General features: G+C 61.9%; 58 protein-coding genes, 1 other RNA gene and 2 pseudogenes (2 of these 61 cut by a window edge). 36 read left to right on the plus strand and 25 right to left on the minus strand.

Features of this window, described 5'->3' with window-relative positions; all coding sequences use genetic code 11:
• Together C1T17_RS06910 and C1T17_RS06915 are read left to right on the plus strand one after the other, a co-directional pair.
• Positions 1–134, plus strand: the end of a protein-coding gene (locus C1T17_RS06910) for a phospholipase D family protein (protein WP_104952812.1). 1,726 nt of this gene lie to the left of the window's left edge; 134 of the gene's 1,860 nt are visible here — the last part of the coding sequence; its start codon lies off the left edge, out of view; its stop codon occupies positions 132–134.
• Positions 131–3,214, plus strand: coding sequence for a C-terminal helicase domain-containing protein (locus C1T17_RS06915; RefSeq protein ID WP_104952813.1), 3,084 nt, complete (start codon positions 131–133; stop codon positions 3,212–3,214). The genes C1T17_RS06910 and C1T17_RS06915 overlap by 4 nt, the downstream gene beginning before the upstream one ends.
• Positions 3,215–3,241: 27 nt before the next feature.
• Here C1T17_RS06915 and C1T17_RS06920 read toward each other — a convergent pair whose 3' ends face one another.
• The 8 genes from C1T17_RS06920 to C1T17_RS06955 form a co-directional block, all read right to left on the minus strand.
• Positions 3,242–4,681, minus strand: a complete 1,440-nt coding sequence (locus C1T17_RS06920; protein WP_104952814.1) for a hypothetical protein — start codon at positions 4,679–4,681, stop codon at positions 3,242–3,244.
• 351 nt (positions 4,682–5,032) lie between these two features.
• A complete protein-coding gene (locus C1T17_RS06925; protein WP_104952815.1) occupies positions 5,033–5,350 on the minus strand; it encodes a hypothetical protein in 318 nt (105 codons plus the stop codon).
• A 68-nt stretch (positions 5,351–5,418) separates the two neighbouring features.
• Complete coding sequence (gene nucC / locus C1T17_RS06930) at positions 5,419–6,144, minus strand: CBASS effector endonuclease NucC (RefSeq protein ID WP_104952816.1); 726 nt, start codon at positions 6,142–6,144, stop codon at positions 5,419–5,421.
• A 33-nt stretch (positions 6,145–6,177) separates the two neighbouring features.
• Positions 6,178–7,074, minus strand: coding sequence for a CBASS oligonucleotide cyclase (locus C1T17_RS06935; protein ID WP_104952817.1), 897 nt, complete (start codon positions 7,072–7,074; stop codon positions 6,178–6,180).
• On the minus strand, positions 7,074–7,574 hold the full coding sequence (locus C1T17_RS06940) for an HORMA domain containing protein (protein WP_104952818.1): 501 nt from the start codon (positions 7,572–7,574) through the stop codon (positions 7,074–7,076). The genes C1T17_RS06935 and C1T17_RS06940 overlap by 1 nt, the downstream gene beginning before the upstream one ends.
• On the minus strand, positions 7,571–8,047 hold the full coding sequence (locus tag C1T17_RS06945) for a hypothetical protein (protein ID WP_104952819.1): 477 nt from the start codon (positions 8,045–8,047) through the stop codon (positions 7,571–7,573). The genes C1T17_RS06940 and C1T17_RS06945 overlap by 4 nt, the downstream gene beginning before the upstream one ends.
• Complete coding sequence (locus C1T17_RS06950; RefSeq protein WP_223262911.1) at positions 8,044–8,949, minus strand: AAA family ATPase; 906 nt, start codon at positions 8,947–8,949, stop codon at positions 8,044–8,046. The genes C1T17_RS06945 and C1T17_RS06950 overlap by 4 nt, the downstream gene beginning before the upstream one ends.
• A 100-nt stretch (positions 8,950–9,049) precedes the next feature.
• Positions 9,050–9,271, minus strand: a complete 222-nt coding sequence (locus C1T17_RS06955) for a DUF2188 domain-containing protein (RefSeq protein WP_104952821.1) — start codon at positions 9,269–9,271, stop codon at positions 9,050–9,052.
• A gap of 164 nt (positions 9,272–9,435) precedes the next feature.
• Between C1T17_RS06955 and C1T17_RS06960 the strand changes: the two genes are divergently transcribed.
• The 4 genes and pseudogenes from C1T17_RS06960 to C1T17_RS22105 form a co-directional block, all read left to right on the plus strand.
• Complete coding sequence (locus tag C1T17_RS06960) at positions 9,436–9,789, plus strand: helix-turn-helix domain-containing protein (RefSeq protein ID WP_104952822.1); 354 nt, start codon at positions 9,436–9,438, stop codon at positions 9,787–9,789.
• Complete coding sequence (locus C1T17_RS06965) at positions 9,786–10,307, plus strand: ImmA/IrrE family metallo-endopeptidase (protein ID WP_104952823.1); 522 nt, start codon at positions 9,786–9,788, stop codon at positions 10,305–10,307. Before C1T17_RS06960 ends, C1T17_RS06965 begins: the two co-directional genes overlap by 4 nt.
• An 11-nt stretch (positions 10,308–10,318) precedes the next feature.
• Positions 10,319–11,740, plus strand: coding sequence for an exonuclease domain-containing protein (locus C1T17_RS06970; RefSeq protein WP_104952824.1), 1,422 nt, complete (start codon positions 10,319–10,321; stop codon positions 11,738–11,740).
• Positions 11,741–11,966: 226 nt separating this feature from the next.
• Positions 11,967–12,056 (plus strand): annotated as a pseudogene (locus tag C1T17_RS22105) (hypothetical protein); the annotation flags it as partial.
• A 48-nt stretch (positions 12,057–12,104) separates the two neighbouring features.
• Here C1T17_RS22105 and C1T17_RS21605 read toward each other — a convergent pair.
• On the minus strand, positions 12,105–12,299 hold the full coding sequence (locus C1T17_RS21605; protein ID WP_223262966.1) for a hypothetical protein: 195 nt from the start codon (positions 12,297–12,299) through the stop codon (positions 12,105–12,107).
• Here C1T17_RS21605 and C1T17_RS06975 point away from each other — a divergent pair, their 5' ends adjacent.
• Both C1T17_RS06975 and C1T17_RS06980 read left to right on the plus strand, forming a co-directional pair.
• Positions 12,300–14,309: an ATP-dependent nuclease gene (locus C1T17_RS06975; protein WP_223262912.1), complete on the plus strand. Its 2,010-nt coding sequence runs from the start codon at positions 12,300–12,302 to the stop codon at positions 14,307–14,309. It begins immediately after the preceding gene.
• The gene (locus tag C1T17_RS06980) at positions 14,306–16,216 is read left to right on the plus strand and encodes a UvrD-helicase domain-containing protein (protein ID WP_104952826.1); all 1,911 of its coding nucleotides are present in this window, start codon (positions 14,306–14,308) and stop codon (positions 16,214–16,216) included. The genes C1T17_RS06975 and C1T17_RS06980 overlap by 4 nt, the downstream gene beginning before the upstream one ends.
• Before the next feature lie 35 nt (positions 16,217–16,251).
• On the opposite strand, the gene C1T17_RS06985 is transcribed toward C1T17_RS06980, so the two are convergent.
• From C1T17_RS06985 to C1T17_RS07005, 5 genes and pseudogenes are all read right to left on the minus strand, one after another.
• On the minus strand, positions 16,252–17,415 hold the full coding sequence (locus tag C1T17_RS06985; RefSeq protein WP_223262842.1) for a hypothetical protein: 1,164 nt from the start codon (positions 17,413–17,415) through the stop codon (positions 16,252–16,254).
• Between the two features lie 41 nt (positions 17,416–17,456).
• Entirely contained in the window at positions 17,457–18,227 is a 771-nt protein-coding gene (locus tag C1T17_RS06990) for a hypothetical protein (RefSeq protein WP_104952827.1), read from the minus strand.
• Complete coding sequence (locus C1T17_RS06995; RefSeq protein WP_104952828.1) at positions 18,220–19,566, minus strand: YhcG family protein; 1,347 nt, start codon at positions 19,564–19,566, stop codon at positions 18,220–18,222. Before C1T17_RS06995 ends, C1T17_RS06990 begins: the two co-directional genes overlap by 8 nt.
• A complete protein-coding gene (locus C1T17_RS07000) occupies positions 19,563–20,543 on the minus strand; it encodes a tyrosine-type recombinase/integrase (RefSeq protein ID WP_223262843.1) in 981 nt (326 codons plus the stop codon). Before C1T17_RS07000 ends, C1T17_RS06995 begins: the two co-directional genes overlap by 4 nt.
• Positions 20,544–20,992: 449 nt before the next feature.
• Positions 20,993–21,550, minus strand: a pseudogene (locus tag C1T17_RS07005) (JAB domain-containing protein); the annotation flags it as partial.
• A 117-nt stretch (positions 21,551–21,667) separates the two neighbouring features.
• Here C1T17_RS07005 and C1T17_RS07010 point away from each other — a divergent pair.
• From C1T17_RS07010 to C1T17_RS07055, 10 genes are all read left to right on the plus strand, one after another.
• Positions 21,668–24,919 carry a YdbH domain-containing protein gene (locus C1T17_RS07010; RefSeq protein WP_104952831.1) on the plus strand — a complete coding sequence of 1,084 codons (3,252 nt, stop codon included), beginning with the start codon at positions 21,668–21,670 and terminating at the stop codon, positions 24,917–24,919.
• Positions 24,916–25,104 carry a YnbE family lipoprotein gene (locus tag C1T17_RS07015; RefSeq protein WP_104952832.1) on the plus strand — a complete coding sequence of 63 codons (189 nt, stop codon included), beginning with the start codon at positions 24,916–24,918 and terminating at the stop codon, positions 25,102–25,104. The genes C1T17_RS07010 and C1T17_RS07015 overlap by 4 nt, the downstream gene beginning before the upstream one ends.
• Positions 25,101–25,502 carry a YdbL family protein gene (locus C1T17_RS07020; RefSeq protein ID WP_104952833.1) on the plus strand — a complete coding sequence of 134 codons (402 nt, stop codon included), beginning with the start codon at positions 25,101–25,103 and terminating at the stop codon, positions 25,500–25,502. Before C1T17_RS07015 ends, C1T17_RS07020 begins: the two co-directional genes overlap by 4 nt.
• A 165-nt stretch (positions 25,503–25,667) precedes the next feature.
• Positions 25,668–25,985 (plus strand): AtpZ/AtpI family protein, encoded by a 318-nt coding sequence (locus C1T17_RS07025; RefSeq protein WP_104952834.1) that lies wholly within the window; start codon positions 25,668–25,670, stop codon positions 25,983–25,985.
• Between the two features lie 77 nt (positions 25,986–26,062).
• A complete protein-coding gene (locus tag C1T17_RS07030) occupies positions 26,063–26,821 on the plus strand; it encodes a F0F1 ATP synthase subunit A (protein ID WP_189338533.1) in 759 nt (252 codons plus the stop codon).
• Positions 26,822–26,863: 42 nt separating this feature from the next.
• Complete coding sequence (locus C1T17_RS07035; protein ID WP_104952836.1) at positions 26,864–27,091, plus strand: F0F1 ATP synthase subunit C; 228 nt, start codon at positions 26,864–26,866, stop codon at positions 27,089–27,091.
• 83 nt (positions 27,092–27,174) lie between these two features.
• The gene (locus C1T17_RS07040) at positions 27,175–27,669 is read left to right on the plus strand and encodes an ATPase (protein ID WP_104952837.1); all 495 of its coding nucleotides are present in this window, start codon (positions 27,175–27,177) and stop codon (positions 27,667–27,669) included.
• Positions 27,662–28,267 carry a F0F1 ATP synthase subunit B gene (locus C1T17_RS07045; RefSeq protein ID WP_104952838.1) on the plus strand — a complete coding sequence of 202 codons (606 nt, stop codon included), beginning with the start codon at positions 27,662–27,664 and terminating at the stop codon, positions 28,265–28,267. Before C1T17_RS07040 ends, C1T17_RS07045 begins: the two co-directional genes overlap by 8 nt.
• 298 nt (positions 28,268–28,565) lie before the next feature.
• Entirely contained in the window at positions 28,566–30,485 is a 1,920-nt protein-coding gene (gene uvrC / locus C1T17_RS07050) for an excinuclease ABC subunit UvrC (RefSeq protein ID WP_104952839.1), read from the plus strand.
• A gap of 224 nt (positions 30,486–30,709) precedes the next feature.
• On the plus strand, positions 30,710–32,344 hold the full coding sequence (locus C1T17_RS07055) for an ABC-F family ATP-binding cassette domain-containing protein (protein ID WP_317617069.1): 1,635 nt from the start codon (positions 30,710–30,712) through the stop codon (positions 32,342–32,344).
• A 400-nt stretch (positions 32,345–32,744) separates the two neighbouring features.
• On the opposite strand, the gene C1T17_RS21225 is transcribed toward C1T17_RS07055, so the two are convergent.
• Entirely contained in the window at positions 32,745–32,945 is a 201-nt protein-coding gene (locus tag C1T17_RS21225; protein ID WP_189338534.1) for a hypothetical protein, read from the minus strand.
• A gap of 254 nt (positions 32,946–33,199) precedes the next feature.
• On the opposite strand from C1T17_RS21225, the gene asd reads away from it, so the two are divergent.
• The gene (gene asd / locus C1T17_RS07065) at positions 33,200–34,051 is read left to right on the plus strand and encodes an archaetidylserine decarboxylase (RefSeq protein ID WP_104952840.1); all 852 of its coding nucleotides are present in this window, start codon (positions 33,200–33,202) and stop codon (positions 34,049–34,051) included.
• 108 nt (positions 34,052–34,159) lie between these two features.
• Here asd and C1T17_RS07070 read toward each other — a convergent pair whose 3' ends face one another.
• Entirely contained in the window at positions 34,160–34,576 is a 417-nt protein-coding gene (locus C1T17_RS07070) for a DUF4279 domain-containing protein (protein ID WP_104952841.1), read from the minus strand.
• A 161-nt stretch (positions 34,577–34,737) separates the two neighbouring features.
• Here C1T17_RS07070 and recO point away from each other — a divergent pair, with 161 nt between their 5' ends.
• From recO to C1T17_RS07100, 6 genes are read left to right on the plus strand one after another with little or no spacing between them, the layout of a single operon-like run.
• On the plus strand, positions 34,738–35,472 hold the full coding sequence (recO, locus tag C1T17_RS07075) for a DNA repair protein RecO (RefSeq protein WP_104952842.1): 735 nt from the start codon (positions 34,738–34,740) through the stop codon (positions 35,470–35,472).
• A 49-nt stretch (positions 35,473–35,521) separates the two neighbouring features.
• A complete protein-coding gene (gene leuB / locus C1T17_RS07080; RefSeq protein WP_104952843.1) occupies positions 35,522–36,565 on the plus strand; it encodes a 3-isopropylmalate dehydrogenase in 1,044 nt (347 codons plus the stop codon).
• A 24-nt stretch (positions 36,566–36,589) separates the two neighbouring features.
• Positions 36,590–37,798, plus strand: a complete 1,209-nt coding sequence (gene metZ, locus C1T17_RS07085) for an O-succinylhomoserine sulfhydrylase (RefSeq protein WP_104952844.1) — start codon at positions 36,590–36,592, stop codon at positions 37,796–37,798.
• A 31-nt stretch (positions 37,799–37,829) separates the two neighbouring features.
• The gene (gene apaG, locus C1T17_RS07090) at positions 37,830–38,228 is read left to right on the plus strand and encodes a Co2+/Mg2+ efflux protein ApaG (protein WP_104955059.1); all 399 of its coding nucleotides are present in this window, start codon (positions 37,830–37,832) and stop codon (positions 38,226–38,228) included.
• Positions 38,225–39,031, plus strand: coding sequence for a LysR family transcriptional regulator (locus C1T17_RS07095; RefSeq protein WP_104952845.1), 807 nt, complete (start codon positions 38,225–38,227; stop codon positions 39,029–39,031). The genes apaG and C1T17_RS07095 overlap by 4 nt, the downstream gene beginning before the upstream one ends.
• Positions 39,028–39,564, plus strand: a complete 537-nt coding sequence (locus C1T17_RS07100) for a GNAT family N-acetyltransferase (protein WP_104952846.1) — start codon at positions 39,028–39,030, stop codon at positions 39,562–39,564. The genes C1T17_RS07095 and C1T17_RS07100 overlap by 4 nt, the downstream gene beginning before the upstream one ends.
• A 136-nt stretch (positions 39,565–39,700) precedes the next feature.
• On the opposite strand, the gene C1T17_RS07105 is transcribed toward C1T17_RS07100, so the two are convergent.
• Positions 39,701–41,476 carry an ABC-F family ATP-binding cassette domain-containing protein gene (locus tag C1T17_RS07105; protein WP_104952847.1) on the minus strand — a complete coding sequence of 592 codons (1,776 nt, stop codon included), beginning with the start codon at positions 41,474–41,476 and terminating at the stop codon, positions 39,701–39,703.
• Positions 41,477–41,625: 149 nt separating this feature from the next.
• On the opposite strand from C1T17_RS07105, the gene C1T17_RS07110 reads away from it, so the two are divergent.
• From C1T17_RS07110 to C1T17_RS07125, 4 genes are all read left to right on the plus strand, one after another.
• Positions 41,626–42,363, plus strand: coding sequence for an SIMPL domain-containing protein (locus C1T17_RS07110; RefSeq protein ID WP_411269217.1), 738 nt, complete (start codon positions 41,626–41,628; stop codon positions 42,361–42,363).
• 85 nt (positions 42,364–42,448) lie between these two features.
• A complete protein-coding gene (locus C1T17_RS07115) occupies positions 42,449–42,766 on the plus strand; it encodes a hypothetical protein (RefSeq protein ID WP_411269218.1) in 318 nt (105 codons plus the stop codon).
• A 37-nt stretch (positions 42,767–42,803) separates the two neighbouring features.
• Positions 42,804–43,469: a response regulator transcription factor gene (locus C1T17_RS07120; protein ID WP_104952849.1), complete on the plus strand. Its 666-nt coding sequence runs from the start codon at positions 42,804–42,806 to the stop codon at positions 43,467–43,469.
• 86 nt (positions 43,470–43,555) lie between these two features.
• Positions 43,556–44,863: a sensor histidine kinase gene (locus C1T17_RS07125; protein ID WP_104955060.1), complete on the plus strand. Its 1,308-nt coding sequence runs from the start codon at positions 43,556–43,558 to the stop codon at positions 44,861–44,863.
• On the opposite strand, the gene C1T17_RS07130 is transcribed toward C1T17_RS07125, so the two are convergent.
• Together C1T17_RS07130 and C1T17_RS07135 are read right to left on the minus strand one after the other, a co-directional pair.
• On the minus strand, positions 44,835–45,764 hold the full coding sequence (locus C1T17_RS07130) for a DMT family transporter (RefSeq protein WP_223262846.1): 930 nt from the start codon (positions 45,762–45,764) through the stop codon (positions 44,835–44,837). The genes C1T17_RS07125 and C1T17_RS07130 overlap by 29 nt on opposite strands.
• A complete protein-coding gene (locus tag C1T17_RS07135; RefSeq protein ID WP_104952850.1) occupies positions 45,761–46,039 on the minus strand; it encodes a chorismate mutase in 279 nt (92 codons plus the stop codon). The genes C1T17_RS07130 and C1T17_RS07135 overlap by 4 nt, the downstream gene beginning before the upstream one ends.
• A 122-nt stretch (positions 46,040–46,161) precedes the next feature.
• Between C1T17_RS07135 and C1T17_RS07140 the strand changes: the two genes are divergently transcribed.
• Genes C1T17_RS07140 through C1T17_RS07150 form a run of 3 tightly spaced genes read left to right on the plus strand, consistent with a single transcriptional unit; the run spans position 46,162 to position 50,008 of the window.
• Positions 46,162–47,187 (plus strand): polyprenyl synthetase family protein, encoded by a 1,026-nt coding sequence (locus C1T17_RS07140; protein WP_104952851.1) that lies wholly within the window; start codon positions 46,162–46,164, stop codon positions 47,185–47,187.
• A gap of 39 nt (positions 47,188–47,226) precedes the next feature.
• Positions 47,227–49,674, plus strand: a complete 2,448-nt coding sequence (hrpB, locus tag C1T17_RS07145) for an ATP-dependent helicase HrpB (protein WP_104952852.1) — start codon at positions 47,227–47,229, stop codon at positions 49,672–49,674.
• A gap of 55 nt (positions 49,675–49,729) precedes the next feature.
• Positions 49,730–50,008 carry an ETC complex I subunit gene (locus C1T17_RS07150; protein ID WP_104952853.1) on the plus strand — a complete coding sequence of 93 codons (279 nt, stop codon included), beginning with the start codon at positions 49,730–49,732 and terminating at the stop codon, positions 50,006–50,008.
• Between the two features lie 2 nt (positions 50,009–50,010).
• Here C1T17_RS07150 and C1T17_RS07155 read toward each other — a convergent pair whose 3' ends face one another.
• From C1T17_RS07155 to C1T17_RS07170, 4 genes are read right to left on the minus strand one after another with little or no spacing between them, the layout of a single operon-like run.
• Positions 50,011–50,538: an NUDIX hydrolase gene (locus C1T17_RS07155; RefSeq protein ID WP_104952854.1), complete on the minus strand. Its 528-nt coding sequence runs from the start codon at positions 50,536–50,538 to the stop codon at positions 50,011–50,013.
• Positions 50,535–51,218 (minus strand): TPM domain-containing protein, encoded by a 684-nt coding sequence (locus C1T17_RS07160; RefSeq protein ID WP_104952855.1) that lies wholly within the window; start codon positions 51,216–51,218, stop codon positions 50,535–50,537. The genes C1T17_RS07155 and C1T17_RS07160 overlap by 4 nt, the downstream gene beginning before the upstream one ends.
• Positions 51,218–52,021, minus strand: a complete 804-nt coding sequence (locus C1T17_RS07165) for a TPM domain-containing protein (RefSeq protein ID WP_104952856.1) — start codon at positions 52,019–52,021, stop codon at positions 51,218–51,220. The genes C1T17_RS07160 and C1T17_RS07165 overlap by 1 nt, the downstream gene beginning before the upstream one ends.
• Before the next feature lie 4 nt (positions 52,022–52,025).
• On the minus strand, positions 52,026–52,586 hold the full coding sequence (locus C1T17_RS07170; protein WP_104955061.1) for a LemA family protein: 561 nt from the start codon (positions 52,584–52,586) through the stop codon (positions 52,026–52,028).
• Between the two features lie 171 nt (positions 52,587–52,757).
• Here C1T17_RS07170 and mscL point away from each other — a divergent pair, with 171 nt between their 5' ends.
• From mscL to C1T17_RS07195, 4 genes are all read left to right on the plus strand, one after another.
• Entirely contained in the window at positions 52,758–53,207 is a 450-nt protein-coding gene (mscL, locus tag C1T17_RS07175) for a large conductance mechanosensitive channel protein MscL (protein ID WP_104952857.1), read from the plus strand.
• 147 nt (positions 53,208–53,354) lie between these two features.
• Positions 53,355–53,636, plus strand: coding sequence for a hypothetical protein (locus C1T17_RS07180; RefSeq protein WP_104952858.1), 282 nt, complete (start codon positions 53,355–53,357; stop codon positions 53,634–53,636).
• Between the two features lie 138 nt (positions 53,637–53,774).
• Positions 53,775–54,124: a transfer-messenger RNA gene (gene ssrA, locus C1T17_RS07185) on the plus strand.
• Positions 54,125–54,467: 343 nt separating this feature from the next.
• Complete coding sequence (locus tag C1T17_RS07195) at positions 54,468–54,854, plus strand: tetratricopeptide repeat protein (protein ID WP_104952860.1); 387 nt, start codon at positions 54,468–54,470, stop codon at positions 54,852–54,854.
• Positions 54,855–54,938: 84 nt separating this feature from the next.
• On the opposite strand, the gene C1T17_RS07200 is transcribed toward C1T17_RS07195, so the two are convergent.
• Together C1T17_RS07200 and C1T17_RS07205 are read right to left on the minus strand one after the other, a co-directional pair.
• Positions 54,939–55,766 carry a class I mannose-6-phosphate isomerase gene (locus C1T17_RS07200; protein WP_104952861.1) on the minus strand — a complete coding sequence of 276 codons (828 nt, stop codon included), beginning with the start codon at positions 55,764–55,766 and terminating at the stop codon, positions 54,939–54,941.
• A protein-coding gene (locus tag C1T17_RS07205) for an amidohydrolase (RefSeq protein ID WP_189338535.1) crosses the window boundary here: on the minus strand, positions 55,763–56,067 show its end. Its footprint extends 1,354 nt past the window's final position; 305 of the gene's 1,659 nt are visible here — the last part of the coding sequence; its start codon lies beyond the right edge, outside the window — the gene reads right to left on this strand; it ends in the stop codon at positions 55,763–55,765. The genes C1T17_RS07200 and C1T17_RS07205 overlap by 4 nt, the downstream gene beginning before the upstream one ends.

Consider the following 56,067-nt stretch of genomic DNA (forward strand, 5'->3'; position numbering starts at 1 on the left):
ATTACCTGCCGGCCGTGCTTGAACAGGCAGCCGAGGAAGATCCACAGACGGCGGCGATGCTGAGGCGCTTCAATGATCTGTGGAGCAAGCTTCGGATCGGTCTCGGCGCTAACATCAGGGGCACGCATCCGTGAGCGAACCCAAACCGTTTCAGGAAGCAGCGGTCGATGCGGCGCTATTGGCTTTCGCGAACCAGACGGGGCGGCGGCGCTTTCTGGTGGCTGATGAGGTTGGTCTGGGCAAGACCGTCGTTGCGAAGGAGGTGGCGCGCCGCATGGCTGACGATGGTCGCCGGCCCCTGGTGATCTATTACGTCGCCAACGGTCACGCGGTGTCCCATCAGAACAAAGGCCGTGTCGTCGGTTTCCTTGATGATGGGCAATTGGAGAAGGCAACCAAAACGCCGGATCGGCTTTCGTTGATCGCGGTCGCGAAGCGGCCAGACAGCCCTGTTCTGATCTACGCGCTGACTCCCGCGACATCTTTCCCCGGCGCGCGCGCGCGCCTAACCGGCGGACGCAAGGAAGAGCGCGCATTCCTGAAAGTACTGATCGAGCGTGCCTATCCGGCATTCGCACGGGATCTTGATCCGGACATCCTGCGGCTGAGTGCGCAGGGGTCCTGGGACTGGGCCGTCAAGGACGCGGAGACGAAATTCGCGACTTCGCCCGCCCACCTCACGCAACGGTTTCGCGAAGCCCTTGCGGCGGAGTTCGGCGAGCCGGTGCGCGCGAAACTGGAGCTAGCGGTGCTGGGTGACGCCGAGAAGAAGATCAAGCCGCTGAAGCCGACCACCTTCGTTGGCCATCTCCGTCGCGCGCTAGCGCTGGCAACACTGCGCCATCAGCCGCCCGATCTGGTTATTCTCGACGAGTTCCAGCGCTACCGCCAGATTCTGGAAGAGAAAGATGCCGATCCGCTTCTGCAGGCGCTTCTCGAGCCAGCAGGCTCGACCGTTCCGCCTGCGATTTTGTTGCTTAGCGCCACACCTTACCGGCTTCTGAGCACTCGGTGGGAGGAGACCAAGGGTGCGCTCGCTCACGCCGAGCTCCTCGAACTGATCGAATTCCTTGCGGGTCGGGGGGTTCGTGAACGCGCAAAGACGCTCTTTTCCGGTTTCGGCGACAAGTTGCGTGACATCGCGGCAAATGCCGATGCTAGCCGCCCCGACCTAGCGCACGAGGTGGCCGAGGCCGCCAAGCTCAGAGACGAGCTCCGTAGCCTGCTGACCCCTGTGATGTCGCGAACAGAGCGGGACAGCGTGGGGTCGACCGATCCGCTGGCCGGAACACAATTCCTCAACGCCGATCCTGAGCCCGAGGATTTTCAGATCTATCGGCATCTGGTCGACAGCTTCTCGGAAGATGTGCGCTATGAGGCCCTTCCTTATTGGTCGTCGGTTCCTTTGCCGGCCCAATCACTGGGCCCACGCTATGCGGCTTGGAAGCGCGCAAAGATAAAGGCAGCGCCCAAACTCACACGGATGACGCGCGAGCGCCGGAACAAGCTCAGCGCGCCGGCGGCCTGGCCGGATGCGAAGCTTCGGGCACTCAGCGACGTTGCTCCGCCCAAGCTCCTGTCGCTGCCGTGGGTCGCGCCGTCCTTGCCGTGGTGGCCGCTGGGGGGTAGCTGGAAAAGCGAAGCGGCCGACCCCAAACTTTTGATGTTCAGCCGCTTTCGCGCAACGCCGCCAAGCGTTGCCGCGCTTCTAAGCTTTGGCGTCGAAGCGCATTGTCTTCCTAAGAACAAAGGCGGTTATGAGAAGGCTTATAGGCGACGGCGCTTCAAATTAGCGGCGATTCCGGGTCCGGTCATGGCCGCGTTCCATCCTTCACCATGGTTGATCCGTCACACCAACCCGCTTGTGAAAGCGGGTGAGCCGCTCAGTGTCATTCGTAAGCTGGTGCGGCGACAGATCCTCGCGGCCCTGCCCAAAGGGATTGTCGAACGAGACACTGTGAAGGCCCGGCGGCGGCATCGATCCATCGGACAGATCATAGCCGCAATCGAACGTAAGGCCGGCATGGGGGAACAGGCCGCCGCAGGTTGGAACGGCGCAATTGGAGATGATCGCGCCGCTAGGTCTGCCGTCCAGAAGTGGCGGCAGGTGCAGCCGATCGAGCGGCTTTCCCCGTCCGAACTTGAGGATCTCGTCGAGTATGCGATCGGAGCGCCGGGCGTGGCGCTCGGCCGGGCATTGCTCAGGCATGATCCGACGATCCTGGATTCGGCCCGATATCCCAGCCTGGTCCAGCTCAGTTGGCAGGGGCTGCGTGCCTATCTCGACAACCCTGTGATCCTGTCCTCGTTGCCGGGCAAGACTGCGGTCGAGCAGGTCATGAGCGCGGTCGTGGATGGCGGTTTTGAAAGCGTCCTCGACGAGCATTTCTGGCTGCGCGCGGAGAACCTGCCTGAAGGCGTCGCGGGTCTGGCCAAAGATTTGGCGTCATCGCTCGGACTGCGCGCTGGTAGCTTCAGCTTTCACGGAATTGGCGGTCAGTTGCACAAGATACCAGTGCGCTGTCACGTCGCCGTACCGTTCGGGGATGCCGAGGCCGAGCCTGCCGTCAAAATGGAAGGCGGCGTGGTGGAGACTGCTCCAGCTCGACCCGATGAAATTCGCCGAAGCTTCAACACGCCCTTTTGGCCGCATGTGCTGGCCACGACATCTGTCGGCCAAGAAGGGTTGGATTTCCACCCTTGGTGTTCGCATGTGGTCCATTGGGATCTCTCGTCGAACCCCCTGGATCTTGAACAGCGCGAGGGTCGCATCCAGCGCTATGCTGGACTCGCTGTCAGGCGCCGGCTCTCAGCGATGTTGCGCGACGAAGTGCTGAGAGACGTCGCCGTCTCAGAGGGCTCGCCGTGGCTATGCTTGCAGCGCCATGCGGAGCGCTTCGGCGATACCAGCGGCCTCCGTCCTTGGTGGGTGCTCGAAAAGGCGGAAATCACCCGGCACGTTTTCGAGCGACCTTTCGGCCGGGATGTGGCGCGCTTTGCTCAACTTCGCGAACAGCGCATGATCTATCGGCTGGCGCTTGGTCAGCCCAACCAGGAGGATTTTATCGATGTGCTGTCACGCGGGGGTGAGGCGACTCGCGCGCTCCTGCAGCCCCTCGTTCTAGACCTCTCCGCCATGGGGATTCGGTCGAAGATACCACCCACGCTGGAAGAACTGGATAGCAATCTTCCTGCTGTCAAAGCCGTCGGCTAACGGGACTGGCGGCTGATCTTTTGTGGCTCAGGTCGCAGGCGTGGTGGGTTCTGACCGTTTGGGCATCCAGTCGAGCTTTGCCCGCTGCTCCTGTAGAGTTCGCTCAACGGCTGGGCGGTCCGTTGCGTCGATCGCTCCCGCTGCAAGCTGCGCTTCCGCCAGCGCAATGATTTGCCGGCGCGCGTCATCAAGAATGGAAAATGGCGAACGATCGGCAAGCGAAAGCGGCTCCATGATGCGCTCGCAAATCGCACGCTGCCGGGCAGCAGGTATGGCAGACCATGCCGATGGGGCGATGAACCAGTGGTCCGTGCCGTGGATCATCCAGCTTTCCAGCATTTCTAGAACCGAGAATGAGCTTTGATCCTGTGCGTGAAGGTCAATGGCGTCCGAATGTTCCGATGCGGCGCCGATCATGATCTTCGTGTTTCCAGATTCGGGTATGATGGCCAGGAAGCAAAGACCGCGCTTCGCTTCGCCGTCGCGTTCGTAGTTCAGAACGCCGAAGCCGGAGAGGCAGACGGAGAGCTGAATGCCGAAGTTGGCGACCAGCATGGCGAGGTGGTCGCTACCATGGCGGATCTCGGGGAGGATGCCTTCGTACAGGGCCTCCAACTCCGGCAGATCGGACTGGATATCGGCTAGGTGGCGTACAAGTCTGTTCTCGATCTCATCGTTTTCGAAGGCGAGGCCCGATACCTCCAAGGGAGGGGCAGCTCGGGCGGATTGCATTCGGGCGATGACGAATTCGTTTCGGCGTAGCCGATGCTCCGCCAGCATGGCATCCGCCTTTTGCTTCTGGTGCCTCTTCGAATAGATCTCGCGGCAGATCGTGCGGAATGCCTGCAAGCGAAAGTGCTGTTCTTCGGTCATGGTCTTCTGGGTCTCGAAGGCCGAAAACAGATTCTCGTGCTCGGTGCAGAATCCGGGGAAAGTGGAGGCATCCCTGACGCCGACACTGACCAAGTCTAGGCCAGCCGCGCCGTAACGCGGCGTCTGCACATGCCCATTATCCGCGATAAGGCGAATGGACGCTCCGAGCGAGATGGTGTGCGACCGAGGGATACTGAGGTTAGAACATCCGTCGTGCATACACGAGCCGGGCTTCGACCATGCCCTGTCCCAGCGCTTCAGAAAGGAATGAAACACGCCATTTCGTTCGCCATCCGACGAAAAGACCGCTGCTGCATCGGCCTCCAGATCCGTCAGCGCCTGGTCGTAGGCGACAAGAGCGTCCCGCAGTTCGGCACGCTTCTCTCCGTTGATCTCGTCGGGCCAGTGAATCTCGGGTGGGTTATCGTCGTCCGCCATGAATAGTCCTGCTCGATATTGCACCCGGATATGCGGCGCTTGTGCCTCGCCGTGCTCGCCGCGGCGAAGACCGGGGAGCGGCTGAGGCGTGAAGCAGAACAGCGGAAGATCGCAGAGGACCGTCGCCGCCGCGACCTGGCTGCGCGCCGCAAGCATATTTAGGATCGCCTTACTGCTGGACTAGGCGCGATTCTCTCCGAACTTGAGGAGCTGGATCGGCTTCGTCGTCTCGTTTTCATGAGTGTCGGCTGAACCGACGCCACGGTTGACGACCTTCCTGGTGGGCGAGCGAACATTTGGCAAAACGTGTGGTCAGACTGTCGGCCGGGGCGATCGAGGACCTGTTCGAGGCGGAGCGTTTGTTCGGCAATGGTGACGATCACGGGTTTGCGCCATCCAGATTGTGATGGGCGGCAAGGCCGGCGGGCGTGATCATGGGTGATGGACAATGCAGCGTGCCTGGGGTCCGGTGCGCGTCTGGTCTCCGCCTAGCGTATTGTATCGACCCTAGCGAGGAAGGCGGCGCTGGATGCCCTCCAGAAGATAGGCGATAAGGAGGGGCAAGCCGCGCACTTCAACGCCCATCTTTCGACGCGCATTTACGGCCGCCAGCAAATCCCGCCATTCCGCGAGAAGCTCCCCTTCGTCTTCCTTCGTCAGGACGCTCAGGTCGATGTCGTTCCCCAGACGCTGTCGAAGAAAGTCGAATATCGTTCCATTTTCGATTTTCGATCTTACCTCGGAAATCGCGAGGTCGTCGTATCGTCCGCTGTCCATTGCTGCGTTGAAGTAGAAGGCCAAAAAAGTAAGAGCCGTAATCCGCATTCTTTTTCCGTTTCATTGAATGAATACAAGTTTTGCGTTCGTGGAGGGATGGCCGCGCTACCGGCCTTCTATTTGGTCAGCCATTGGCCATAGGCTTCCACGTCGATCATCGGCACGGTTCCGCTGAACTGCAGTTGGGATATCAGCTTGAACAGGAATGCCGTCGCCGGTTTATTTTCGTTAACGAAGCTGTAGCTCGCGGCCGTTTGATCGAAAGAGAAGTGGCCATGTGAGGCGACGCAGCCGATATCGAGCCGCCCGTCGCCGATATTGGCTGCTAGGGCTTTCTCAAATGAGACCCCGAGCGCGGGGCTCCATTCGCTTTCAAAGGTCAGGAGGCCGCCCAGGATCGGGATCAAGGGTTTCGCCGGATAGACGCCGTGGGCGTATGGAATCGGAAGGCTCGTGCGGTGGAGGCGTCTGACGCTTGCAACCTTTTCCTGCGCGTAGGCGACCAGGCTGGCGTCTGCCGTCTGCTTCGCCTCGAAAACGGCGTAGACGCTTTCGGCCGGGATGATCGTCTCGTTCTCATAGGTGAAGATGAACGGCGAATACTGGCGATCGAAGATCACGACATCGATCTGTTGGCTGAAGTTGCCCAAGCTATCGACCACATGCGCCTTGGCTGCCTGATAGCGCTTCGGCAAATACGTCTCCAACATGCTGATCCAGACATTCTCGCTGGCATCGCCCTTCGTCCCCGGATGGTTGAACGATTTCCGAACGGTTGCAAGACGCTGCTGAATATCTTCATGCAACGAGGAGAGAAGCTGTGACAAGGACCAATCCGACATCGGCAAAACTCACTGTGTTTCTGGTGGCTTCCGTTACGACAGCGGAAATTTCGGGCCAAACAATTCACGCCAGGCGCGCAACGCCTCGCCGTTCCGGCCGCGGCGGACATGGTCGATTGCAAGAGTCGCTTCGCGCTCCGCCGCGAGCAGAAGATCGCGCGCCCGCGTCTTGCGCGCGGTGTCCATGCCGTTGCTGATGGGCGGGCCGAGGCCGGCTGGGTCGGGCCACTCATCGAAAATCCGCGCCGCGAGCGTCGCAAAGAATCCCTGAATCTCTCGGTCAAAGCTGCCACCCCAGCCGCCATAAAGGCATTGCATCGCCATGACTTCGATAAGGAACGAGGGCTTCACCGGCTTCTCGCCGTGCTTGGGGTTGTTGTTCCAATATTTCAACATCCGCACGAGACCCTTCCATTCGCTGGAATAGGCCTGATGCGCGGCAGTGGCCTCCGCGGCATGGGTTTGAGGGTTGGTCCCGATCCACTTGCCGAGTTCGTTGTCGGGTATCTCGAAATCCTCAGCCTTGTCGAAAGCCGGGACCACATCAACGCTAATGACGCGGTAATCGGTGTTGTCCTCGGTATCGGCCTTCACGCCAAAATCGACGTTGATCGAGCGGTTCTGCTTCTTGACCTTGTCGCCGTACTTCTCGACCAGGGCATTGTGGAAATCGGTCAGCACCACCGAGGGCGCTTTGGAGCGATAGTGGTCTTCCGACGATTTCAGGACGAAAAAGATGTCGACGTCCTTCAACGGCTTGGTCTTGGTCCAACGCGCGTAGGATCCGGTGAGGAAGCTCCGGTCGATCTTGAACTTGGTGTCCAGATAATCCCGGACCTCTTTTTGGCGCGCCGAGGCGTTTGCCTGCTCCCGATCATTCAGCTCGAGCCGGCTCTTGAATTTGCGAAACGCTTCGTCGATCGTGAGCATCAGGCTCTCCTCAGATAAGACGTGCTGGCGCCGAGGCCGCTGTGCTCGACGGTCGTCCCGAGGCTTTGGCGAACCATGCCCTCCGCCGAACGTCCGCTCGCCTTGCCCCAGCCGACCACGTCGGGACGGCCGGGCTTGTTTTGCAGAAGCAGTCGATACCGCGCTTCGCTCGGAACCAGCCCCGCCTTTCTGATCGCGTATTTGAGCTGTTCGGTATCCGTCCAGAAGCTGCCGTCGCCGCCGGACCAGCCATAGGCGATGTCGATGTCCCACCGGAAAATCAGCGCGTCGGTCTTCGGATTGTAGATCTCCAGCTTTACCGTTTCGAGGTCGCCCGTGTTCAACCAGGTCTGGACGCCACGCATGTGCAACGCCCAGTCGCCGACGAACTCGGACGGGTCAAGGCCCACAAGGCGGATGATATCCTTTAAGCTTTTGAGGATGTTGTCCGCCACATAGGTGACAGAGTGAGTATAGGTGTTGACAGCGACGTTGGTCATGAGCCCAGAAACCCTTTCGGATCGAACACAAGGGTCTGTGAATTCGTGGTCGCCGCCTCGTCGGCGCTCGAGACAGCCGCATCGAGATCGCGCGCCGTGATGCGGGTGCTGTGTTTCTTGAGCGCACCCTGAACCCAGGCGAGATCGTCCGCCAGGCAAGGCAGCGAAACCCGCCAGTCCCCTTTCAGCGGGTCAAAGCCAAGCGCGTCTTCGTTGGCGTCGGAGCCCTCGATGGCGTCATCGTCATAGAGGCAATAGATCCGCGTGCGCGGACCATCGCAGGTCACTGTGATGGCGGCATCCTTCGTCGCCTGATCCGCGATCACACTGGCGGCGACACCGGTGACGGCAAGAAGCTCTGTCCGTGCATCACCGGTCTTTCCCTGGGTCAAAAGATCGACGATCGCCGTCCAAGTCAGTGAGGCGTCACGCTCCGGCGTGCTTTTGAAGGTGCGGCTGGCGACGGTGCTCATGACGTCTTGGCTCCCGACATGCGGCCCGCCTTGGCGGCGCGCGCCGCGCCGAAAAGATCCTCGATCGTCAGGCGTTCGGGGTTCATGGCCGTTTGCGGGCTGCTGGCCAAGGCGTTGGCCACCATCTTGCGGATGGCGCGTCCGTCGAGCCCGACGCATTCGGCCGCGCAGCGGTCGAAACCCTGAGAGGCGGGCAGTTTCGCGATGGCCGGGTAGGTCTTGCCGAGGCCGGTCAGGCAATCCTTCAGGATAAGCCCGCACGCTTCCCGATCGGGCAGCGGCACATGGACGACCAGGTCACAGCGCGAGGTGAAGGCCGCATCGACCGCCTGGGGAAAGTTGCTGGTGGCAAGGAACAACAGGTTCGGATGCCGCTCGGCCAGCGCATCGAGCTGAACGAGCACGGCATCGGTTGCGCGGTGGATGTCGATCGGATTGGCCTCCAGGCTCATTTTCGACCGGTCGGCGGCAAGCGTCTCGACTTCATCGAGGAGCACAATTGTCGGTCCCGCGGCGGCGGCTTCGGCGATCGACTGTGAGAACAGCTCCGATACCGCACGCTGGGTCTTGCCCATCGCCGAACTGGTAAGCGCATGCGGCTCGACTTCGAGCAGGCGGAACCCGCCACCCGGAAAGGTCTCGGCGGTACGATGCGCCAATCCGCGAGCAAGAGAGGTCTTGCCGGTCCCGGGGGGTCCGACAAGCAGAATGACGCCGTGGAGCGGAATGACACCACGATCGACCTTCCCGCGCATCGTGAAGTTCAGCATCGCCTGCGAGAGGAGCTGGGCCTTCAGGCGCTCGTCGAGGATAATCGAATTCCAGAGCGCTCCGAGTGCAGGATCGGGAAGCCGGCGGGCGCGCTGGATGCCCTTGGGCTGGTTGAAGTCCTCGTTCTGCACCGCCGTCAACTTCTGCATCTTGATCGTCCTTGCGTCGCCTGCCTGGCGGGTTGAATGAGAAAATGGGAAGAGCCGCGCCCGGGCGGCGCGGCCGCTGGGCTCACCCCTTCGGAGGGAAGGGATCGTTGCCGTAGGAAGCGGCGTCCCGGATGCGGCCATCGGGACGGTGAATCACCACCTCGCCACGCTCGCGGATCGCTGTGTTGCGCGCCGCTTCGGTAGCCTGCGCCTGGGTGCCGTGGGTCGATCCTACGCGGGAAGCTCCTTCACGGCGCGTCGCCCAACCGGAATCGTGGGGAACGACATGGATGCGTCTTGACATTCCGAATTCCTTCCTATTAGCCGCCGGCCGAATTCGACATTCACCGACGGTTAACTAATTTCACGGCGCCGGAGTGTTGTCAATAAGCACAATACAAATGATATCATTAAGCACAATATGTTTGCGACGTTGACATCACGCAGTGTGGAGGGCAAACATCAGTCATGTCAGACGAGTCGATCTATGTAGCGTTCGGGCGGCTTGTCGCCGCGAGACGAAAGACACTTGAACTCACCCAGGCCGAGCTGGCGGCAAGGGTGAGCATGTCGCGTGCGTCAGTGGCAAACATTGAGAGCGGCCGGCAGAACGTGTTGCTGCATCATGTTTACAGTCTCGCGGCGGCGCTGGAATTTTCGAAGCCCGCCGATTTGCTGCCCGCCGCGCCGAAACCACAGCCCCGGGAGGACTTGCAGATGATCTTGTCAGACGAAACCGTGACCGCGCGCGGCAAGGCTCAAATCAATGATCTGATTGCGGATGCGCTCGCCCGCCATGGTTCTGGAAGGGCCGGGTCGTGACCGCGAACCCCGAAATGGCGCGGGAGGCCGCGCGCACGATTTTGCGCGAGTTCGGAGTAAAGGCAGCGCCGGTTCCCATTGAGCGCATTATCAAGGCCAGGAACGTCATGCTCCAATACGCTCCACTGGAGGATGATCTCTCCGGCATGGCCTTCATAAAGGACGGTGTCGGTATCATCGGCGTGAACGCCTTGCATCACCCGAACCGGCAACGGTTCACGGCCGCGCATGAGCTTGGACACCATGTGTTGCATGCTCCCGATATCCAGAAGGCCGTGCATGTGGACAAGGGGTTTCGGGTCCTTATGCGCGACGATGTCTCGTCGCAGGGCGTTGACCCGCTTGAGGTCGAGGCCAATGCCTTTGCCTCTGAACTTCTCATGCCGCGAGAACTGCTTGCAAGTGCGCTCGACGCCAGTGGCTTGGACATGGAGGACGACGCCGGGATCGAAGCGCTTGCGAAAAAATTCCGGGTCAGTGCATCCGCCATGCGGTTCCGTCTGGCGGGTCATTACTAGGGAGGGGATGAATGGGCTTCGTATTCTTCGACACGGAGACAACGGGGCTCAGGCACGGCTTCGATCAGATCGTGCATTTCGCGGCAATTCGGACTGACAACGATCTCAACGAGGTCGATCGGTTCGAGGCGCGCTCGCGTCTTTTGCCACATGTCGTTCCCCACCCGAGCGCGCTTCTAACAAACGGGCTACCGATTGAACGGCTTACCGATGGGGGCTTGCCGTCCCACTATCAGATGGTTCTCCTTATCCGACATAAACTCCTATCCTGGTCTCCCTCGATTTTCGTCGGCTATAACTCCATCCGGTTCGATGAGGAGATGCTCAGGCACGCGCTTTTCCAAACGCTTCAGCCAGCATATCTAACGAGCAACCACGGCAACTGCCGCGCGGATGTTCTGGGCCTCGTCATGGCGGCCGCGGCGGTCTCGCCAGCCTGCCTGTCTGTTCCCTATGGCCCCGAAGGGCGCCCGGTTTTCCGTCTGGAACAGCTTGCTTCGGCAAACGGCGTGGCTCACACCCAGGCCCATGACGCGATGGCTGATGTAATTGCAACGCTCGGTCTTTGCCGGTGCGTCCATGAACGCTCGTCCGAACTCTGGCACCGCTTCGTGCGCTTTTCGAAGAAGGCGACGGTCGGCGATTTCGTCGACTCCGAGGACGGGTTTTTCCTCACGGAGTTCTTTGGCAACGAGGCCAATCACACGCCGGTCGTCTGCCTCGGCCCCGATCCGGATCAGCCCAACGGCCGGTTCTGTCTGCGTTTGGACGCGTCCCCCGAAGAGCTTGCCGCGATGCCGGATGAGGCATTGCGGAGCTATTTGTCAGCAAAACTAGGTCCTGTCCGCAGGCTTAGAATCAATGCCGCACCCACGCTGACAGCTTTTTATGATGCGACCGAAACGATGCTCGACGGGGCCGACATCGATGACCTGGAAGATCGTGCGCGAAGCATCAAGGAAAATACAGCGCTGCGCTCCCGGATCATTGAAACCTTAGTCGCAACGCGCGCGCCTCGTTCACCATCCACCCATGTGGAGGGCCAGATCTACGAGGGCTTTCCCGGCCCGGATGACGAGATCCGCATGGCGAACTTCCATAACGTGGGTTGGGGGGATGCCGCAGCCATCGTTCGAGAATTTGATGATGAGCGGCTCCGGATTTTTGGCCGGCGATTGATCTATTTCGGCGGCCGGCCCGCCCTGTCGGATGACCTAAGGCTTGTTGTGGAGCGGGACTTGACCGACCGGTTGATGGATGAGGCCGCCGGTGGCTTCACGCTACGCCAAGCGCTTCAGGAGACGCAGCGACTCCTGGATGAACACGGTTCTGATGTCGATGGGATTTTGGTGAAGTATCGAAGTTACCTGATCAGTCGAATCGAACGGGTGACGCAATTCCGCGCTAGGCAGTTTGCAGCAGAGCCCACTTAACACACGCAAACGGGCGTCGATCACGGCTCTAGCGTCTGTTGAGAAATGCCGCGTAAAATGCCTGTTTAAATAAGTGGATCATTGGTTTCATGGAAAGTGTTAGATTCTAGCTAGTAAAAGTATTCGCATCAGCAACCGCCGAGATTGATGAAACAAAAGTATAACGTCCAGAGGAGGCGGTCGGCTCAGTTCAATATTGCCTCAGATTGAGGTGGGGAGAGGCAAAGTGCACATCGATTTTTTGGAGATTTCCAACTTCAGGAAGCTGTTGTCGACGCGGGTCGATCTTTCGACCGCAACTACGCTGTTCGTCGGTGCGAACAACAGTGGTAAGACGTCGGCCATGCTTGCGCTACGCCGATTCCTATCGCCGCGCCGCTGCCCATTCGAAATGCACGATTTTACGCTGTGCCATTGGCCCACGATTATTCAGCTCGGCGAAAGCTGGATAGCTGCCCGCAATGCCGAGGAGGTCGTCGATCTCGTCGTTGATCCATGGGCCAGCGCGTTGCCGTCGCTGGACCTTTGGCTGCATGTCGAGACCGGCGAGATGCACCACGTGCGTGATCTTATCCCGACGCTGGACTGGGAAGGTGGAAGGCTGGGTGTCCGGCTGCGTTACGAGCCGAAGGACCTCGCACTCTTGTACAAGGAGTTTATGGGCGCCGTGAGCGACGCGGAGGCGATGCGAGCGGCGGCGCTCGCGGCCACTGCCGCGGAGAACCCCGAAGCCGATCCGCCCGCTACACCGCCCAAGCTGACAATCTGGCCGGAAAATCTCGTCGATTTTCTCAGCAAGCGCTTGTCGATGCACTTCACTATACGGGCCTATCCGCTGGATCCAGGGCAACTCGTTGCGCCCGTCAAGTCGCTGGCGCAGCCGCAGGCACTATCGGGCAGTTCTCGGCCGATCGACGGCGACCCGTTGGGCGGCCTAATCCGCGTCCACGACATCCCCGCGCAGCGAGGATTCGGTGAAGAACAGCAGACGGTCGAGGACGACGACGCCCCAGCGGCGGCGAGCGGCAGTCGACTGTCAGACCAGCTCCGAAGTTATTATGCCAAACACCTCGATCCCACGAAGGGTCCCGATCCGAAGGACCTAGGCGCGTTACAAGCGATCGAAGCCGCGCAAGACGCCTTCGACAAACGGCTGACCGAGAGCTTCAAGGCCGCTTTCACGGAGGTCGAGGGTATGGGATACCCCGGCGTGACGGATCCGCGTCCGCGTGTCTCCACCCGTTTGAAGGCCATAGACGGCCTCAACCACAACGCGGCGATTAGCTTCGAAGTGGACGTGATCGAGGGCGACGGCGCGATGACACCCGTATTGCGATTGCCCGAGGCGAATAACGGCCTCGGCTATCAAAACCTGATCTCGATGATATTTCGGTTGATGAGCTTTCGCGACGCCTGGATGCGGGTGGGGAAGGCCTCGACCGGTGCGACAGTCACCACGACGGAGCCGCTCCATCTGGTACTCGTCGAAGAGCCGGAGGCGCATCTTCACGCTCAAGTGCAGCAGGTGTTCATCAAAAAGGCCTATGCAGTGCTTCGCGCCCACGAGGATCTCGGCGAGAACAAGAAGCTGCGCACCCAACTCGTGGTCAGTACGCATTCGAGCCATGTTGCGCACGAGACGTCCTTCTCATGCCTACGATATTTCCGGAGGCTGCCGGCAGGCATGGCGGCAAACGTACCTGTCTCGACGGTGATCAACCTGTCGGAGGTCTTCGGGCCTGGAAGCGAAACCGAGCGCTTCGTAACCCGCTATCTCCGGGCCCAGCACGCCGATCTTTTTTTCGCTGACGCGGCGATACTGGTGGAAGGGCCGGCCGAACGGATGCTCGTCCCCAACTTTATCCGCGCGCATTACGATGAGCTCAACCAGTGCTACATCACGCTGCTCGAGATTGGCGGGAGCCATGCGCACCGCCTTAAGCCCTTGATCGATCACCTGGGTCTGTTGACCCTGATCATCACCGACTTGGACACACTGGCTGAGACCGGCGGCGCGTCTGTTCAGCCTGCGAAGGGTGCTGGCCAGAAGACCAACAATGCCACCCTGAAGACCTGGGTGCCGCGGCTCGACGATGTGGATGACCTGATGCGGGCCGACTGCGGAGCCAAAACGCGCCGCGAAGACAGTGACCCCTTGTTTGCCGTGCGCGCTGCCTATCAGATCCCGCTTGGCGTCACCTCGCCGGGTATCGTGGGGCCGGAAGTGGCTTATCCTTACACGTTTGAGGACGCGCTCGTGTTCGAGAACCTGAGCTTTTTCTCGGAGTTCGAAGGCACGGGTCTGGTACGTAAGTTCCGCGATGCGATCACGGAAGGCGGCGGAGCGGCCGCGATCGGCGAGCGGATGTATCTCGCCCTCAAGAACGGCAAAAAGGCTGAATTCGCGCTCGACCTGATGGAGGTCGAGAATTTCGATGACATTATTGTCCCGCGCTACATTGCCGAAGGGCTGGAGTGGCTGCTGGCACAGCTCAAGAAGAAACAGGTCGAGATCCTGCCTCAGGTTAAAGAGGATGTCGCCGCGGCAATCGAGCAGGCTGAAGCATGAGCGCGGCTGACGATAAATTCGATGCGGAGGCTGACGAGGTTATTTTCGGATGCCTGAACATGGAGAAGCCAAAGAGCTTCTTTCTCTACGCTGGCGCTGGATCGGGAAAGACGCGTTCGCTAGTCGAAGCCATCCGTACAGTCTGCAGGGAACAGGGCCGGCGACTATCTCTATCTGGTCAGCAAATTGGGGTCATTACCTATACCAACGCGGCCAGCGATGAGATCAAGCAGCGGCTTGAGTTCGATCCACGCGTTGAAGTATCGACGATCCATGCGTTCGCTTGGTCGCTGATCGCCGGCTACGACGCTGACATCCGGGTGTGGGTATCGACAAGGCTCCTTGAGGACATCGCGGAGCTGGAGGTGGCCCAGACGAAGGGGCGAGCTACCAGCAAGGCCGCATCCGATCGCGCGCGCTCGATAGAGAGCAAGCAACGGCGTCGCGCGAATCTCGCAGAGATCACGCGCTTTGTTTACAGCCCAACCGGCGACAACCGGACGCGGGATTCCCTCAACCATGCGGAGGTCATCGCGATGACCGCCGATTTTCTCGGGGCAAAGCCTGGCTTGCGCAGGCTTCTCGTGACGCGGTTTCCGATACTGCTGATCGACGAAAGCCAGGATACGAACCGCAGGCTCATGGATGCGCTGCTCGACGTCGAGGCGGGATACCGTGACGCCTTCTGCCTCGGGCTTTTCGGCGACATGATGCAGCGAATCTATGCTGACGGCAAAGATCGCCTGGCCGAGGCAATCCCGGACGTATGGGCGAAGCCGAGAAAGCGAATGAACCATCGCTGCCCGACGCGCGTCATCACGCTCATCAACAAGATCCGGCGTGGTGAGGACGGGGAGGAGCAGCAGCCACGCAGCGACGCAGCGCAGGGTACTGTCCGTCTGTTCGTCGTCTCACAGGCGAACGTCGACAAGACTGCGGCAGAGGAGGCGATAGCTGCAAAAATGGCTGAAATCACAGGCGATCCGGGCTGGGCCCACGGGACCGCGGCTATCAAGACGCTGGCGTTGGAGCATCTGATGTCTGCGCGCCGCTTTGGTTTCGAGCAGTTTTTCGAGGCGCTTTATGCTGTTGAGCGCATCCGGACGAGTTTTTTGCAAGGGACGGGCGCGGGCATCGGCCTGTTCACCCGCGAGATACTGCCGCTCGTCACAGCTCTGCGCGCGGGGGATCGGTTTGCCGCCGCGGCAGTCGTTCGCCGCACGTCGCCACTTCTTGAACGCAAGGCGCTTGAAGCAGCCGGAGACAATCAGGCCGCGATCCTCGGCGAAGTCAGGGCGGCCTGCGACGGCTTATTGGCGCTCGTTTCGGCCGAGGCGAAGCCTAGTTCCCGCGCTATCCTTCGCTATGTCGCCGAGACCTGCCTGTTTACGATCCCTGATGTCCTGGTCCCATTTTGCTCCGCCGATGTTGTTGCGCCTGACGGCGATGCCGACGCTCCGGTCGGTGACGCCGCCGACGGAGGGGACGAAGTCGACGTCAAAAGCGAGTTGGGCGGCTGGCGGTTGGCGCTTGAGGCGCCCTTCGACGAGATCGAGAAGTATGACCGCTACGTTCGAGGCGTGTCGCAGTTCGACACCCATCAGGGCGTTAAAGGCTTGGAGTTCCCACGGGTCATGGTCGTCGTCAGTGACGAGGAAGCGCGTGGCTTCATGTTCGCCTATGACAAGCTTTTCGCGACGAAGGCGAAGAGCAAGACGGATCTTGAGAATGAGGCGGCCGGGAAGGAGACCACCATCGATCGGACGCGGCGACTGTTTTATGTGACCTGCAGCCGCGCGGAGCAAAGCCTTGCCGTCGTTTACTACGCTGCGGATCCGACGCTAGCACGCGACGCGATGATACGGCAGGAGTGGTTTGAGCCCGGCGAGATAGAGCTAATCGCCTAAGCGGTTCGGCTAGGTGCAGCGGATCTGCGCAGCCCCTAAGACTGGTGATCCTTCCACTGCCGATGTTGCTCGCGTAGTGCAGCTTCGATAGCGGTGAGCCGGGCAGTATAATCCAGTCCGTTTGGGCTCCTAGCGGCGACCTCGGCGGACGCGATGACGAGGCGCCACGCACCGTACTCGTGAAAAGGGTTGAGTCCGATGACGTTGCCGAGCGCGATGTCGCGGGGTTCCGGCGCGGACAACAGCCTTGCGAAGGCTGCTATTGCAGCGTTCATGTCCCAATCGGAGACGAAGAGCACCAGCGCGCATAGGGCAAGCAACGCCGGTGGCGCGCCTTTCCATCGATAAATTTCGGGCTGCCGCTTGCCGAAACCGATGCCGCCGTTCGCAGCGACGAAGATGCAAAGTGAGATCGCTGCCTCATAGTAGGGCTGGAGCTTGGTGACGTCGAACACCTCGCGCCCATGATTTTTCTGGGCGAGTTCGTTCGCCTGTCGCCACGTCGCGTCCTCGAACGGAATCAATCCGCCTTTCACCAGTTCGAACAGATGAAGGTGCTCTTCGGTGAACTGCTTTTTTGCGGCGGCTTTCCAGTCGAAGGCGGGCATCTCTGCTTGGGATGGGTGGAACTGCCAGCGCTGATGATGGGGATGGCGCTGAAGTGCATGGGCCCAGGAAATCGCCTCCTGCGGCATCGATACCGTGAAGCGGGTGGCGGATTTAAGATCGAAAAACCACTGCCGCATGTCTCGGATACGACGCTGGTCAAATATGCCTTGCTCAATGCCCTTGCATACCAGGAGGCGTATGGCCCTCGTCTCCGCGCTTTTTTCCGACCCGAAGTCGAGGAGGCTATCTTGGGTCGAACGAGTTTCATCGTTCCCGTGGAATTCGCAGAACGGATGGTGGGCGTCGCCGCCGTTGGGATCGACAAACCTGAAGTGGGCTTGCCGGAGAATTGCCCTGGACGCTCGCGACCTTGCGGAACGAACGATGTGAGCACCGAATTTTCCACACGATGAGCATTGGATGTCGGCGCGGATCGCATCGCCGAACGTGCTGAGAATTTCAGCCCCATCTTGGTCCTGACTTGGTTGGACGCCGATCATCAAGGTCGCGAGCTGGTCGACATCGAGTTCGCGCGCGAACCTTACTGAAAATGCAGTTGCTGGCATTTGCCCCCCAAGCAGATCGATCATTATGCGTCGGGCGAGCGACCGAGCGACGCGTAGTGTATTATTTAATCAGTATCAGGGACGACGGTAGTATCGGTTACGATTTCGAGCATTCCTTCTGCCCGCATTAGGTCGATTGCTAGGTTCAGCGCCTCGTTCTCCGTGTCTGTAAATGCCGCTGATTGGTGCCGGGAGGCAAGATCAACGCTCAACTCTTCGACCAGGCGGAGGATCATGTAAATATGCAGGGCATAGGATCTTCTTGCCAGCCCCTCATCAGTCTCCGGAAAATAGCGCGTCATATTTGTCGGGCCGGGCAGGTCATCCATTTCACCGACCCACGCGGTTGCGCTCTGGACGATGTCGGCCCCGGACACATGGGCAGCAGCGGAAAGTCCTCCATAGAGACGGCCGAGTGATTGTTCGAGGGCCGCGACATTCGGGGAGCCGTTGGGCTTTCGCCGGTTCGCACCAACTGCCTTGAGCTGCGCTAAGATCTCAAGTTCCTGGCGCAGCATCGCGTGCGCCTGCAGATAGCGCGCCTCGGCAATAGCTCTTTCGCAGGGCTCAAGGCCGATGACGAAGGCGGCGAACAGGGCATCGCGCTCAAAGGCGGTCTGGTCGCCCTCGACTACGGCGCCGTTGATGCGCAGAAGGCCGCTGGCGAGTGCGCCCGTCGCAAGCATATGGGCGTCGATCAGCCGTCCGTAGGCGGCCATCGACTTCGCTTTGGCTTGATCTCCATAAACTATCTGGACGGCATAGAGTGTGGCGGCTGGTTCGATCAGCGCCTGTTTGTGACGCTCGATGGCTTCTTCGTCGAGCGTCTCAGTCATCTGAGTTTAATGCCTTGAGGTCCGCAAGGAAGATCCCGCCAATTTCCATGGCCCGTTTCGCAGCGTCCGAGTCGACGTCCACGCCATGCGAGGCTTCGTTCATGACCCGTAGTGCGCCGAGCATCTGCTCGGTGCTGGCGGGCACCGGGCCGTGCCGTTGCAGGTCGCGCAGCATGTTCATGATGCCGACAGGGCGATCAAAGACGACGCGTCGTTCAGAGGCGAGGTCGCGGACCGCGCGTTCGATTTCGATGCGAAGCTTGACCACGGACATCAGCGGGAACTCCCTGGCGAACTCCGCCACGGTCGGGAGATCCTCTTCGAGCTGTGGTGGGAGCGCATGGGAGAGTTGATACTGAGCGACGCCCATCGGCTTGCTGGAGTCTCGCAGGGCGTATTCCACGATCACCTCGTTGCGCCCCTTGCACAAGATGATGCCGATGGTTGGCTTGTCATCCGGATGCCGCAACTGCTCGTCGACGGCCGACAGGTAAAAATTCATCTTGCCCGCGAATTCGGGTTTGAAGTCCTCGATCTTCAGTTCGATCACCACAAAGCAACGAAGGCGCAGATGATAAAATAGGAGGTCGAGGTAATAATCCTGCCCGCCGACCTCGAGATGGTATTGGCTGCCAACGAAGGCGAAGCCCTTGCCGAGTTCGAGGATGAGCGAGCGTAAATGCTCGATGAGGCCGCGCTCGAGATCGCGCTCCAGCATTTCAGGGCCGAGCGAGAGGAAGTCGAACGTATAGGGGTCTTTGAGAATCTGCTGGGCGAGCTCGGATTGCTCGGCGGGGAGGGTCCGCGAGAAGTTGGTCAGCGCACTGCCTTGACGGGTGAATAGATTGCTGCCGATCTGGTGCGCTAGGACGTTACGGCTCCAGCCGTGCTCGATCGCTTGGCGGGCATACCAGGCGCGCTCATCACGAGCCTTGACCGCGTCGAGAAGGCGGACGTTATGGCCCCAGGGCAATAGTGCAACAACCTGTTGCACAAATTCGCCATCGGGCCAGGCTTCGGCGAAAGCACGCATGTACTTCAGGTTTCGGGCTGAGAGGCCCGTCATTTCGGGAAAAGCCCGACCAAGATCGCCGGCGAGGCGGTCAATCACCTTGGCGCCCCAACCCTCGCGCTCCTGCCGGCCCAGAATATCGCGGCCGATAGTCCAATAGAGAAGGACCAGTTCGCGATTGACCGAGAGGCCGGCCCGGTGCCGTGCCGCCGCGATCTTTTCTTTCAGATCGCCGACGAAGGCCGCGTAGGTCTGCGCGTCGATTTCAACGGCAGGCTTGTCGATCTTGGCGCGACGAGGCGCAGGTTTGGAAGGTGGACGACTCATGCCGCCATCTTCATGCGCTTCTTGGCCAACATGGCGCGGACGAATTTATCCCATTTTGCCATCGCCGCGCGCTTCTCCGGCATGTAGTTCCATCGGTCATAGCTCTTGGAGCTGACGTCCTGCAGAGTGTGGTTCTGCAAGCGGTCCCGAATCTCCTTGGACAGGCCGGCTTTGCCAGCAAGTGTTTTCCATGTCCGCCTCAGATCGCGGTTTGTCACATATGGGATTACCTCACGATCTCGCTGGCGCCACATGAACGAATAGAGCGTTCCGTGGCTCACTGGCTTGGACGGATCCGTTGCCGAGGGGAAGAACCAGCCATGAGCGTTGGGTGTGATTGACTCGATGAGCTCCGCGGCAACTGTCGGCACTGGGATCGCGTGGGGCTTGCCGTTTTTAGTCTTCGACCAGTCGATGATGCGTTCTTTCGCGTCCCATTGATCGACGTGCAGGCGTGCGATCTCCTCGACACGCTGCCCCGTCAGCATCAGAATTCTGACCGCGCGGGTGTATGGCGGATGCACTGGGGCATCGGGGCATTCGAGCCAGCGGTAAAGACGGAGGAACTCATCCTCGTCCAGCCAGCGAGTTCCGACCTTCTTCGGTTCCGTCGGAATGCCCGCAGCCGGATTGTAGACCAGACGGAAGCGACGCGCGGAGACCGAGCGATAGTCGTGCTCGGATTTCAGGCCCCAGCTGAAAGCCGATCGGATGTAGCTTCGCACATGATCCGCCATCGAGCGCTTGCCGCGTTCATAGATGGGGCGGAGGATGGCCGTGATCTCGTCCGGTTCGATGTCGCGGGCAGGGCGATTCCGCCCGAGCGTGTCGGCAATCTTGTTGAGCCCTTTTTCTGCCTCCTTCCAGGAGGGCTTTCCCGCGTCCTTGAGATAGGCGACATACGCTTCGAAAAGATCAGCCACGGTGCCGGCCCGCGTGTCGCCGGCGATCTTGATGCTGCGGCCCTTCTGGATCATGTCCGCGAAGTCGCGCTTGAATACCTCTCGCGCCTTGCTGAGCGGCATCGAAGGATATGACCCGAGCTTCTTTTTGATGCGTTTCTGATCGCGCCACTGCTGTGCCATCCAGTCGGCCGTGACGCGGGTTGGCATTGGCTTCATCACAAGGACGAGGCGCCCCGTTCCATGTCCTTCGCCATCGACGAGGCTAACCTGTTTTCCGGTCTGTTCGACCTCTTTCAGGGCGCGGCGTATTTCTCCATCGGTAAGGCTTGGCACTGGGGTTCTCCATCGGCTTCCTAGTGGGGTCGCCAGACGGATTTGTGGGGTCGGCGACTGGGGTCAAAAAGGGCTTTGATCCCCCTAAAACCGACCCCAATATGCCACGATATCCCACTGTACGACAACCCCAAAAAGCGTTGTGAATCAGCGGTATCCAGCGTGATCCAGCGTGATCAAAAGAAGCGAGTGGGATGGTTATGCACCAGGATCAGCGCGGTGGAGCCGAGGTCGATCGCCTTGCGGATCACTTCGCGGGTGTAGATCGCCGCTTCGTCCACCGACCCGTCGCCCATATGTTCGTCGCGGATCAGCATGTTGCGGCTGTTGAGATGCAGCACGCGCACGCGCTCCACGTTCAGGAACGCCATGTCGGCGCGCAGATAATCGAGCAGCGCTTCCCAGTTCGACAGCACCGGCTGTTCCACGACTTGTGATTTCAGCAACCTCAAGGTCGCCGCCTGCACGATCTTGATCGCCGCGACGCTGGTCTCGCCCATGCCCGGTTCGCGCTCCAGTGCCTTCCAGTCCGCGCTCAGTACACCGCCGATCCCGCCGAACCGCCGCAGCAGCGCCTTGGCCAATGGCTTGGTGTCCCGCCTGGGAATCGCCAGCGCCAGCAGATACTCGATCAGCTCATGATCCAGCAGCGCATTCGGCCCGCCGTCCCGCATCCGCTCCCGCATCCGCGCCCGGTGGCCGATGCCGTCATGTGCCGGGCCTGCCGGTGCGTCGCCTTCGCTCATGCGTCTGGCGTAGAGAGCGGCTTATTGCCTCGCAAGGATATTTCCCTGTGGTCAGACGTTGTTCATGCGTTACGGGTTGTACATAACAGCGTAGAGAACAGCCGGGGTTGCGCAGGGATGGACGGTGACATTGGGGACGAAGCGATCGAATCGCGCCCCGCCCGCCGTCGCGCGTTACTACGCTGGGCGATGGTCGTCACCGGCTTGCTTGTCCTGCTGCTGCTCGCCCTCTGGACGCAAAGGCAGCCGATTGCCGAAAACTTCATTTCCCGCGAACTGATGGCGCGCGGCGTCCGCGCCGATTATCAGATCGTGAAAATCGGTTTGCGCACGCAACGGATCGAAAACCTCGTGCTGGGCGATCCGGGCCGACCGGACCTGACCGCGGAATGGGCGGAGATCGACTTGTCCTTCTCCGGACTGTCGCCTCACGTCGTTGCCGTCCGCGCAGGCGGCGTCCGGATGATGGGCGCGCTGCACAAGGGCATTCTCACCCTCGGCGAAGTCGACCGGCTGCGCGCCACCGATTCGACTGCGCCTTTCAGCCTGCCCGACATTGCGCTCGGCCTGCGCGACGCGCGGATGCGGCTCGACACCGACTATGGACAGCTTGGCCTGAAGCTGGAGGGCGATGGAAATCTGCGTTCCGGCTTTCGGGGCAAGCTTGCTGCCATGGCCCCGCAACTCGCAATGGCGGGCTGCGGCCTTACCAACGCCAGCGCGTGGCTGAACATCGCCATCCGCGAGGGCCGCCCACAATTGCAGGGACCAGTGCGCGGCGCGGCTCTGGGCTGCAAGGATCTCGGCATCGGCATCGCGCAACCGGTCTTCACCCCCGATGTCACCCTGTCCGCCACGCTCGACCATTGGACCGGCCATGTCGACATCAACGCCTTTTCCGCAAAGGCAGCTGGCCTGACGCTGGTAAAGCCCAATGGCCGCATCGCGCTCGACAGCGACGCAAGGCGGACGCAAGGCCAGATCAGGCTTGCCGCAGCAGCGTTCGACCAAGGCACCGTCCGCCTCGCGCGCACCGAACTGACCGGAGCCTACTCCGTCGCAGGGGCCGACGCGCAACTCAACGGCGCTCTGTCCGGAGCGCGGCTGGCGCTGACCGGACCCGATCGCCTCGCCGGAGTACGCGCCGCCACTGCAGGCACGCCCGTCGCGCCGCTCGCCGTCCGCCTGACCGACGCCGTTACCGCAGCGGGCCGCGACAACCGCATACAGGCAAGCTTTAGCGTCCTCCAGAAAGCAGGCGTGGGATCGGCCACGCTCACTGCCGCAGACTTCACCAGCCGCAGCGGCGTGCGCGCGGGCCTTGGTCAGGACAGCCGCGTGACTCTTGGCTGGCCGAAGCCGGGTGGCGGCCTGAACTGGGCGTTGAACGGCAGCGTCACCCTGGGCGGCGGCGGACTTCCCACCGCCGCGCTCCGCCTCGCGCAGCGCGCCAGCGGCGGCTTCGGCGGCCAGTTGTTCATGGACCCCTACACGGCGCCAGGTGCGAGCCTTGCGCTCGAAACCGTCCGCTTCTCCGCGGCCCCCGCAGGCGCAACGCATTTCGCCACGCAGATGCGTCTCACGGGTCCGTTGAGCGGGGGTGCGATCCGTGACCTCGTCCTGCCGATCGACGGGCAAGTCGCCGCTAACGGCACGCTCACCGTCAACGCCCGCTGCACGCCCATCAGCCTCGCCAGCCTGAAATATGGCAGCCTTACGCTCGGTGCGACTCGCGCATCACTCTGCCCGGAAAGCGGTGCGTTGCTCGCTTACGGACCGTCGGGCGTGTCGGGCGGGGCGCGGATCAATGCGCTGCGCCTCGACGGAAAGCTGGGCGGTAGCGATATGCGCTTGTCTGCTGATCGTTTCCGCGGTTCGCTGGCCGCTCGCAGCTTCGCCCTGGATAACGCGCTGCTTCTGCTTGGCACCGCGCAGTCGCCGGTCCGACTGGGCGCGGCCGCCTTCGCCGGGAAGATCGACGCGCACGGCCTGTCCGGCACCATGGCCAACGCCAGCGGGCGGATCGGCGCAGTGCCGCTGCTCGTGGGCGACGCGGCGGGCCGCTGGAACTACGCCGCCAATACGCTCAGCGTGAACGGCAATTTGACGCTGACGGATGCGCAGACGCCGGGAAGGTTCGAACCGCTGATCAGCCGCGACTTCACCCTTGCGCTGCGTGACAATCGAATCACGGCAAAGGGCAGCCTCCTCGAACCGAAGACCGGCGCACTCGTCGCCCGCACCGACATCATTCACGCGCTGGGAACAGGGCAGGGCAGGGCCGATCTCGACGTTCCCGGCATCACCTTTGCGCAGAACCTCCAGCCCGAAATGCTCACGCGCCTCGCACTCGGCGTCGTCGCCAATGCGCGCGGCACCGTTACCGGTAAGGGGCAGGTCCGCTGGACCGGCAGCAACGTCACCAGCGACGGTGACTTCCGCACCGACAACCTTGATTTCGCCGCTGCGTTCGGACCCGTCACCGGTTTGTCAGGCAATCTGCATTTCACCGATCTCGTCGGCCTCGTCTCCGCGCCCGGACAGCTTGCCCGAGTGAAGAGCGTCAATCCCGGCATCGAAGTGACCCAGGGCGAAATCCGCTACCAACTCCTGCCCAACCAGCAGATGCGAATCGAAGGCGGCGAATGGCCGTTCGCGGGCGGGCAACTGAGCCTGCTGCCCACCACGATGGACTTCAGTGCCGACAAGCCCCGCAACCTTGCGTTCCGCGTCGTCGGCCTCGACGCCGGGGCCTTCATCCAGACGCTAGAGCTGGAAAACATATCGGCCACCGGCACCTATGACGGCCTGCTCCCGATGGTGTTCGACGAGAGCGGCGGGCGAATCGTCGGCGGCGTGCTGGCCGCGCGGCAGATCGGCCGCGCGCCGCTTGTCCTCTCCAGCACGAAGGATCTCAGCATCACCTGCGATCCCGCGCTGCAGGGCGGCACGCTCGCTTATGTCGGGCCAGTGTCGAACGAACAGCTTGGCGTGTTCGGCAAGATGGCCTTCGATGCGCTCAAGAACCTGCAATATAAGTGCCTCACCATCCTGATGGACGGTGCGCTTGATGGCGAACTGGTGACGCAGGTGTCCTTCAACGGCGTCAATCGCGGCAAGCTCGGCGACGCGCCCGCCGGTATCGCGCGCAGCTTCATCGGCCTGCCGTTCCTCTTCAACATCCGCATCGAAGCGCCATTCCGCGGCCTGCTCAACAGCGCGCAATCCTTCGTCGATCCAAGCGGCCTCATCCGCAACAATCTGGGCGATCAATATGCGCCCGTCACGACCGTTGCGCCGAAAACTTCGATAGGGGTTGCCGTTCAGCCTGCCGAAAGCGACAAGAGCGTAACGAAGGACAATAAATGAAGACACACAGCATCATTGCCTTGGGCCTGACCGGCCTGTCTGTTGCGGGCTGCATACAAGTGCGCGCGCCGGACAAGCCGATCGAAATCAACCTCAATGTGAAGGTGCAGCAGGAAGTGGTCGTGCGCCTGCAACGTGACGCACAGGATCTTATCCAGAATAACCCGGAGTTGTTCCCACAATGACACGCACATTCTTCCTTCTCGCCGCCGGCGCTGCCATCGCGCTCACCACCGGCCTCGCCCTTACCGCGCCCGCGCGCGCGCAATCGGGTGCCGTAGCAGGCGCAATCGCCAGCGGGGCCGTGGGCGAACAGTCGGACGGCTATCTCGGCATCGCCGGTTCGGTCTCGGCCGATATCCGGTCCGAAGTCGATTCGATCAACATCAAGCGCCGCGCCGCTTATACCGACCTTGCGGGCAAGCGCGGCGTGACAGTTGCGGACGTCGCCGCGGCCACCGGCTGCCAGACGCTCGCCAATCGCGTGAAGTCCGGCCAGGCATATCGCATCGGCACAGGAGCGTGGCAAACCAAGGGCGCAGGGGCGATTGCGCTTCCCAGCTACTGCGCAACGGCGGGCTGATCGGGCTTCACGGAGCGGCTTTGCCGCCGCGCCGACCAAGCGCCTTCAACTACGGTTGACTTGAAGGAACACCCTTTCTAAACGGGCCGCGCCTTGACGGGTGCAGCGTCTGGCGTTCATGGCCATCTTGTGCCGCTCATAGATGATGCGGTTCAGGAGGTTAGGATGGCTGACAACGGACCCGTGGAAGACCCTGTCGGGGAAGATGCACGGATCACGTCGCTACAAAAGCGGCTGGCACGCGCGGAACACGACGAAAAGGTCAGGATTGGCAGCACGGAACAGCGGGCCGACGACGGAACCCGCATGGGCAACCGGGTGCTGGCGGAACTGATCGGCGGTCTTGTCGGCGGTGCGGTAATCGGCTGGGTCTTGGACCGGCTGATCGGCACTACCCCCTGGCTCCTGCTGGTGTTCCTCTTCATGGGGATCGTCGTGGCCTTCAGGAATATCATACGAATTTCGACGGGGCGTCCAAAGTGATGAGGGCGCTCTTGTCATAGGTACAAGCTAAGGTTTCAGGGGTCTTTCGCGTGGCACAATCCGGCAAAATTGACCCGATGCACCAGTTCGCGATCGAACCATTGTTCGGGACCGATCATCTGGCCATCGGCGGCTTCAATATCGCCTTCACCAACAGCGCCTTGTATATGGTCGCTGCGGCTGTCGTGCTGTGGATCTTCATGATCGGCGGCATGAAGCGCGAACTGGTGCCCGGTCGCTGGCAGGCCGCTGTCGAGAGCATGACGGGTTTTGCCCGTAACCTGCTGATGTCGAATGTGGGAGAGGGCGGCAAGCCGTTCATTCCCTACGTCTTCTCGCTGTTCATGTTCATCCTGCTCGCCAACCTGCTCGGGCTTCTGCCGCTGGGCCTGTTCGGCCTGCATCCCTTCACCTTCACCAGCCATTTCACCGCGACCGGCATATTGGCGATCCTCAGCTTCTCGATCGTGCTGATTGTCGGCTTCTGGAAGCATGGCTTCCACTTCTTCTCGCTGTTCGTGCCCAGCGGCACGCCCGCGCTGATGGTGGTGCCCCTGTTCTTCATCGAACTCATCTCCTTCATGGTGCGTCCGTTCAGCCTTGGCCTGCGACTCTTCGTCGCGATGACCGCCGGGCACGTTCTGCTCAAGGTGCTCGCCGGCTTCGTCATCAACAGCAGCAATGCAGGCGTTGGCCTTGGCGTCACTGTCGGCCTCTCCAGCTTCGTGCTGATGATCGGCATCAGCGCGCTCGAAATGCTGGTCGCCGTGATCCAGGCCTATGTGTTTGCGCTGCTGACTTCGGTCTACATCAACGACGCCGTCAACCTTCACTAATTTCCGTTACGTTTATCCAAGTTCAATAAAGGAGTTATCATTATGGACGCAGAAGCCGCAAAGCTGCTCGGTGCAGGTCTGGCCGCAATCGGTGCAGGCATTGCCGCCCTCGGTGTGGGCAACGTGTTCAGCTCGTTCCTGGAAGGCGCACTCCGCAATCCCGGTGCCGCTGACAGCCAGCAGGGCCGCCTGTTCATCGGTTTCGCCGCAGCCGAACTTCTCGGCTTGCTGGCATTCGTTATCGCCATGATCCTAGTGTTCGTGGCCTGACAATAGAACGACCTTCCGCCTTTCCGGTCTGACCGGGGAGGCGGAAGGTCGGTTATGCCCCAAATAATTCGGGCGGAGTTCTCATGCCTCAAATCGCGCAGATTGCCGAAACCTATTCCTCCCAGATCTTCTGGTTGTTGCTGACGTTCGGCTTCGTCTTCTTCGTCATCGGTCTTGGCATGGTGCCGAAGGTCGAGGCCGTCGTGGAACAGCGCGATGCGAAGATCGGTGGCGATCTCGCCTCGGCAAAGGCGGCTTTCGCCCGCGCCGATGAGATCGAAGCCGACTATCGCAAGCGGGATGCGGACGCGCGCGCCGCCGCCCAGCATCTTCTGGCCGAAGCCAAAGCACAGGGCGCCAAGGAAACCGAAGCCCGCGTCAAGGCCAGCGACTCCGTCCTCGCGGACAAGATCGCCGCCGCTGAAGCAGAAATCCGCGCCGCCAGCATCTCGGCCATGACCGAGATCGAAGCCGTCGCCGTCGAAGCGGCGCAGGAAATGGTGGCAAAGGTATCGGGTAAGACGCCCGACGCCGAAGCGACCCGCCAGACAGTAAAGGCAGCATTGGTCCATGGCTGAGTCCGCACCACATGCCGAAGCACCGCACTTGAACGAGGCCATCCACCAGGAAGGTCTGGAGCCGGCCGGCACCGTCGCGCATGAAGGCGTGGCGCCGCACACCGATCCGCAGGCGCTTGGGCTGGACGCGACCGCATGGGTCAGCCTCGCAATGGCCTTCTTCATCGCGATCCTTCTCTGGAAGAAGGTTCCTGCGCTGATAACCCGCGGTCTCGACAACAAGATCGCCGCCATCCGCGCGCAACTCGACGAAGCCGCCAAGCTGCGCGCCGAAGCCGAGGCGCTGAAGGCCGAATATGAGGGCAAGCTCGCGGCGATCACCCGCGACGCCGAAACCATGCGCACCCATGCGCAGGAAGAAGCGAAGCAGGTCATCAGCGACGCGGAAGCCAACGCCGCGACACTGATCGCCCGCCGCCAGAAGATGGCCGAGGACAAGATCGCCGCCGCCGAACGCACCGCCATCGCTGACATCCGGGCCAAGGCAGTGCAAGCCGCCACCTCCGCCGCAGCTACCCTGATCGCTCGGGGCCACGACGCGAAGGCGGACAAGCCGATGATCGACAGCGCGATCAAGGCTCTCGGCCCGGTCGTCTGAGCCTGCTTGCCAAGATGGATTGAAGAGGCCGGGGTGATACCCGGCCTTTTTCGTTAGTTGCCAGAATTCCTGATCCGCCGTTTCGCCTTGCTCATTCCCTTTCCGCTTGGTTCACATTCTCACTCCGTTCGCCCTGAGCTTGTCGAAGGGTTCTGCTGAGCGCTAGCGAAGCACCTTCTCTTCGTTCAGGCGGGCCCTTCGACAGGCTCAGGACGAACGAGGGTGAGGTAGTACGGGGATAACAAACAAACGTATCCGCACCTTTGCAACTCCCCGCCCGCTGCCCTATCTCCCCCACATGTCGCAGCCCCAGTCCCCCGACCGTTTCAACGAAGACAAAGCCAGCTACACCGTGCGCGGCTCCGACACGCCGGATATCGATGCGGGCGTGGAAGCCATCCGCAACGTCCTGAAAACGCTCCCCACGCGCCCCGGCGTCTACCGCATGCAGGATGCACGCGGCGACGTGCTCTACGTCGGCAAGGCCCGCGCCCTCCGCAATCGCGTCACCAACTATACGCAGGTCGATCGGCTCCCCCGCCGCCTGCAACGCATGGTCTCGCAAACTCGCTCGATGACCATCGTCACCACCAACAGCGAGGCCGAGGCGCTGCTCCTTGAAGCGCAACTCATCAAGCGCTTCCGCCCGCCGTACAATGTCCTCCTCCGCGACGACAAAAGCTTCCCCTTCATCCTCCTGCGCGAAGATCATACCTATCCGCGCATTCAGAAGCATCGCGGGGCGCGCAAGGCAGTCGGCAAATATTACGGCCCCTTCGCCAGCGCAGGCTCCGTCACCCGCACGATCAATGCGCTGCAAAAGCTGTTCCTGCTGCGAAGCTGCACCGACAGCTTCTTCGCCAACCGCTCGCGCCCCTGCCTGCTATACCAGATCCGCCGCTGCTCGGCCCCCTGCGTCGAGCGGATCACCCCCGATGCCTACACCGAACTGGTGCAGGATGCAGAGGATTTCCTCGGCGGCAAATCGACCAAGGTGCAGCAGAAGCTGGGCACCGCGATGCAGGCCGCGTCCGACGCGATGGATTTCGAACAGGCCGCCGTCATCCGCGACCGGCTGAAAGCGCTGACCTTCATCCAAGGGTCGCAGGCGATCAACGCCGAAGGCTTGGGCGATGCCGATATCTTCGCGCTCGCGACCAAGAACGGCGCGATGTGCATACAGGCGTTCTTCATTCGCGGCGGCCAGAACTGGGGCCACCGCAGCTTCTTCCCGATCCACACCGCCGAAGTCGAGGAAGCCGAAGTCCTCGCCAGCTTCATGGCGCAATTTTACGAAGAAGTGCCGCCGCCCAGGCTCATTCTCGCCGACCGCCAACCCGCCGACTGCGAACTCATCGCGCAGGCGCTGACCGAGCGAGCCGGCTCCCGCGTCCGCATCGAAATGCCCCAGCGCGGCGACCGCACCCGCCTCATCAAGCAGGCGCAGCGCAACGCCGTCGAAGCACTAGACCGCCGCCTCGCCGAAACCACGACGCAGACCAAGGTGCTGCGCGACATGACCGAAGCCTTCGGGCTGGAGGCGATCCCGAACCGCATCGAAGTCTATGACAACAGCCACATTCAGGGCACGAATGCGCTCGGCGCGATGATCGTCGCGGGACCGGAGGGCTTCCGCAAATCCGCCTACCGCAAATACAACATCAAGAACCCGGACACCGCACCCGGCGACGATTTCGCGATGATGCGCGAAGTCTTCGAACGCCGCTTCGGCCGCGCCCAGCGCGAAGACCCTGATCGCGAAACCGGTGAATGGCCCGACCTCGTCTTCGTTGACGGCGGCAAGGGGCAACTCAGCGCCACCCGCAATGCGCTGGAGGAAATGGGCGTCGAGGACGTGACGCTGATCGGCATCGCCAAAGGCCCGCATCATGGCCGCGAAGGCCGCGAAGTCTTCCACATGCTCGACGGCCGCGAAATCACCTTCCCGGTCAATGACCCCGTGCTCTTCTACCTCCAGCGCCTGCGCGACGAAGCCCACCGCTTCGCCATCGGCGCCCACCGCGACAAACGCAGCAAGGCGATCACCGTCAGTTCTTTAGATGAGGTGCCAGGCATCGGCCCCGCGCGCAAAAAGGCGCTGCTGATGCACTTCGGCACTGCAAAGGCAGTGAAGAGCGCGGCACTGGAGGATTTGCAGAAAGCGCCGGGCGTGTCGAAGGCGGTGGCGCAGCAGGTGTATGATTATTTCCATGGTTGAGGGGTGGGATATCTGCTCTCCCGAATAGGTGGGTACGGTACGGCGGTGAGCGACCCAAGCAAGTCATTTAGCGCTTAATGTTGGCCTCCTGGTATCGGACATTCCGCTCATCGTCCGCCTCTCCACAAGCCGGGTCATAAAAGCCGATGGCACCGTTGAGAGGTAGCGCCGCGTGTCGAACTCACCTATAACGCTGCCGCTACAAGAAGGACCTACCACCATGGATGATCGGACGATCAGCGCCCCTTGCCCTGCTTCCTCCATTCCTCGCGGTGACCATGTCCAGCTATCTCACATTCTCCAGTCTCTCCGCTGCCACTCCTGATGGCCGCACCCTTTTCCACGACCTGACACTTTCGGTCGGCGCTGAACGCATCGGTCTTGTCGGGCGAAACGGGTCAGGCAAGTCGACACTGCTTCGCATCGCGGCGGGAGACATCGCACCCTCCACTGGGAGCGCCTCTCGCAGCGGCACAGCAGGTAGGCTCGTCCAGGATTGGCGCGACGAGGATGTAATAGCCGCCTCGCTCGGAATTGCCGAAGCCATGGCGATCCACGCGCGCCTCGAGCGAGGCGACGGAACCGCTGCGGACTTCGACGCGGTCGACTGGACCCTTCCAGCCGCAGTCGAGACCGCGCTTGCCGATATCGGGCTGCCAGGGGTGGATCTCGAACGACCGATGGGAAGCCTCTCGGGCGGCGAACGAACGCGCATCGGCATAGCGCGCCTGGCGATCGAACGACCCGACCTGTTACTGCTCGACGAGCCGACCAACAATCTTGACTGCGAAGGTCGCGCGGCGATCGAGCGACTGGTGATGGCGTGGTCCGGTGGGGCGCTGGTCGTCAGTCATGATCGCGCGCTGCTCGAACGCATGGACCGCATCGTCGAACTCAACCCGGTCGAGATCCGCATCGTCAGCGGTGGCTGGTCGGCCTTCTCCGCCGCGCGTGACGCCGAACACGCGCGGGCGGAGGCAGAACTTGACCGCGCGGACGCAGCGTTGCGCCTCACTCGTCTCGCCACCCAGGCTGCGAGGGAGGCCAAGGACCGACGCGACAAAGCAGGACATGCTTTTGCGGCCAAGCGACCGGAACCTAAAATCCTGCTTGGCGCACAGGCTGAGCGGGCGGAAAATAGCAGCGGCAACGCCCGGCGCCTTGCCGAGCGGCAGATAGACCAAGCAGCTCATGCGAGGGATGTGGCACGTGCCCGGATTGAAATACTTACTCCCCTCGCCATCGCTCTGCCTGCGGCCGAAATGCCCTCGCAGGCCGAAGTGCTCGCCATGGAAGATGCGACTGTCGATGTCGGCGTCCGCCGCTTAGGCCCTTGGACGTTCTCCATCCACGGCCCTGAACGCGTAGCGATAAGCGGCGCGAACGGCGCAGGCAAGTCGACCCTCCTCTGCTTGGCAGTCGGGGATTTGGTACCCGCCACCGGTATTGTACGACGACGGCGCGATCGGATAGCTATGCTGGACCAACATGTCGGCCTGCTCAACCAACAGAACACGATCATTGGCAATATGCGCTGTCTCCACCCGACGCTGAACGACGAGGCAATCTATGCGGCTTGTGCACGCTTCGCCTTCCGAAACCGCGATGCCCATCGGATCGTTGACAGCCTCTCAGGCGGCGAGCGCCTACGTGCAGGATTGGCGGCTGCGCTTTCTGGACGGCAGCCGCCGTGGCTGCTGATTCTTGATGAGCCGACCAATCATCTTGATCTAGACTCGATGGGGACGCTGGAACAGGCGCTTAGAGCATTTGACGGCGCGCTGATCGTTGTCAGCCATGAACAGCGTTTCCTTGACGCCATCAGTATTCAGCGAACCATAGATATCGCTGGAGCATGACGAATGCACGAGGGCCGCAAGCCAAAACGACCCATGCCGGCCGTTTAACATGCGATTTCCCCTCTTCAGCAGCCGGCCGTCTGCTATTCCGGCGACTGGCGCCCGATTGCAGACATTCAGCGGCGCTGCCATAGATGTGATTTATAGCTGGAGCTGCCTGCTTGCTTAAAGGATCGTGCCATTGCGAGAAGTCAGCTTGGACGTTGGCCGGCGATCCGGGCTCACAGCCTGCAACTGCACGCTTTGCCATCGCTACGGTGCACTTTGGGCATACGACTTCGAAGGTGGCAGGATCAGCATCACGGGTCCGACATCGAGCTTCCGCCGCGTTGGTAAGGCTGACCCTGCTTTAGAAATCTTGTTCTGCCCATCCTGCGCCGGTGTTCTCGCGTGGCGAGGCTTAAGGCTGGAACAGGATGGGAGCCGGCGCATGGCGGTAAACGTGCGGCTTGCCGAACTTTAATCCGTTGCCGACCTTTCTATCGATCACTTCGACGGGTTCGACACCTTTGATGATCTTCATTTCGACGGACGAACCGTGCGGGATCTTGGGCCTGAGAAGCACGACTATGAAAGGCGGGTCTCCACCCTCGATGGTCATTCGGCATGGTGCCTGGGCGTTGAACGCCGCGACAGTAGCCCGTCCGTTTTCGGGCGGAAAGAGCGAGCCGGGCACAACCGACCCTTAGGCTACGTTGATGCCGCCATTTTTCATTCCCAGGAGCAGACGTTCGGCTAATATGGCGGCAGACGCGTTTTTGGCAGTTCGAGCGTCGTCGAACGGACCTTACCCGGAAGCGCGATCTTGTAGGTCCATGACGCTATTGCCGCGCTCTCTACGGGTCGAGGTCCACAATGTTTGATCGCTTCAAAGTCTTGCTCCAATATCTGCTCCCCAAGCGGCATTTGACCGTTTTTGCCGGACGCATCGCGGGAGCGCGAGGGGGCGCAATCACGACCCGGCTAATTCGCTGGTTCGTGGGCAAGTACCGCGTTGACATGACCGAAGCGGAAAATGCGGACATCGTCAGCTACAAGAGCTTCAATGACTTCTTCACGCGTCCGCTCAAAGTCGGCGCTCGTCCTTTGGCGGATGCGGATTTCGTCTGCCCTGTGGATGGTGCGATTAGCCAGCTCGGCACCATCGACGATCACCACATCCTACAGGCCAAGGGGCATCGCTTTACCACTACCGAACTAGTTGGCGGCGACAATGCCCTCGCTGCCAACTTCCGTCACGGAAGCTTCGCTAACTTATATCTGTCACCCAAGGATTATCACCGTCTGCACATGCCCTGCGACGGTACGCTCACGCGCATGATCTACGTACCAGGTGCACTGTTCTCTGTGAATCCGATCACCGCGCGCGGCGTGCCGAACCTGTTCGCGCGCAACGAACGTGTCGTGTGTGTGTTCGAGTCGGCGCAACACGGGCCGTTCGTGATGGTGCTGGTCGGGGCCACCATCGTCGGTAGCATGGCAACAGTGTGGCACGGCATCGTCAATCCCAGGCGCACTAATAGAGCGACCGAATGGAGATATGCTGATCAAGCCATAGTGCTCAATAAGGGTGAGGAGATGGGCCGCTTTCTTCTCGGCTCTACGATCGTGATGCTATTCAAGCCGGGCACCATTGCCTTCAACAAAGACTGGAAGCCGGAGCGGCAAGTGCGCCTTGGCGAGCGGATGGGCGATCGCCTTGTCTAAGCAATTTCTAGGCTCTGCCTTGCCTACTTCGATTACCATCTTCTGGCCTCGACCAATTTTGGTCGCTCTGCTTATCTAGCCTTGATGCCAAAAGCGGACTTCGGGAAATTATTCGGAGGCAGTGTGGGCATAGAGGTCAAAATCTATGGCAAGCCCGCGCGCCGATAGTGCGCCTAAGGTCTGAGGAGCCAACGTGATCCCGCCGGTCCAATCAACGAAATATCCGCCAACACTCATGTAGCAGTGGTAGCGCGCAGTAAGATATTTCCATACTTCGAGGTCATCCGTCAGCCTTGCTAACAGCGTTGATATTTGGTCATTGAGATCGACAGGAGTGTTCCAGTCACCACCAAGCTGCCACTTTCCAGTGCTCGCTTCGGTACATTTTCCGTGGCTACCAAGAAATTTCTCGCCTTTCGCAACCCCCAAGCGTGGCTCTGCACCCAACAGGGCTGTAATTTCTGATGGGACGAGATCATCCTCGTCGATCAACAAAGATACGCTGGCTCGTTGTAGATTATCCATCGCCTTTCCTACCCCGCATTATCGCAAGCGGGAAGCCATTCAGCGGCAGCTATCTCCGATGCTCAGCCCAATACCGGACGTTCCGCTCCCCACCCATCTAAGACATTCCACTTTCCTAGCCCATTACCCCAGCGCTGCACATAAGCTACACTCCGGCAACAATGCCGCACCTCACCACCCCCGCGATAATCTGCGCCGTTCGCCATCATGGCGAGCATGGTGCGGTCGTGCGGGCTATGACACCGCAGCATGGGCTCGTCTCCGGCTATGTGCGGGGCGGGCGGTCGCGGCAGGTGCGGCCTGTCCTGCAGCCCGGCAACATCGTGCAGGCCGAGTATCGCGCGCGCACGCCGGACCAACTTGCCAGTCTCACCGTCGAGATGATCCACAGCCGCGCACCGCTTATTGGCGAGCCGCTGCCTGCCGCCGCGATAGATTGGACATGCGCGCTCACCGCCGCGGCGTTGCCCGAGGAGAACGCCTATCCCGCGCTTCATCAGGCGCTGGACGGGGTGCTGACCGCTATCGAAGCCGCGCCCGCCGCGCGCGGCTGGGCTGTCGCGCTCGTTCGTTACGAATTACTGTTGCTCACGGAACTTGGCTTCGGTCTTGATCTTGACCAATGCACGGTCACCGGCGCGCGCGGCGATCTCACTTATGTCAGCCCCAAGAGCGCCGCCGCTGTCAGCACCGCCGCTGCCACCGGCTATGAAGCCCGCCTCCTCTCGCTGCCCCCGTTCCTCACCGCAGGCGGGCAGGCGGAGTGGCCCGATATATTGAATGGCCTGGTGCTCACCGGCCATTTTCTCGAACGCTCGATCCTGACCGACCGCCGCCGTGACGTGCTCGCCGCCCGCGAACGCCTCGTGGAGCGGCTGAAAAGAGCGGTTGCGTGACGCGCGCGCTTCCTGCATCTGCGCCCCACAGATAGAGGGAGCCTTAGGAATGCTGGTTGCGCTGTTGCCGGGGGACGGGATCGGACCGGAAGTCACGACGCAGGCGCGGCGCGTTCTCGATGCGCTTGCCATTGACGGCTTGACCTATGAGGAAGCCTTGGTTGGCGGCGCGGCGTACAAGGCCAGCGGCCATCCGCTGCCGCCTGAAACGCTGGACCTCGCCCGCCGCGCAGACGCCATTCTGTTCGGCGCGGTCGGCGACCCGGACTGCGATGCGTTGGAGCGTCACCTCCGTCCCGAACAGGCGATCCTTGGCCTGCGCAAGGAATTGACGCTGTTCGCCAATCTGCGCCCTGCCAAGATGTTTCCCGAACTTGCCGATGCCTCCACGCTTCGCCCGGAAATCGCCTCCGCCATCGACCTGATGATCGTCCGCGAATTGAACGGCGACGTCTATTTCGGCGAAAAGGGTATGCGCAAGACCGCCGATGGCCAGCGCGAAGGCTATGACATCATGTCGTACAGCGAAAGCGAAGTCCGCCGCATCGCCCATTCCGCGTTCCGCACGGCGCAGGCCCGCCGTGGCAAGCTCTGCTCGGTCGACAAGGCGAACGTGCTCGAAACCTCGCAACTCTGGCGCGACGTGGTGATCGAGACGGCGGTGGACTATCCCGACGTGGCGCTCACGCACATGTATGTCGACAACGCCGCGATGCAGCTTGTGCGCAATCCCGGCCAGTTCGATGTGATCGTGACCGGCAATTTGTTCGGCGATATCCTCTCCGATCAGGCGAGCATGTGCGTCGGCTCCATCGGTATGCTCGCCTCCGCCTCGCTCGACAGCGCGGGCAAGGGCCTGTACGAACCCATCCACGGCAGCGCGCCGGATATCGCCGGGCAGGGCAAGGCCAATCCGCTGGCAGCGGTTCTTTCCGCCGCGATGATGCTGCGTTACTCGCTTGGGTTGCCCGCGCAGGCGGACCGGATCGAAGCGGCGGTGGCGAAGGCGTTGGCCGGCGGCGCACGCGGCGCTGATCTTGGCGGCACGATGACCACGGCGCAGATCGGCGACGCGGTCCTCGCTGCACTTTGACGAGATAGAACGGAAAGACACGCCATGAAACGGCACAGCGGCCAAGACCCCAAGATCACCGCCAACTGGCGGCCCGCTACGCTCGCGGTAAGGGGCGGCACTGCGCGTTCGGAATGGGGCGAAACCTCCGAAGCTCTGTTCCTGACTTCTGGCTATTCCTACGACCGCGCAGAGGATGCCGCTGCACGGTTCTCGGGCGATCAGCAGGGGATGACCTACAGCCGCCTGCAAAACCCCACGGTCGAGATGCTGGAAAAGCGCATCGCACTGCTGGAAGGGGCGGAAGCCTGCCGTGCCACCACGACCGGCATGGCCGCGATGACGGCAGCGCTGCTCTGCCAGCTTTCCGCGGGCGATCATGTCGTCGCGGGCAAGGCGCTGTTCGGCTCCTGCCGCTGGCTCACCGATACGCTGCTGCCCAAATTCGGGATAGAGACGACGACCGTAGACGCGCGCGACCTTTCCGCATGGGAAGCCGCCATCCGCCCGAATACGAAGGTCTTCTTTTTCGAAACGCCCGCCAATCCGACGATGGATGTGGTGGATCTTGCGGCCGTCTGCGGGCTCGCCAAGGCGCACGGGATCACCTCGGTCGTGGACAATGCCTTCGCGACGCCTGCGCTCCAGCGCCCGATGGATTTCGGCGCAGACGTCGTCGCTTATAGCGCCACGAAGATGATGGACGGGCAGGGCCGCGTCCTCGCCGGCGCAATCTGCGGTTCGGAAGATTTCATCCTCAATACGCTACTGCCGTTCCACCGCAACACCGGCCCGACACTCAGCGCGTTCAATGCGTGGGTGGTCTTGAAGGGCCTGGAAACGCTCGACCTGCGCATCCGCCGCCAGAGCGAGAACGCGATCAAGGTCGCCAATTTCCTCGAAAGCCGCGTGGATCGCGTCATGTATCCCGGCATCCCCAGCCACCCGCAGCACGATCTCGCCATGCGGCAGATGGACATGGCCGGACCGATCTTCTCGCTCTACACCGGCGGCGGCAGGGCAGGGGCGCACGGCCTGCTGAACGGTTTGCAGCTTATCGACATCAGTAACAATATCGGCGATTCCCGCTCGCTGATGACGCATCCGGCATCGACCACGCACTATGGCATGGCGGAAGAAGCACGGCTGGAAGTCGGCATCACCGAGGATATGCTGCGCATCAACGTCGGTCTCGAAGATCCCGAGGATTTGATCGCTGATCTCGATCAGGCACTGAAGTCGATTGGCCGTTGACTGTCTGCGGCCTCTGGGTGATTTTGGGGGCGTGAAATCGCTGTTCCCCTTTGCCTCGACCACGCACGACATCACCGTGCGCGTGTCGGTCAGCTTCCTGCCGGAGCAGTCCGAGCCGGATCGTGGCCGCTGGTTCTGGGCCTACCACATCCGCCTGGAGAATGAGGGGACGTCGCCTGTCCAGCTTCTCACGCGCCGCTGGCTCATCACAGACGGGCGCGGCGCGCAGCATCATGTCGAGGGCGAAGGCGTCGTCGGTGAGCAACCCGTGCTGCAACCCGGCAAATCCTACGACTATGTGTCCGGCTGCCCGCTTCAGACGCCGACGGGCGCCATGAAGGGCAGCTACCATATGGTCGGCGTCAGCGGCGAGACATTCGATATCGCCATTCCGGAATTTCCTCTGATCGCCCCAGCCATCGCCGAATGAAACGCACGCACCTGCCCCTGAATGGCCTGCGCGTGCTGGATGCCGCCGCGCGGCATCTGAGCTTTACGCGCGCCGCCGATGAGCTCGCGGTGACGCCTGCGGCCGTCGGTCAGCAAATTCGCGCGCTGGAGGACATGCTGGGCGTGGTCCTCTTCCGCCGCACGCCCAAGGGCCTCGAACTCACGCCCGAGACCGAAGCGGGCCTTGATGCGCTCCGGTCCGGCTTCCTGATGTTCGAGGAAGCGGTGCGCGCGATGCAGGTCGGCCAGTCCAGCCTGTCGCTCACCATCGCCGCGCCACGCGACATTACCGCGAAATGGCTCCAGGGGCAGCTAGCCATATATGCGCAGGGTCAGACCGATCTGCATTTCTCGCTGGTCGCTGCCGACGATATTCTCGATTTCACTGAAGCCAATCTCGACCTTGCTTTGCGCCTCACCGACGGCCCCGGCGAGCATGAAGGCGTTCGCGTCGGCACTGCGGCTTTCGTCACGGTGGAAGCGCCGCAGGGCGGTTCGGATCGCCTCATCGACTGGCCCGGATCGCCCGAAGCGGGGGAGGCCGATCCCTTCATGCGCGTTGCCGATGCGGGCCTTGCCATCGAGGCGGCGGCGAACGGCTTTGGCCGTGCGACCGTGCCGCTCCTTCTCGCCAGCCGCGACATAGCCGAGGGCCGCGTTGCCCAAGTCGGCGAACCCGTCGAATCCGCACGCGGTTACTGGCTCGTCGCGCCGCTTCCCCAGTGGCGACAAAAGAAGGTGAAGGCGCTCGTTGAAGCCCTGAAAGGCAGTGAGGCACCATGATCGCACCGGAGCATTTCACCACCGACCGGCTGATGCTCCGTCCTCTTCTGCCCTCTGATGCGGAAGCGTTGTTCCCTGCCTTCTCCGATCCCGATCTGATGACATGGTGGTCAAGCGGGCCGCACGCCACCGTCGAGGAAACCCGCGCCTACATCAATCCTGAAGGCGGCTATGGCGACGACTGGCTCGCCTGGGCGATTACCTCCAACGGTGAGGATGCGATTGGCCGCGTCGGTGCGGGGATGCGCCGTCCCGGTGTGTGGGAAATCGGCTACCTCCTGCGCCGCGACCTTTGGGGTCGTGGCTACGCGCGCGAGGCCGTCGCAGGCGTTGTCGACTATTTGTTCAACGAGAAAGACGCGCGTCGCATCTTCGCCGATGTCGATCCTGACAATGTGCTTTCGATCGGTTTGCTGCGGCGCCTCGGTTTCCGAGAGGAAGGCCGCCTGCGTGCAGAATGGGAAACGCATCTGGGCGTCCGAGACAGCCTGATCTTCGGGCTGCTCAAGGATGAGTGGAATGCAGCGCGGTGAGGATGTCACGCTTCCTATAATCCGTTCGCCCTGAGCGAAGTCGAAGGGTCAAGCTGAACGCAGTGAAGCTGCTTCGCCTGCGCTCAGCAGACCCTTCGACAAGCTCAGGGCGAACGGAGGTGGGGTAGTGGAGGTCCTAGCCTCCGACTTTCTCCGCCAGCTCCAGCCACCTCTCCTCCGCCGCGTCCTTCTCCGCCCGCGCCCGATCGATGGCCTCGGTCAGGCTCGCGAACTTGTCCGGGTTCTTCACATATAACGCCGGATCGGCCAACGCCGCCTCGTCCCGCGCAATCGCCGCTTCGATCTCCTCGATCCGGCGCGGCAGCAGCTCGTAATCCCGCTGATCCTTATACGTCAACTTCACGACTTTCGGCGCAGGTGCAACAGGCGCAGCCGCCTCAACCTTCTTCGCAACCTTAGGCGCGTTGCGCGCTTTCCGCTGCTTCATCCAGTCCTGATAGCCACCCACCACAATGTCGATTTCGCCCGAGCCATCCAGCCCCAGCGTCATCGTTACTGTCTTGTCGAGGAAGTCGCGGTCATGGCTGACGATCAGCACCGTGCCGTCATAATCGGCGATCACTTCCTGCAAAAGGTCCATCGTCTCCAAGTCGAGATCATTGGTCGGCTCGTCCAGCACCAGCAGGTTTGACTCCCGCGCAAATTCCCGCGCCAGCAACAGCCGCGATCGCTCGCCACCCGATAACGTCCCAACCTTCGCCTCGGCCAGCGACGGATCGAACAGGAACTCCTTCAAATAGCCATGCACATGCTTGCGCACGCCGCGCACGTCGATCCAGTCGCCACCTTCTGCCAGCACTTCGCGCACGCGCTTCTCCGGCGCCATCAGGCTGCGCTGCTGGTCGATGAAGATCATGTCCAGCGTCTTCGACAGCGTCACAATGCCGCTATCCGGCTCGATCTCGCCCGTCAGCAGCTTGAGCAATGTCGTCTTGCCCGCGCCATTGCCGCCGACGATACCGATCCGGTCGCCGCGCTGGATGCGGATGCTGAAATCGTCGATGATCGTGCGGTCGCCAAAGCGCTTCGTCGCGTGCGCCGTAGTGATGACGCTCTTGGTCTTGCTTCCATCGCTCGCCATCGCCAGCTTGGCGATCCCCTGCGGTCCGACCATCGCGGCGCGCTGCTCGCGCATTTCATATAGCTTAGACAAGCGGCCCTGATTGCGCTTGCGCCGCGCCGTCACGCCGCGCTCCAGCCAGTGCGCCTCGATCTTCAACTTCGCATCCAGCTTCTCCGCCGCGCGCGTTTCCTCGGCGTAAACCTGCTCCATCCACGAATCGAACCCGCCGAAGCCGATCTCCGCGCGCCGGATGCTGCCCCGATCCAGCCAGAGTGTCTGCTTCGTCAGCCGCGTCAGGAAGGTCCGGTCATGGCTGATGACCACGAACGCACCATTGTAACGGTTGAGCCAGCTCTCCAGCCAGTCGATCGCGGCGATGTCCAGATGGTTGGTCGGTTCGTCCAGCAGCAGCAGGTCCGGCTCGCTCGCGAGCGCACGGCAGATCGCCGCCCGCCGCCGCTCGCCGCCGCTCGCGGTGGCCGCTTCGCGCGACAAGTCGACGCCCAACTGATCGGCAATCGCCTCGACCTCATGCGGCTCCGGCGCGAACTCGCCAGATAGCGCGAAATCATGCAGCGTCGCGAAGGCCCGCACATCCGGATCTTGCTCCAGCATCACGACATGCTTGCCCGGCACGATCGATCGCGTGCCTTGATCCGCCTCGATGCTGCCGGCAAGCAGCTTCAACAGCGTCGTCTTGCCCGCGCCGTTGCGCCCGATCAGCGCCAGCCGGTCGCGTTGCCCGACCTGTATGTCCAGCCCCTTGAACAGCCAGCCGCTGCCCTGATTGAGACCAAGATTTTCGAAACTGAGTATAGGTGCCGCCATGCCGGTGCAGCTAGGGCTTGAACCGCCGTGAGGCAAGGGGTGCCGCCAGTCATCGCGCATTCACACCGTCCTGTCATAGATCATGAACAGATGGTTTCGGAACCGCCACGACATACAGGGCGTTTGCCGACCCGCTTGCACTGGAGAAAATGCTCATGAAGTTCGCCCCCCTAATCCTCCCCGCGTTGCTGCTGACGACGGCGGCACATGCGCAAACACAGGTGAACCTCACCGAGACTGCGCCGGTCGTGACGCTCAATGTCACCGAAACCGTGGAAGCGACGCCCGACGTCGCGACCGTCGGCACGGGCGTCGAGACGCGCGCGATGACGGCGAAGCAGGCTATGTCGGACAATGCCGAGAAGATGACGAGCCTGATCGCGGCGCTCACCAAGGCGGGCATCCCGAAGAAGGACATCCAGACCAGCGGCCTCCGCCTCAATGCGCAATATGATTATAGCGGCCGCAATCCCAACGGATCGCAGTCGCCGCCAAAATTCATTGGCTACGAAGCCGCGAACCAATTGAGCGTCACCCTGCGCGATGTATCGAAGGTCGGCGACTTGCTCGACCGGATGGTGGCCGCGGGTGCGACCAGCATCAACGGCCCCAATTTTTCGATAGACGATCCCGCACCACTGCATGTGCAGGCGCGCGGCGCTGCGCTCAAGACCGCAAAGGCACAAGCGGACTTCTACGCCCAGCAAACAGGCTTCCGTTCCGCGCGTCTGGTCTCGATCAGCGAGAGCAATAGCGGCGGTATGCGTCCGCTGGCGTTCGCGGCCGATCGCATGAAAGTCTCCTTACAGGCTGCACCGACTCCCGTCGAACCCGGCCAAGTCTCCGCTGCGGTGACACTCACCGTGCAATACGCACTGGAACGCTAGGTCATCTTGGGCCGGTAAGCCTGCTTTATCGGCCCGCATCCCCCATTCACCACCTGTTCAATGCTGGCCCACTATGCCATGAACCATGCCGATGACGTCCAAGCCCCTGTTTTTCTTCGCGCTCCTCGCCGTTGCCTTGACGGGCGTCGACGTATCGCATGCGCAGGCGATGGGCCGGCGCGACGAACAGGACGCTGCCCGCCGCGCAATGCTGGAAGGGCAGGTGATGCCGTTCTCGATCATCAAGCGCCGGGTGGAATCGGAAATGGACGACGCGACTTATCTCGGGTCGGAGTTCAATCCCTCGTCCAACCGTTACCGCCTGAAATATGTGAAGGAGGGCAAGGTGGTTTGGGTGGACGTGGACGGCCGGACCGGCGAAATCATCGGCTGGGCGCGATAACCGCCCGCGCCTGCAATTATAAAAGGAAAGGGGCCTTATGCGTCTGTTGATCGTAGAGGATGAGCCAAGCCTCGGCCAGCAACTCAAGAATACGCTGGAAGGCGCAGGCTATGCTGTCGACTTAGCGACCGATGGCGAAGATGGCCATTTCCTGGGCTCTACCGAAGCCTATGACGCGGTCGTGCTTGACCTTGGCCTGCCCGAAATCGACGGACTGACTGTCCTTGATCGCTGGCGCAAGGATGGCAAGACGTTCCCTGTTCTCGTCCTCACCGCCCGCGATAGCTGGTCGGACAAGGTCGCGGGCCTCGACGCCGGTGCCGACGACTATCTTGCCAAACCCTTCCAGAGCGAGGAACTGATCGCCCGCCTGCGCGCGTTGATCCGCCGCGCATCGGGCAATGCGTCGAGCGAACTTATCGCGGGCGACGTCCGCCTCGATACACGCTCTGGCAAGGTCACGCTGAACGGCGAGCCGGTGAAGCTCACGGCGCAGGAATATAAGCTCCTGTCCTATCTGATCCACCACAAGGGCAAGGTCGTCAGCCGCACCGAACTGATCGAGCATATCTACGATCAGGATTTCGACCGCGACTCCAACACCATCGAAGTGTTCGTCACGCGCATCCGCAAGAAGCTCGGTGCGGACGTCATTACGACGATCCGTGGGCTTGGTTACAGCCTGGATGAGCCAGTCGGCTGAGCGCCGTACTGGCCAGCATATCCAGCTTGGCGGACTCCGCAGAGCCTCGTAAGCGTAAAGGATCGACCGGCTCCCTCAGCCGGCGCATCATCGGCATTGCGTCGCTGTGGATCGTCGTGCTGCTGCTGGGCGGGGGCATTGCGCTCGACCGCGTGCTGGCGGACGCAGTGACGCGCAATTTCGACGACGGCATGAACTACGTGCTGACCGCGATGATCGCGTCGGCCGAACTTGGGCCCGATGGCGAAGTGTTCTTCAATCGCCCGCTCGCCGATCAGCGCTTCCTCGAACCGAACAGCGGCCTTTACTACCAGATCAGCGCGCCCGGTCGCGAAGACTGGCGCTCGCGCTCGTTATGGGATCGCGCGCTGAAGGTCGACACGACGCATGAGGACCGCGACTTTCATGTCTACGACAGCAAGCAGTTCCCCGGCGAGGACTTGCGCGTCATGGAGCGCCGCGTGGTCCTGCCCGGCTCCAAGACGGCATGGATGTTCATGGTCGCACAGGCCCGGTCAGGTCTCGATAGCCAGATAGAGGCGTTGCGATCGACGCTGCTCAAAAGCTTCGCCATGCTCGGGCTGGGGCTGATCGTCATGGTTGCGCTCCAGACGATCTACGGACTGCTCCCTCTTCGTCGCGTGCGGCTGGAGATCATTGCCATGCGCGCTGGTGAAAAGAGTCGCGTCACTGCGCCGATGCCGAGCGAATTGCGGCCGATGGTCGAGGAGCTGAACGCCCTGTTGGCGCACAACGAACGACAGGCGGAGGAAGCGCGCACTCACGCCGGCAATCTCGCCCATGCGCTCAAGACGCCGCTCACCGTGATCATGAACGCCGCGACGGCCAATGCGCCGGACCTTGGCGACACAGTCATCCGCGAAGCCACGACGATGCGACGGCAAGTCGATCACCACCTTGCCCGCGCCCGCGCCGTCGGCCGTCGCGGTTCCGCACAAAGCCGCGCCGAAGTCTGGGGCAGCCTGCAAGCCGTCGAGCGCGCCGTCGCCCGGCTTTACCCCTATGTCCGCATCGACATGGACGGCGACAAGACCGTCGCGGTTCGGGTGGAGCGTCAGGATCTCGACGAACTGCTCGGCAACCTGATCGAAAATGCCGCGAAATATGGCGGTGGCAGCGTGTTCGCGACCGTGTCCCGCGCGCTCGACATGGTCGACATAGCGATAGAAGACGACGGGCGCGGCATTGCCGAGGCCGACCGCGAACGCATATTCGATCGGGGCGTGCGGCTCGATTCGGGGAAGCCGGGGACGGGGCTCGGCCTTGCTATCGTGCGGGACGTGGCGGAAATATACGGCGGCACTGTCACGCTTGAAGAGAGTGAAGACCTGGGCGGTACCCTCGTCAGGCTGCGGCTTCCCGCGGCGGGTTAGGCGCCTGCGCGAACCAGATGATCCCGCCAAGGATCATCGCCATTCCGACGAGATGATAACCCGCCAGCGTCTCTCCCAATAATAGTACCGCCATCAATGCGCCCACCAATGGCATCGCATTGATGAACTGCCCCGCAACGGCACTTCCAACCAGCGAAACCCCGCGCACATAGAACACATAGGCGAGGAGCGAAGGGAACGTGGCGACATAGAGCAGCGCGCCTATCGAACCCGGCGTCCACAGGATGCGCGCGCCGCGTAGGAATTCCCAGATCGCCAGCGGCACGACGCAGACCGCGCCGATCAGGAACGTGACCGCCAGGAACGTCAGCGGATGAACCTCCGGCCGCTTCGGTAGCAAAATCGTATAAGCGGCCCAGGACAACGCTGCGATCAGCACCAATATGTCGCCGCGATTAAGCGTCATATGCATCAATGTGTCGAAGCTGCCTCGGGCGATGACGACCAAAACCCCCAGCATGGAAAGAAGGGTGGCCGCCAGTCGGGGCAGGGAGGTTCGCTCGCCTTGGCCGAGCCATGCCATCAGCAGGATGATGGGCGGTATCGCAGCCTGGATGAGCAAAGCGTTGCTTGCCGTTGTGTAATGCACGCCGAGATATAGCAATGTGTTAAATGCCGCCACGCCCAGCAAGCCAAGAATGAGCACGATCTTCCACCTGGTACGCAGCAGGGGCAGGTCAGCGCGAACGTGTGTCCAGGCAAATGGCAGGAGGATGAAGCTGGCGCCAACCCAGCGAAAGGACGCCAATGCCATTGGCGGCACGCTTTCGCGGACAGCCCGACCGATGACGCTGTTCCCGGCCCAGAACAAGATCGTCAGACTCAGCAAAAGATAGGGCCGCTGCCACAGCTTAGCGCCCAGCGCTGCCGCCCCGTTCACTGGTCTCGCGCGCGCTCATGGTGGCGGATCACTTCGTCGATGATGAACCGCAGGAACTTCTCGGTGAAGTCAGGGTCCAGATTGGCGTCGCCAGCCAATTGCCGCAGCCGCGCAATCTGCCGCTCCTCGCGCCCCGGATCGGCAGGAGGGAGCTTGTTCAACGCCTTGTGCTCGCCCACGGCCTGCGTCACCTTGAAACGCTCGGCCAGCATGAACACCAGCGCGGCGTCGATATTGTCGATACTTTCGCGATAGCGTTGCAGCGTTTCGTCCATGCCGGTCTCCCTCGTCTGGAGGCGCTTTTTGCCGCATCGGTGCGTCAAGGCAAGGGCAAGGTCCGCTTTAGCACCATTTAGCGGTTGCCTAATCGATTGCGGATCGCCACTTACGCCCTGTCATGACCGCAACGACCTCCGGAAATGTAGTACGCCTGGGCCGCAACAGCACGCCGTCGCTCGACCCGATGATGGCGCTGGTCGCAGGCGGCATGAACAGCGTCAACAGCGTGATCCTCGACCGGATGCAATCGCGTATCCCGCTGATCCCCGAACTCGCCGGGCATCTGATCGCGGGCGGTGGCAAGCGAATGCGTCCGATGCTGACGCTGGCCTGCGCCGAACTGCTGCAATATCCCGGCACGCGGCACTATAAGCTCGCCGCTGCCGTCGAATTCATTCACACCGCCACGCTGCTGCATGATGATGTCGTGGATCAGTCCGGCCTGCGCCGTGGCCGCCGTACCGCCAACATCATTTGGGGCAACAGCGCCAGCGTGCTGGTCGGCGATTTCCTGTTCAGCCGCTCCTTCGAATTGATGGTGGAAGACGGATCGCTGAAGGTATTGAAGATCCTCGCCAACGCGTCGGCCGTCATTGCGGAAGGTGAAGTCAGCCAGCTCACCGCGCAACGCCGGATCGAGACGGACGAGAATCACTATCTCGACATCATCGGCGCAAAGACCGCCGCCCTCTTCGCCGCTGCCTGCCGCATTGCCGCCGTGGTTGCCGAACGTGACGAAGCGCAGGAACAGGCACTCGACGCCTATGGCCGCAACCTCGGCATAGCGTTCCAGTTGGTCGACGACGCCATCGACTATGAGTCGGACGGCGCGACCATGGGCAAGGACGCGGGCGACGATTTCCGCGACGGTAAAGTCACGCTCCCCGTCATCCTCGCTTACGCACGCGGGAACGAGGAGCAACGCGACTTCTGGAAAGCGGCGATCGCGGGTCACCGCACCTCCGACGAAGACCTGACATACGCCACCACGCTGCTGCGCGAGACCGGCGCGATCGCCGACACTATGGCCCGCGCCCGGCATTACGGGCAGCGCGCTATCGACGCCCTTGGCCCATTCACCAATGGCCAGGCCAAGGCGGCGCTCACCGAAGCAGTGGAATTCGCCATCGCCCGCGCTTATTGATGCGGCGCTGCCTCTCCCGAGGGAGAGGATGATCGATCGATGACGGACCTCCCCATATACGCCGTGCTGCCGGATTTGCTCGCCACGTTGCGCGCGGGTAGCAACGCCGTGCTGGTCGCCCCTCCCGGCGCTGGCAAGACGACCGCCGTTGCCCCGGCGCTGCTTACCGAACCGTGGTGCACCGGCCAGATCCTGCTCCTCTCGCCCCGCCGCCTCGCTGCGCGCGCCGCCGCAGAACGGATCGCCGAAATGCTCGGCGAAGCGCCCGGCAGCACCGCCGGCTACGCGACCCGCATGGACAGTCGCCAGTCAGCCCGCACACGCCTGCTCGTCCTCACCGAAGGCATTTTCCGCAATCGCATACAGGATGACCCGGAACTGTCCGGCGTCTCTGTCGTGCTGTTCGATGAAGTCCACGAACGCAGCCTAGACAGTGACTTCGGCCTCGCGCTCGCGCTGGACGCGCAGGCGGCGCTACGCCCTGACCTGCGCCTCATCGCAATGTCGGCGACGCTCGACGGCGCACGCTTCGCCGCGTTGATGGACGGCTGCGCCGTCATCGAGAGTGAAGGCCGCATCTTCCCACTCGAACTGCGCCATATCGGACGCATCGCGGAAAAGCGGATCGAGGATGAAATGGCCGCCGCGGTAAAGCGCGCTCTTGCCGACGAAGCGCAGGGCGACATCCTCGCCTTCCTCCCCGGCGTCATGGAGATCGAGCGCACGGCGGAACGCCTCGCCAGCCTCCCGTCCTCGATTCGCGTCCACCGCCTCCACGGCTCCCTCGAACCGAGCCAACAGCGCGCGGCGCTCCGCCCAGCGGGGGCAGGGGAACGCAAGGTCATCCTCGCCACCAGCATCGCCGAGACAAGCCTGACCATCGACGGCGTGCGCGTCGTCATCGACAGCGGCCTCGCGCGCCGCCCGCGTTACGACCGCGCGGCAGGCGTCACCCGGCTCGTCACCGAAAAAGCCAGCCAGGCCGCCGCGACACAGCGAGCAGGGCGCGCCGCCCGCCAGACGCCGGGGGTCGCCTATCGCCTCTGGGAAGCCGCCGCGACCGCGGGCATGCCGCCCTTCGATCCGCCCGAGATACTGGAAAGCGACCTCTCCGCACTGCTGCTCGACTGTGCCTTATGGGGCGTCAGCGATCCCGCGACGCTGCGCTGGATCGACTCGCCGCCCGCCGCCGCCATTGACGAAGCCCGCACGCGTTTGCAAGCGCTCGAAGCGCTCGACGCGGACGGTCGCATCACAGCGCACGGTCGCCAAATCGCCGCCTTACCGCTCGCCCCCCGCATCGCGCACATGCTCGTCCGCGCAGCAGAACGCGGCCTCGCGCAAACCGCCGCGGAAATCGCGCTACTGCTGGGTGAGCGCGGCCTCGGCGGCACTGACACGGACCTCTCTCAACGCCTGACACGCTGGCGGCGCGAGGGCGGCCCACGCGCCGAATCGGGTCGCAAGCTGGTGAAACGCTGGACGGCGCTGGTCGGCGGTAATGCGGGCACCAGCGACTCAGATGCTGTGGGCCTCTGCCTCGCACTCGCTTTCCCCGACCGCCTCGCCAAGCGCCGCTCTGCCGATGGCGCGCAGTGGGCCAGCGTCGGCGGGCGCGGCTTCAAACTCGACCCGCTGAGTCCCCTTGCGCGTGAGGAATGGTTGGCGGTCGGCGAGGTGCAGGGCAGCGCGGCAGGCGCCCGCATTCTCTCCGCCGCGCCTATCAGTGAAGCGGACGTGCTGACACTTTTCGGCAACCGCGTCGCGGAACATCGCGTCATCCGTTTCCGCCCCGAGACCGGCGGCATAGAAGCATTGCGCGAACGCCGCTTGGGCGCTCTACGCCTGACCTCCGGATCGGACGACCGCCCCGATCCCGAAGCTGTCGCAAAAGCACTGCTGGAAGGCGTGCGGGCAGGGGGCCTCGACCTCCTCCCATGGTCGGAAGCCGCGCAATCCCTGCATATGCGCGCCGTCTTTGCAGGCGTCGAAGCGCTGTCCGACGCATCCCTGCTCGCCAGCCTCGACGATTGGCTACCGCCGCTGCTCACCGGACGGCGGCGCCTCACCGACATAGACCGCTCCGCGCTCTCCCAATCGCTGGAGAACATCATCGGCTGGGACGGCAAGCAACAAATCGACCGCCTGGCCCCGCCCGATTTCCTATCGCCCGCAGGCAGCCGTCACGCCATTGATTACACCGCGGAGGGCGGCCCCCGCGTCGAACTGCGCGTGCAGGCGCTCTACGGTCTTGCCACGCACCCCTGCGTGGGCGAGGCGCGTATCCCTCTCATCCTCAGCCTCACCTCGCCACCGGGCCGTCCGATCCAGACTACGCGCGACTTGCCAGGATTCTGGGCCGGAAGCTGGTCCGCCGTCGCCAAGGAAATGCGCGGCCGCTACCCGCGCCATCCCTGGCCCGACGATCCCGCCGGAGCCGCCGCCACGCTCCGCACGAAAAAAGCCGACGCGCGCGGGAAATCTTGACCTGCCCCCGCGTTCCGGGGCAAAGCCACTTGCGACCCATGCTTCGGAGAACGCCGTGCCCGCTCGTATCTATCAAATGCCGAAGAACGCGATGCAGTCCGGCAAGGCGCGCACCGGAACATGGGTGCTGGAATTCGTTCCCACCGAAGCGAAGAAGCCCGATCCGCTGACCGGCTGGGCTGGCTCGGGCAACACGCCCGAACAGGTGTCGCTCAAATTCCCGACGCAGGACGCGGCCAAGGCCTATGCGGATCGTGAAGGCATCGAATACAGCATCGTCAATACACCGCCCAAAACGCTGAAAATACAGGCCTACGCCGACAACTTCCGGTAGAGTCAGGCCCGCAGGAAGTCGGTGCCGAGCAACAGCAGCAACTTCACGTCCATCGCATAGCCCTGCGCGCGGAAATCCGCAGCGTAACGGGCAACATTGGCGAGTGGCACGCGATGAACGATGATGTCCTCATCCTCGACGCCTCCGCCGACGCCTACTCGCTCAAGGTCCGTGGCGCGGAATAAAGTGAAGCTTTCCGAGACCATGCCGGGCGAACTGAAGAACTCGCCGAGGCTTTCGACCGTGCCTGCGCGATAGCCCGTCTCCTCTTCCAGCTCGCGGCTGGCGGCGATCGCGGCATCCTCATCAGGAATGTCGCCATCCCCCACAAGGCCCGCCGGCAACTCCAGACAGCGCCGCCCTAACGGCACGCGATACTGGTCGACCAGCAGCACATGTCCGTCATCAACGGCCAGGATAACCGCCGCCTTGATGCCGCGCGCGCGCCCGACATATTCCCAATTGCCACGCCGTTTCGCCGCAATGAAACGGCCTTCCCACATGATTTCTTCCGGCGCATCCGTGGTCATAATTCTATCAGTCGATCCGGTAATTCGTTGCGGTCATCCGCGCTGCGGGGGAAATGTTCGGCCAGCACGCCGCCGACGATCTCGACCGCGCGCGCCATGCCGTTGCCGGGGTGCCCGCCGCGAACCTCCTCGATCAGCGCGGCCATCGCGTCACCCCAGACTTCGGCGGACACCTTGCCGTTGATCGCGGCGTCGGCGACGATCTCGGCGCGATGCTCGTCCAGCGAGAGGTAGATCAAGACGCCCGTCTTCGCCCGCGTGCGCGCCTCGACGGCTGCCCGGAACAGCGTGATCGCGCGGCGACGCACCCGGCGCGCCTTGGTAGCCTTCGGAGTCAGCAGCATCCGCAGCGGCATGATCGCCAGCAAATATCGCACGGCCAGGAACTTGACGATCAGCAGGCACAGCACCGCCGTCAGGAACTTCCAGTCCTCCAGCTCATGCTCCCAACTGCCAAGCACCGTCAGAACGACATGCTCGAACCAATTCGGGAAGGCGGCGACCACGGAAAGCGCCAGCAGCATCGCGGCCACGGCCCAATGCAGCCCCACGTCATGGTAATTATCCGACCGCCGCGCCACGATCGTCACGATTTCGCCATCGCTCAGCGCCTCGGCGCGGGCGACAGCGCTGGTGACGAGATCATGGTCGGCTTCAGAAAGGCGCTTGAACTGCACCATCACCAGTCCCCCGACGCGCCGCCGCCGCCGAAGCTGCCGCCTCCGCCCGAAAATCCACCGCCGCCGCCAAAGCCGCCACCGCCGCCCCAGCCAGAACCGCCGCCATCGCCCCAGCCGCCGCCAATGCCCGGCCCCCACAGGACGACCGGCAAACCGCTGCGCCGATGCCGCCGCCCGCCGCGTCGCCCGAACAATGTGGGCAGCACGAAGAACAGCAGGATCGCGATCCAGAAGATCACCATGAAGCCATTGCCGCCACTATCGCTGCGCTGCTCGCCCTTTTCCGCTGCCGCCGCTTGCGCCCGTGCCTCGTCAGGCGGCAGCGTCAGCAGCGTCGCAATAGCGCCCGCCCCTGCCTCTATGCCACCCGGATAATCGTTGGCTTTGAACCGGGGCACGATCTCGTTGCGGATGATCCGCGAGGACAGCGCGTCGGTCAATATGCCTTCCAGCCCGTAGCCGACTTCGATCCGCACCTTCCGCTCATTGGGCGCAACGATCAGCAAGGCACCGGTATTCTTGTCTTTTTCGCCAATGCCCCAGCTACGCCCCAGCCGGTATCCATAGTCGGCAATGTCATAATCCTGCAAACTAGGAATCGTCGCGACCACCAGTTGCCGCCCGCTTTGCTGTTCCAGCGCGGCGAGCTTTGCCGTCAGCGCCTGCTCGCGCGCCGGATCGAGGATGTTTGCCGCATCGACGACTCGGCCCGTCAGCTTGGGAAATTCCTGCGCCCACGCATTCGGCGCGAGCGCTAGGAGCGCCCACAGCAGGCACAGGCGCAGGACATGGCGAAACGGCACGGTATCAGGCGCCGAAGTCGACCTTGGGTGCGTTTTCGGCCCCCGGCGTTGTCGCCTGGAAGGGCGTCATCGGCTTCGCGCCATGGATCAGCTTCGCGCCGATCGCATCGGGGAAGGTCCGAATGCGCGTATTATACGCCTGCACCGCCCCGTTATAGTCGCGGATCGACACGGCGATGCGGTTCTCCGTCCCCTCAAGCTGCGACTGCAATTCCAGGAAGTTCTGGTTGGACTTAAGCTCCGGATAGGCCTCAGTGGTGGCAAGCAACCGCCCAAGCGATTGGCTGAGCGCACCTTGCGCCGCCTGGAACTGCGCCACCTTGGCCGGATCGGACAAGTCCTCAGCACTAACCTGCACCGACGTTGCCTTCGCACGCGCTTCGGTGACGCGAACCAGCGTGTCCTGCTCCTGCTTCGCCGCACCCTTCACTGTGGCAACAAGGTTGCCGATCAGGTTCGAGCGCCGCTGATATTGCGCCTGAACGTCGGCCCACTTCGCCTTGGCCTCTTCTTCGGCGGTCGGCACACTGTTTATGCCACAGGACGCAAGTGTCAGCGCCGCCATTGCGGCAAACAGGGCAGGGGCAAGGCGGTGGATCGTCTTAGGCAACATCGAAACTCTCCCCACGGAACTGGTTGCGCAGACGTAAGGCGTGCAGCGACGGAGCGCAACTGGACAACGACGACGCGCTTCGTCATCTTCCATTCAAGACGCGGCAAATACGGGAGATTGGCGATGAGCATTATTTCGGAATTCAAGGCGTTCGTGGCGCGGGGCAATGTGCTGGACCTTGCAATCGGTGTCATCATCGGCGGCGCATTTGCTACGATCACCAAGTCCGTCACCGAAGATCTCATCATGCCCGTGGTCGGCTGGCTGTTCGGCGGCGTGGATTTCACGCGCTTCTTCATTCGCCTTGGCCCGATCCCCGCCGGGTTTAAAGGGTCGCCGGAAAGCTATGCGGATCTCAAGGCGGCTGGCGTCGCAATGCTCGGATGGGGCGCATTCCTGACTGTCGTGGTCAACTTCCTGATCCTCGCCTTCATCATTTTCCTGCTGATGAAGGGCATTAACCGGCTGCTGCGCGCGCATCAGAAGGCTCAGGAGGACGCTGCGCCGACGCCGGAAGAAGTCGTGCTTCTGCGCGAAATCAGGGACTCGCTGAAGCGGAATCCGCAGCCTTAAAATGCGCGCAAAAGTTACGGATGCGACGAGACGTGGAACCTTAGCGACAGACACAGGTTACGCCCACTTGGATAATTGACGCACATCAAGCGCGATTGCCCAAATGCGCCATGTCTGCCCCAGGGGGGCTCAACAGGAGAATTACCCGTGAAAACCTTTGTCAAAGTGATTGGTCTCGCGAGCCTTATCACGCTCGGTGCTTGTGATTCCAAACAGGAAAACAAGGTCGAGAACGCCTATGACAACCAGGCCGACGCTTTGGAAAACCAGGCGGACAAGATGGAAGACAAGGCTGACAACATGACCGGCAACGCTGCTGAAGCGGCTGAAAACGTGAGCGATGCCCTGGAAGAAAAGGCAGACGCGACCCGTGAGGCTGGCGACGTAGCGGCTGACAAGGCCGAAGCGAAGGCTGAGAACAAGATGTAATCGCCTTTGGGTTCGACGGAGCGCCTGGAGCCTCCGCAGACCCGGGCAAGAAGGGAGCCTCGCAGCACCGCGAGGCTCCCTTTTGCATGTAGAGAAGAGTTCACGCCGCGATGCTTCGGCGCATATTTTCGCCCATAGTCACTTTTCATTCAGGCGATAGCGCCTATATATGACCTGTCGGGTTCGCCCGACTATGGCGATAAATTGTGCCGTGTAATAGACGCAGCGGACGCGGGGGCAGTACCCGCCGGCTCCACCAAATGTCCCGATGCTTTCAGCTATGGGGATACCTGACGGGGCCGAACCAGGATCGACGTGTGTTCAAAGACGGTATTTTTGCCCGGCCCGAGTAAGCCGTGAAACTGTTCAAAACCCATAAGTGCCAACGATAACGAAGCACTCGCTCTCGCAGCGTAATTAAGGCCTCACGGCTGAGATTACTCTAAAAGAACGCGGTTGGACCCACCGGGCAACAGAAGGGTTACAGCGGCTTCCGGGAGAGCCGGGCAACAGAATCTCCCGGACCTTATCCTACATCTCCGTTTCCATCACGATGTGCGTCCATGACACACGTTGCTGATCTGCTGTGAGCAACCTTGCTTCTGATCGGATGTATCCTTCGCGAATCACTTCAGCGCTCCTAGCGATTTGCATTTGTGACAGTGTGATGACACAATGCCTCGTTTCTTCGCAAATGCAGAACATGGCAGATAAATAATTGAAAAGGTTGTGATAAAATTTATCCGTAGGACGATCATCCATATTGCTGATCCGTCATAAAAGTGAAATACTCCTCGCTATAGTAAGAAGTTTTTCATTTTGGAGGGTGCGATGGTGAGACGGTCTTTCGTGATGATCGGCGCGGCGCTATTGTCGGTGGCGATGTCCGGCGCGGCATCGGCAGGCACTCAGTCTGAAATTGGATACGCTCCCGGTTCCCTTGGCGTCTCTGCGATCCTCAGTGGCGATTACAGCGCTGCTGCCGCGAAGTTGAACAGCCTGGAGGGAACAACCAAGCGTGATCCTGCTCGCCTCATCAATCTGGGCAATGCCTATGCAGGTATGGGGCGGACCTATGACGCGGATCGAGCGTATCGCAAAGCCCTGAAGTCGATGCCGGTCGATCTGCTGCTGGCGGACGGATCAGTGGCGTCCTCGCATATAATTGCCAAAGAGGCGCTCAGTCGCTTGCCGCGGACTACTTACGCGCTGCGCTGATTCATTTTTCAGGGAAGGGGCGTCTGATCCGGCGGCAGCGCGCGATATGCGCCTGCCGCCGGATTCAGTTTGGGAAGGCGTGCGTCACTGAAAGGCGAGGAGGCCCGCCGTGTCGCTGCTCACCGCAAAGTCCACGTCACCGTCGATCAGCCAGCACTCCTTGGCGGACCAATCCTGCCCGTCAATCGTGCCCGCTCCGGTGATCGGCACGAACCAGCACGGCTTATGTGCAGGAAGGGTAGGCCGCTCGCCTGCCTTCCACGACACCATGTCCATCGTGAACGGCGCGTAGCTGCCGTCCACTACGCGATCGTGCGTGCCAAGCGGCAGGGTGCGATCACCATCGGGAAAAGGCTTGGCCTTGCTGACCGCGACGCCGTCATCCAGATGCAGTTCGCGCGGTCGCCCGTAATCGAACAGGCGATAGGTCACGTCATTGTTCTGCTGAACCTCGACCAGTGTCACGCCCGCGCCGATCGCGTGCACTGTTCCGGCCGGAATATAATAGAAGCTGCCCGGCTGGACTTTCTTCCAGTCCATCAATTGCTCGATGGACCCATCCAGCGCCGCTGCCCGCAGGGCGTCGCCGTCCAGCACCTGCGTCATGCCGATGCCCAATCGGGCGTCGGGTTCAGCGTCAAGAACGTACCAGCATTCGGACTTGCCGCCCGTCAACCCCCGATCCGCCGCCTCGGAATCATTCGGGTGCACCTGCACCGACAATTTCTCGCTGGTGAAGATATACTTGACCAGCAGCGGCGGATGACGCCCCTCCGGCCCATCGAACCAGATTTCGCCGATCTTCTGTTTGTCCGGATTGGGAAAGCTCTCGGGCAAATCATAGCGGCCCCATGGCTTCTCGACCGCCTTCTGCGTCAGGCGCACGGCCCCGGTTCGCGGCGTGGACGTCATTGCTCGGTTCCTTTCACATAGGCGCGCTTGCCGCCCACCCATGTCTCGATCACCTGCGTTTCGCGGATATCGGCAGGGCGAGCGAGCGTTATATCCCTGTCGACCAATATAAAGTCGGCCTGTTGACCCGGCGTTAACGTGCCGAAGCGTTTTTCGGCGAACCCCGCATAGGCCGCACCCTGCGTAAATGCCGCCAGTGCTTCCTCAAGCCGGATGCGCTGCTGCGGCATCCATCCGCCGAACGGTTCGCCCTTAGCGTCCTCCCGCGTAATCGCGACCGCGATGCCGGGGAAGGGATTGG

The organism is Sphingobium sp. SCG-1 (assembly GCF_002953135.1).
GTDB lineage: Bacteria > Pseudomonadota > Alphaproteobacteria > Sphingomonadales > Sphingomonadaceae > Sphingobium.

Coding starts and splice junctions, on each gene's coding strand:
- C1T17_RS06920 (WP_104952814.1), bottom strand. CDS start 4,681: ATGCTTGCGGCGCGCAGCCAGGTCGCGGCGGCGACGGTCCTCTGCGAT.
- C1T17_RS06960 (WP_104952822.1), top strand. CDS start 9,436: ATGTCAGACGAGTCGATCTATGTAGCGTTCGGGCGGCTTGTCGCCGCG.
- C1T17_RS07115 (WP_411269218.1), top strand. CDS start 42,449: ATGCCGATGACGTCCAAGCCCCTGTTTTTCTTCGCGCTCCTCGCCGTT.
- C1T17_RS07040 (WP_104952837.1), top strand. CDS start 27,175: ATGCCTCAAATCGCGCAGATTGCCGAAACCTATTCCTCCCAGATCTTC.
- C1T17_RS07025 (WP_104952834.1), top strand. CDS start 25,668: ATGGCTGACAACGGACCCGTGGAAGACCCTGTCGGGGAAGATGCACGG.
- C1T17_RS06995 (WP_104952828.1), bottom strand. CDS start 19,566: ATGAGTCGTCCACCTTCCAAACCTGCGCCTCGTCGCGCCAAGATCGAC.
- C1T17_RS06925 (WP_104952815.1), bottom strand. CDS start 5,350: ATGCGGATTACGGCTCTTACTTTTTTGGCCTTCTACTTCAACGCAGCA.
- C1T17_RS07015 (WP_104952832.1), top strand. CDS start 24,916: ATGAAGACACACAGCATCATTGCCTTGGGCCTGACCGGCCTGTCTGTT.
- C1T17_RS06970 (WP_104952824.1), top strand. CDS start 10,319: ATGGGCTTCGTATTCTTCGACACGGAGACAACGGGGCTCAGGCACGGC.
- C1T17_RS06985 (WP_223262842.1), bottom strand. CDS start 17,415: ATGATCGATCTGCTTGGGGGGCAAATGCCAGCAACTGCATTTTCAGTA.
- C1T17_RS07170 (WP_104955061.1), bottom strand. CDS start 52,586: ATGGCGGCGCTGACACTTGCGTCCTGTGGCATAAACAGTGTGCCGACC.
- leuB (WP_104952843.1), top strand. CDS start 35,522: ATGCTGGTTGCGCTGTTGCCGGGGGACGGGATCGGACCGGAAGTCACG.
- C1T17_RS07155 (WP_104952854.1), bottom strand. CDS start 50,538: ATGACCACGGATGCGCCGGAAGAAATCATGTGGGAAGGCCGTTTCATT.
- C1T17_RS07010 (WP_104952831.1), top strand. CDS start 21,668: ATGGACGGTGACATTGGGGACGAAGCGATCGAATCGCGCCCCGCCCGC.
- hrpB (WP_104952852.1), top strand. CDS start 47,227: ATGACGGACCTCCCCATATACGCCGTGCTGCCGGATTTGCTCGCCACG.
- C1T17_RS21225 (WP_189338534.1), bottom strand. CDS start 32,945: ATGACCATCGAGGGTGGAGACCCGCCTTTCATAGTCGTGCTTCTCAGG.
- C1T17_RS07160 (WP_104952855.1), bottom strand. CDS start 51,218: ATGGTGCAGTTCAAGCGCCTTTCTGAAGCCGACCATGATCTCGTCACC.
- C1T17_RS07000 (WP_223262843.1), bottom strand. CDS start 20,543: ATGATCCAGAAGGGCCGCAGCATCAAGATCGCCGGCGACACGCGGGCC.
- C1T17_RS07105 (WP_104952847.1), bottom strand. CDS start 41,476: ATGGCGGCACCTATACTCAGTTTCGAAAATCTTGGTCTCAATCAGGGC.
- C1T17_RS07055 (WP_317617069.1), top strand. CDS start 30,710: ATGATCGGACGATCAGCGCCCCTTGCCCTGCTTCCTCCATTCCTCGCG.
- C1T17_RS07120 (WP_104952849.1), top strand. CDS start 42,804: ATGCGTCTGTTGATCGTAGAGGATGAGCCAAGCCTCGGCCAGCAACTC.
- C1T17_RS06940 (WP_104952818.1), bottom strand. CDS start 7,574: ATGACCAACGTCGCTGTCAACACCTATACTCACTCTGTCACCTATGTG.
- recO (WP_104952842.1), top strand. CDS start 34,738: ATGCCGCACCTCACCACCCCCGCGATAATCTGCGCCGTTCGCCATCAT.
- C1T17_RS07200 (WP_104952861.1), bottom strand. CDS start 55,766: ATGACGTCCACGCCGCGAACCGGGGCCGTGCGCCTGACGCAGAAGGCG.
- C1T17_RS06990 (WP_104952827.1), bottom strand. CDS start 18,227: ATGACTGAGACGCTCGACGAAGAAGCCATCGAGCGTCACAAACAGGCG.
- C1T17_RS06980 (WP_104952826.1), top strand. CDS start 14,306: ATGAGCGCGGCTGACGATAAATTCGATGCGGAGGCTGACGAGGTTATT.
- mscL (WP_104952857.1), top strand. CDS start 52,758: ATGAGCATTATTTCGGAATTCAAGGCGTTCGTGGCGCGGGGCAATGTG.
- uvrC (WP_104952839.1), top strand. CDS start 28,566: ATGTCGCAGCCCCAGTCCCCCGACCGTTTCAACGAAGACAAAGCCAGC.
- C1T17_RS07030 (WP_189338533.1), top strand. CDS start 26,063: ATGCACCAGTTCGCGATCGAACCATTGTTCGGGACCGATCATCTGGCC.
- C1T17_RS07070 (WP_104952841.1), bottom strand. CDS start 34,576: ATGGATAATCTACAACGAGCCAGCGTATCTTTGTTGATCGACGAGGAT.
- C1T17_RS06935 (WP_104952817.1), bottom strand. CDS start 7,074: ATGCTCACGATCGACGAAGCGTTTCGCAAATTCAAGAGCCGGCTCGAG.
- nucC (WP_104952816.1), bottom strand. CDS start 6,144: ATGTCGGATTGGTCCTTGTCACAGCTTCTCTCCTCGTTGCATGAAGAT.
- asd (WP_104952840.1), top strand. CDS start 33,200: ATGTTTGATCGCTTCAAAGTCTTGCTCCAATATCTGCTCCCCAAGCGG.
- C1T17_RS06945 (WP_104952819.1), bottom strand. CDS start 8,047: ATGAGCACCGTCGCCAGCCGCACCTTCAAAAGCACGCCGGAGCGTGAC.
- C1T17_RS07035 (WP_104952836.1), top strand. CDS start 26,864: ATGGACGCAGAAGCCGCAAAGCTGCTCGGTGCAGGTCTGGCCGCAATC.
- C1T17_RS07100 (WP_104952846.1), top strand. CDS start 39,028: ATGATCGCACCGGAGCATTTCACCACCGACCGGCTGATGCTCCGTCCT.
- C1T17_RS06955 (WP_104952821.1), bottom strand. CDS start 9,271: ATGTCAAGACGCATCCATGTCGTTCCCCACGATTCCGGTTGGGCGACG.
- C1T17_RS07110 (WP_411269217.1), top strand. CDS start 41,626: ATGCTCATGAAGTTCGCCCCCCTAATCCTCCCCGCGTTGCTGCTGACG.
- C1T17_RS07020 (WP_104952833.1), top strand. CDS start 25,101: ATGACACGCACATTCTTCCTTCTCGCCGCCGGCGCTGCCATCGCGCTC.
- C1T17_RS07140 (WP_104952851.1), top strand. CDS start 46,162: ATGACCGCAACGACCTCCGGAAATGTAGTACGCCTGGGCCGCAACAGC.
- C1T17_RS07045 (WP_104952838.1), top strand. CDS start 27,662: ATGGCTGAGTCCGCACCACATGCCGAAGCACCGCACTTGAACGAGGCC.
- C1T17_RS07135 (WP_104952850.1), bottom strand. CDS start 46,039: ATGGACGAAACGCTGCAACGCTATCGCGAAAGTATCGACAATATCGAC.
- C1T17_RS07095 (WP_104952845.1), top strand. CDS start 38,225: ATGAAACGCACGCACCTGCCCCTGAATGGCCTGCGCGTGCTGGATGCC.
- C1T17_RS07195 (WP_104952860.1), top strand. CDS start 54,468: ATGGTGAGACGGTCTTTCGTGATGATCGGCGCGGCGCTATTGTCGGTG.
- metZ (WP_104952844.1), top strand. CDS start 36,590: ATGAAACGGCACAGCGGCCAAGACCCCAAGATCACCGCCAACTGGCGG.